Annotated in this window: 48 protein-coding genes and 1 tRNA gene (2 of these 49 only partly in view); 34 read left to right on the top strand and 15 right to left on the bottom strand. The window is 64.3% G+C overall.

What is annotated here, in order from left to right:
* The 11 genes from LCM4576_RS15475 to LCM4576_RS15425 form a co-directional block, all read left to right on the top strand.
* Positions 1-869 carry the 3' portion of a M3 family oligoendopeptidase gene (locus LCM4576_RS15475; RefSeq protein ID WP_071032947.1) on the top strand. 970 nt of this gene lie to the left of the window's left edge, so the window shows 869 of its 1,839 coding nt (coding positions 971-1,839); its start codon lies off the left edge, out of view; the stop codon is at positions 867-869.
* 355 nt (positions 870-1,224) lie between these two features.
* On the top strand, positions 1,225-1,920 hold the full coding sequence (locus LCM4576_RS15470; protein WP_071032945.1) for an NADH dehydrogenase: 696 nt from the start codon (positions 1,225-1,227) through the stop codon (positions 1,918-1,920).
* A 459-nt stretch (positions 1,921-2,379) separates the two neighbouring features.
* Positions 2,380-3,525 (top strand): aminodeoxychorismate synthase component I, encoded by a 1,146-nt coding sequence (locus LCM4576_RS15465; RefSeq protein WP_071032943.1) that lies wholly within the window; start codon positions 2,380-2,382, stop codon positions 3,523-3,525.
* Complete coding sequence (locus LCM4576_RS15460; RefSeq protein WP_071032941.1) at positions 3,474-4,136, top strand: aminotransferase class IV family protein; 663 nt, start codon at positions 3,474-3,476, stop codon at positions 4,134-4,136. The genes LCM4576_RS15465 and LCM4576_RS15460 overlap by 52 nt, the downstream gene beginning before the upstream one ends.
* 39 nt (positions 4,137-4,175) lie before the next feature.
* Positions 4,176-5,111 (top strand): DUF3445 domain-containing protein, encoded by a 936-nt coding sequence (locus LCM4576_RS15455; RefSeq protein ID WP_071032939.1) that lies wholly within the window; start codon positions 4,176-4,178, stop codon positions 5,109-5,111.
* A gap of 131 nt (positions 5,112-5,242) precedes the next feature.
* On the top strand, positions 5,243-6,688 hold the full coding sequence (locus LCM4576_RS15450) for a homospermidine synthase (RefSeq protein WP_071032937.1): 1,446 nt from the start codon (positions 5,243-5,245) through the stop codon (positions 6,686-6,688).
* An 87-nt stretch (positions 6,689-6,775) separates the two neighbouring features.
* On the top strand, positions 6,776-7,150 hold the full coding sequence (locus LCM4576_RS15445; RefSeq protein WP_071032935.1) for a hypothetical protein: 375 nt from the start codon (positions 6,776-6,778) through the stop codon (positions 7,148-7,150).
* 191 nt (positions 7,151-7,341) lie between these two features.
* On the top strand, positions 7,342-9,393 hold the full coding sequence (locus tag LCM4576_RS15440; RefSeq protein ID WP_071032933.1) for a bifunctional UDP-sugar hydrolase/5'-nucleotidase: 2,052 nt from the start codon (positions 7,342-7,344) through the stop codon (positions 9,391-9,393).
* Positions 9,394-9,536: 143 nt separating this feature from the next.
* On the top strand, positions 9,537-10,601 hold the full coding sequence (hemH, locus tag LCM4576_RS15435) for a ferrochelatase (protein WP_071032931.1): 1,065 nt from the start codon (positions 9,537-9,539) through the stop codon (positions 10,599-10,601).
* Positions 10,602-10,736: 135 nt separating this feature from the next.
* On the top strand, positions 10,737-11,687 hold the full coding sequence (locus tag LCM4576_RS15430; protein ID WP_071032929.1) for an SPFH domain-containing protein: 951 nt from the start codon (positions 10,737-10,739) through the stop codon (positions 11,685-11,687).
* A 118-nt stretch (positions 11,688-11,805) separates the two neighbouring features.
* On the top strand, positions 11,806-12,270 hold the full coding sequence (locus LCM4576_RS15425; RefSeq protein ID WP_071032927.1) for an NfeD family protein: 465 nt from the start codon (positions 11,806-11,808) through the stop codon (positions 12,268-12,270).
* A gap of 50 nt (positions 12,271-12,320) precedes the next feature.
* Here the strand turns inward: LCM4576_RS15425 and LCM4576_RS15420 are convergent, their stop codons facing one another.
* Positions 12,321-13,322 carry an SIS domain-containing protein gene (locus LCM4576_RS15420; protein WP_071032925.1) on the bottom strand — a complete coding sequence of 334 codons (1,002 nt, stop codon included), beginning with the start codon at positions 13,320-13,322 and terminating at the stop codon, positions 12,321-12,323.
* A gap of 160 nt (positions 13,323-13,482) precedes the next feature.
* On the opposite strand from LCM4576_RS15420, the gene LCM4576_RS15415 reads away from it, so the two are divergent.
* The gene (locus LCM4576_RS15415) at positions 13,483-15,285 is read left to right on the top strand and encodes an outer membrane beta-barrel protein (protein WP_071032923.1); all 1,803 of its coding nucleotides are present in this window, start codon (positions 13,483-13,485) and stop codon (positions 15,283-15,285) included.
* Positions 15,286-15,367: 82 nt separating this feature from the next.
* Here LCM4576_RS15415 and galU read toward each other — a convergent pair whose 3' ends face one another.
* Complete coding sequence (gene galU / locus LCM4576_RS15410; protein ID WP_071032921.1) at positions 15,368-16,273, bottom strand: UTP--glucose-1-phosphate uridylyltransferase GalU; 906 nt, start codon at positions 16,271-16,273, stop codon at positions 15,368-15,370.
* A 235-nt stretch (positions 16,274-16,508) separates the two neighbouring features.
* Between galU and LCM4576_RS15405 the strand changes: the two genes are divergently transcribed.
* The 3 genes from LCM4576_RS15405 to LCM4576_RS15395 all read left to right on the top strand — a co-directional run bounded on the left by LCM4576_RS15405 (position 16,509) and on the right by LCM4576_RS15395 (position 19,659).
* On the top strand, positions 16,509-17,729 hold the full coding sequence (locus tag LCM4576_RS15405) for a lytic murein transglycosylase (protein ID WP_071033160.1): 1,221 nt from the start codon (positions 16,509-16,511) through the stop codon (positions 17,727-17,729).
* Positions 17,730-17,950: 221 nt separating this feature from the next.
* The gene (locus tag LCM4576_RS15400) at positions 17,951-19,165 is read left to right on the top strand and encodes a DUF459 domain-containing protein (protein WP_071032919.1); all 1,215 of its coding nucleotides are present in this window, start codon (positions 17,951-17,953) and stop codon (positions 19,163-19,165) included.
* An 86-nt stretch (positions 19,166-19,251) separates the two neighbouring features.
* Positions 19,252-19,659 carry an MAPEG family protein gene (locus tag LCM4576_RS15395; RefSeq protein WP_071032916.1) on the top strand — a complete coding sequence of 136 codons (408 nt, stop codon included), beginning with the start codon at positions 19,252-19,254 and terminating at the stop codon, positions 19,657-19,659.
* 153 nt (positions 19,660-19,812) lie between these two features.
* On the opposite strand, the gene LCM4576_RS15390 is transcribed toward LCM4576_RS15395, so the two are convergent.
* Positions 19,813-21,267, bottom strand: coding sequence for a glutamate synthase subunit beta (locus tag LCM4576_RS15390; RefSeq protein ID WP_071032914.1), 1,455 nt, complete (start codon positions 21,265-21,267; stop codon positions 19,813-19,815).
* Positions 21,268-21,407: 140 nt separating this feature from the next.
* Entirely contained in the window at positions 21,408-26,144 is a 4,737-nt protein-coding gene (gltB, locus tag LCM4576_RS15385) for a glutamate synthase large subunit (protein ID WP_071032912.1), read from the bottom strand.
* Positions 26,145-26,633: 489 nt separating this feature from the next.
* On the opposite strand from gltB, the gene LCM4576_RS15380 reads away from it, so the two are divergent.
* Positions 26,634-27,683, top strand: a complete 1,050-nt coding sequence (locus LCM4576_RS15380) for a low specificity L-threonine aldolase (protein ID WP_071033159.1) — start codon at positions 26,634-26,636, stop codon at positions 27,681-27,683.
* A 10-nt stretch (positions 27,684-27,693) separates the two neighbouring features.
* Positions 27,694-28,587, top strand: a complete 894-nt coding sequence (locus LCM4576_RS15375; protein ID WP_071032910.1) for an MBL fold metallo-hydrolase — start codon at positions 27,694-27,696, stop codon at positions 28,585-28,587.
* On the opposite strand, the gene LCM4576_RS15370 is transcribed toward LCM4576_RS15375, so the two are convergent.
* Both LCM4576_RS15370 and LCM4576_RS15365 read right to left on the bottom strand, forming a co-directional pair.
* Positions 28,588-29,340: a sulfite exporter TauE/SafE family protein gene (locus tag LCM4576_RS15370; RefSeq protein WP_071032908.1), complete on the bottom strand. Its 753-nt coding sequence runs from the start codon at positions 29,338-29,340 to the stop codon at positions 28,588-28,590.
* Positions 29,341-29,475: 135 nt separating this feature from the next.
* Positions 29,476-29,943, bottom strand: coding sequence for an Hsp20 family protein (locus tag LCM4576_RS15365; protein WP_041004796.1), 468 nt, complete (start codon positions 29,941-29,943; stop codon positions 29,476-29,478).
* A gap of 464 nt (positions 29,944-30,407) precedes the next feature.
* On the opposite strand from LCM4576_RS15365, the gene LCM4576_RS15360 reads away from it, so the two are divergent.
* Entirely contained in the window at positions 30,408-31,364 is a 957-nt protein-coding gene (locus LCM4576_RS15360) for an alpha/beta fold hydrolase (RefSeq protein WP_071032906.1), read from the top strand.
* A gap of 105 nt (positions 31,365-31,469) precedes the next feature.
* On the opposite strand, the gene hisN is transcribed toward LCM4576_RS15360, so the two are convergent.
* Together hisN and LCM4576_RS15350 are read right to left on the bottom strand one after the other, a co-directional pair.
* A complete protein-coding gene (hisN, locus tag LCM4576_RS15355; RefSeq protein ID WP_071032905.1) occupies positions 31,470-32,243 on the bottom strand; it encodes a histidinol-phosphatase in 774 nt (257 codons plus the stop codon).
* Between the two features lie 357 nt (positions 32,244-32,600).
* Positions 32,601-33,557, bottom strand: coding sequence for an N-formylglutamate amidohydrolase (locus LCM4576_RS15350; RefSeq protein ID WP_071033158.1), 957 nt, complete (start codon positions 33,555-33,557; stop codon positions 32,601-32,603).
* 150 nt (positions 33,558-33,707) lie between these two features.
* On the opposite strand from LCM4576_RS15350, the gene cpdR reads away from it, so the two are divergent.
* Positions 33,708-34,070, top strand: a complete 363-nt coding sequence (gene cpdR, locus LCM4576_RS15345) for a cell cycle two-component system response regulator CpdR (RefSeq protein ID WP_006199474.1) — start codon at positions 33,708-33,710, stop codon at positions 34,068-34,070.
* 115 nt (positions 34,071-34,185) lie between these two features.
* Positions 34,186-34,260 (top strand) — tRNA-Val (locus LCM4576_RS15340).
* Positions 34,261-34,358: 98 nt separating this feature from the next.
* Here LCM4576_RS15340 and LCM4576_RS15335 read toward each other — a convergent pair.
* The 3 genes from LCM4576_RS15335 to LCM4576_RS15325 form a co-directional block, all read right to left on the bottom strand.
* Positions 34,359-34,652, bottom strand: a complete 294-nt coding sequence (locus LCM4576_RS15335; RefSeq protein ID WP_071032903.1) for a DUF1330 domain-containing protein — start codon at positions 34,650-34,652, stop codon at positions 34,359-34,361.
* A gap of 27 nt (positions 34,653-34,679) precedes the next feature.
* On the bottom strand, positions 34,680-35,444 hold the full coding sequence (locus LCM4576_RS15330; RefSeq protein WP_041012635.1) for an SDR family NAD(P)-dependent oxidoreductase: 765 nt from the start codon (positions 35,442-35,444) through the stop codon (positions 34,680-34,682).
* Between the two features lie 211 nt (positions 35,445-35,655).
* A complete protein-coding gene (locus LCM4576_RS15325) occupies positions 35,656-36,810 on the bottom strand; it encodes a dihydrodipicolinate synthase family protein (RefSeq protein ID WP_071032901.1) in 1,155 nt (384 codons plus the stop codon).
* A gap of 245 nt (positions 36,811-37,055) precedes the next feature.
* On the opposite strand from LCM4576_RS15325, the gene LCM4576_RS15320 reads away from it, so the two are divergent.
* The 14 genes from LCM4576_RS15320 to LCM4576_RS15255 all read left to right on the top strand — a co-directional run bounded on the left by LCM4576_RS15320 (position 37,056) and on the right by LCM4576_RS15255 (position 53,299).
* Entirely contained in the window at positions 37,056-38,099 is a 1,044-nt protein-coding gene (locus tag LCM4576_RS15320) for a LacI family DNA-binding transcriptional regulator (protein ID WP_071032899.1), read from the top strand.
* Entirely contained in the window at positions 38,096-39,112 is a 1,017-nt protein-coding gene (locus LCM4576_RS15315; RefSeq protein ID WP_071032897.1) for a Gfo/Idh/MocA family protein, read from the top strand. Before LCM4576_RS15320 ends, LCM4576_RS15315 begins: the two co-directional genes overlap by 4 nt.
* Positions 39,109-40,710, top strand: coding sequence for an acyl CoA:acetate/3-ketoacid CoA transferase (locus tag LCM4576_RS15310; protein WP_071032895.1), 1,602 nt, complete (start codon positions 39,109-39,111; stop codon positions 40,708-40,710). Before LCM4576_RS15315 ends, LCM4576_RS15310 begins: the two co-directional genes overlap by 4 nt.
* Positions 40,703-41,479 (top strand): enoyl-CoA hydratase/isomerase family protein, encoded by a 777-nt coding sequence (locus tag LCM4576_RS15305; RefSeq protein WP_071033157.1) that lies wholly within the window; start codon positions 40,703-40,705, stop codon positions 41,477-41,479. The genes LCM4576_RS15310 and LCM4576_RS15305 overlap by 8 nt, the downstream gene beginning before the upstream one ends.
* A 10-nt stretch (positions 41,480-41,489) precedes the next feature.
* Positions 41,490-43,001, top strand: coding sequence for an aldehyde dehydrogenase family protein (locus tag LCM4576_RS15300; protein WP_071032893.1), 1,512 nt, complete (start codon positions 41,490-41,492; stop codon positions 42,999-43,001).
* Positions 43,002-43,059: 58 nt separating this feature from the next.
* Positions 43,060-44,313, top strand: a complete 1,254-nt coding sequence (locus tag LCM4576_RS15295; RefSeq protein WP_071032891.1) for an ABC transporter substrate-binding protein — start codon at positions 43,060-43,062, stop codon at positions 44,311-44,313.
* A 125-nt stretch (positions 44,314-44,438) separates the two neighbouring features.
* A complete protein-coding gene (locus LCM4576_RS15290) occupies positions 44,439-45,398 on the top strand; it encodes a carbohydrate ABC transporter permease (protein WP_071032889.1) in 960 nt (319 codons plus the stop codon).
* Positions 45,395-46,339, top strand: a complete 945-nt coding sequence (locus LCM4576_RS15285; RefSeq protein WP_071032887.1) for a carbohydrate ABC transporter permease — start codon at positions 45,395-45,397, stop codon at positions 46,337-46,339. Before LCM4576_RS15290 ends, LCM4576_RS15285 begins: the two co-directional genes overlap by 4 nt.
* A gap of 22 nt (positions 46,340-46,361) precedes the next feature.
* Positions 46,362-47,477 carry an ABC transporter ATP-binding protein gene (locus LCM4576_RS15280; RefSeq protein WP_071032885.1) on the top strand — a complete coding sequence of 372 codons (1,116 nt, stop codon included), beginning with the start codon at positions 46,362-46,364 and terminating at the stop codon, positions 47,475-47,477.
* Positions 47,478-47,545: 68 nt separating this feature from the next.
* Positions 47,546-49,063, top strand: a complete 1,518-nt coding sequence (locus LCM4576_RS15275) for a GMC oxidoreductase (protein ID WP_071032883.1) — start codon at positions 47,546-47,548, stop codon at positions 49,061-49,063.
* Positions 49,064-49,262: 199 nt separating this feature from the next.
* Entirely contained in the window at positions 49,263-50,024 is a 762-nt protein-coding gene (locus tag LCM4576_RS15270) for a 3-ketoacyl-ACP reductase (protein WP_071032881.1), read from the top strand.
* Between the two features lie 6 nt (positions 50,025-50,030).
* Positions 50,031-51,659, top strand: a complete 1,629-nt coding sequence (locus LCM4576_RS15265) for a GMC family oxidoreductase (protein WP_071032879.1) — start codon at positions 50,031-50,033, stop codon at positions 51,657-51,659.
* 7 nt (positions 51,660-51,666) lie between these two features.
* Positions 51,667-51,987 carry a Dabb family protein gene (locus LCM4576_RS15260; RefSeq protein ID WP_244508227.1) on the top strand — a complete coding sequence of 107 codons (321 nt, stop codon included), beginning with the start codon at positions 51,667-51,669 and terminating at the stop codon, positions 51,985-51,987.
* Between the two features lie 94 nt (positions 51,988-52,081).
* Positions 52,082-53,299 (top strand): MFS transporter, encoded by a 1,218-nt coding sequence (locus tag LCM4576_RS15255; RefSeq protein WP_071032878.1) that lies wholly within the window; start codon positions 52,082-52,084, stop codon positions 53,297-53,299.
* Between the two features lie 10 nt (positions 53,300-53,309).
* Here LCM4576_RS15255 and LCM4576_RS15250 read toward each other — a convergent pair whose 3' ends face one another.
* The 4 genes from LCM4576_RS15250 to LCM4576_RS15235 all read right to left on the bottom strand — a co-directional run.
* Positions 53,310-54,155 (bottom strand): EamA family transporter, encoded by an 846-nt coding sequence (locus LCM4576_RS15250; protein ID WP_041012623.1) that lies wholly within the window; start codon positions 54,153-54,155, stop codon positions 53,310-53,312.
* Between the two features lie 7 nt (positions 54,156-54,162).
* Entirely contained in the window at positions 54,163-55,080 is a 918-nt protein-coding gene (locus LCM4576_RS15245) for an endonuclease/exonuclease/phosphatase family protein (protein WP_071032876.1), read from the bottom strand.
* Positions 55,081-55,305: 225 nt separating this feature from the next.
* The gene (locus LCM4576_RS15240) at positions 55,306-56,859 is read right to left on the bottom strand and encodes a sodium:proton antiporter (RefSeq protein ID WP_071032875.1); all 1,554 of its coding nucleotides are present in this window, start codon (positions 56,857-56,859) and stop codon (positions 55,306-55,308) included.
* Positions 56,860-57,035: 176 nt separating this feature from the next.
* Positions 57,036-57,671, bottom strand: the 3' portion of a protein-coding gene (locus tag LCM4576_RS15235; RefSeq protein WP_040990142.1) for an ABC transporter ATP-binding protein. It continues 429 nt past the right edge of the window; 636 of the gene's 1,065 nt are visible here — the last part of the coding sequence; its start codon lies off the right edge, out of view; it ends in the stop codon at positions 57,036-57,038.

Below are 57,671 nucleotides of genomic sequence, written 5' to 3'. Positions count from 1 at the left end.
AGACGCCRCAGGCGGTGATCAGCTGGGACGACGCCAGGGACACCGTGCTCTCCGCCTACCAGCGCTTCTCGCCCRACATGGCCGAAATCGCCCGCGGCTTTTTCGATCGCAGATGGATCGACGCGCCGGTCAGGCCGGGTAAGTCGCCCGGCGCCTTCGCCCATCCGACGGTGCCGTCGGYGCATCCTTACGTGCTGCTCAACTACATGGGCAAGCCGCGCGATGTGATGACGCTGGYGCATGAGCTCGGCCATGGYGTGCACCAGGTGTTGGCCGCCGGCCAGGGCGCGCTGATGGCCTCGACGCCGCTGACGCTGGCCGAGACCGCCTCCGTCTTCGGCGAGATGCTGACCTTCCGCTCGCTGCTCGAGCAGACCGGAGACAAACGCGAGCGCAAGGCCATGCTCGCCCAGAAGGTCGAGGACATGATCAACACCGTCGTGCGCCAGATCGCCTTCTATGAGTTCGAGCGCAAGGTGCATGCCGAGCGAAAGAACGGAGAACTGACCTCGGACAGGCTCGGCGAATTCTGGCTGGAAGTGCAGGCCGAGAGCCTGGGACCGGCAATCAAGCTGCGTGAGGGCTATGAGGTCTTCTGGACCTACATCCCGCATTTCATCCACTCGCCTTTCTACGTCTATGCCTATGCCTTCGGCGATTRCCTGGTGAACTCGCTCTACGCCGTCTACCAGAACGCCGAGCGCGGCTTTCAGGAGAAGTATTTCGAGATGCTGYGCGCCGGCGGCACGAAGCATCACTCCGAGCTTCTGGCGCCCTTTGGCCTGGACGCCACCGATCCCGCTTTCTGGCAGATCGGCCTTGGCGTGATCGGTTCGCTGATCGACGAGTTGGAGGCGCTCGACAATTGACGACAGCAACGAYGCGCACATCGGTCGCAATAATTTAGCCGATACGCATATTAGCAAAGATCTATTCTTGCCCTAAATAGCTGTTCTTGAATAATTCTCCGGCACATTTTTCAACTAGCTTTCGACAAGCCATATGATAGCGTCCGGCTTCAAGCTCAGCCGGACGCATCGCGTAGGCCAGAGATGGCTGGTCGCGGCGCCACGGCGAATGCGATAATGGCCGTCGGCTCCGGACAAGGCCGAACGCCGATGGCTCGATTGAAGCCGGCGGTCCCGCCAACCACGGAACCTTTGACGATCCTTGGCGTGCGCTCGCCTCCCGGGCCTCGGCCGACAGATCGGACTGGAGAGGGAAATGAGCACTTTCTTCTACATGCTCCTGGCGTTCGTTGTGGGTATCCTGGTTGGCTGGTTCATCTGGGGCCGCCTGCGCGGCGAACTCGACAGCCTGCGTGACGATCTCGACCGCACACGAAGCGAGCGCGACAGGCTGCGCGCCGACAGTGATCGCTTGAAGGGCGAGCTCGACGCCTGCGGCCGTGCCCGCGCCGATCTCGAAAGCCGGCTGCGCGACGCGCCTTCCGCCAAGGGCGGCGCCGACAAGGCCGCCACGCCGGCTCCGGCGGCGCTGATGTCGACCCCCGCGACCGCGACATCGGCGGCAAAGGCCGCTCCGGCGAAGTCGGCCGCCGCGAAGAAGCCAGCGGCAACGAAGACTGCAGCCAAAACCRCCGCGCCCAAGAAGGCGGCGGCGCCCGCGGCCAGGAAAGCCGCCGCGCCGCAGGCCGCGGCCGGCAAGGCAGACAATCTGCGCCGCCTCATCGGCATCGGCCCGGTCAACGAAAGACTGCTCAAGGGCCTCGGCGTCACCACCTATGCCCAGATCGCCGCCTGGACCGAGGCCGACGTGAAGCGCGTCGAGGAAGTGCTCAATTTCGACGGCCGCATCGCGCGCGAAAAATGGATCGAGCAGGCGAAATTGCTGGCCGCCGGCAACGAGGCCGAATTCGCCAGGCAGTTTCCGACGGCTGGCACCGCAAATAACACTTGAACATCTCGCCGGCGTCTCAGCATCGGAGGTTGGCCAGACATCCGTCAATTCGTCATCCTATGGCGTAGCGAGGAGCGAAGCGACGCAGCGCAGACCATAGGATCCATTCCGTTACCTACGAGCGTTGCAGCGGTGCAGAAAGGTCTTCGTTCTGCACCGCCTTTATCCTTCGCGCGAGGTCACGGAATGGATCCTCGGGTCTACGCGTCCGCTTCGCTCCCGCTCCGCCCGTGGATGACGAAGGTTTGAGYGTTTCCGCCAATCCCTGCATTAGCTCACAGCTAGCGAACAACTTCCGCGCCAACTGGACGCCTTTGCGCCGCCCGACGCCGCTCTCTCGATTGCGCCTCGCCGGYCCCCCATATAGAGCGGTCGACTTAGAGCAATTTCGGGAAAAGTGTGTAGCGGTTTTCCGTTCGAAATTGCGCCAAACAAAGAGATTGTCCGCTTCCAAGGCTCATGTCCCTGCCCGCAGCCATTTTCCGCAACGACGCGACCGCTCGTCAGTTGGTCTTCGGYCAACCGCGCGAGATCATCGCCGCCAACGATGCGGAAGAGTTCCCCCCCGCGCTTGAAAGGGCCCAGGCTGCTTCCGATGCCGGCAAATGGCTGGCCGGCTATTTCTCCTACGAAGCCGGCTACCTGCTCGAGCCGAAGCTGGTGCCGCTGCTGCCCGAAGGCCGCCGCGCGCCGTTGGTCTGCCTTGGCGTCTTCGATGCGCCCGTCGAGCAGGCCGTGCCGCAAATGCAGGCGCCCGCCAGCAACGGCCCGATCTTCGACGCCAGGGCGACATGGTCCGCCGAGGACTATGCCGGCCGCTTCGCGCGCCTCCACAACCACATCCRCAAGGGCGACTGCTACCAGGGCAACCTCACCTTCCCGGTCCGTGCGCAATGGTCCGGCGATCCGCTTGCTGCCTTCGACGCGTTGACGGAACGCCAGCCGGTCAAGTATGGCGCGTTGGTCTCGCTCGGCGATCCGGTCGTGCTGTCGCGCTCGCCCGAATTGTTCTTCGAGATCGATGCCGGCGGCATGATCGAGACGCACCCGATGAAGGGCACCGCGCCGCGCGGCGCGACCAAGGCGGAAGATGCGCGGCTGAAGGCCTTCCTGYGCAACGACGAGAAGAACCAGGCCGAGAACCGGATGATCGTCGACCTTTTGCRCAACGACATCTCGCTGATCAGCGAGGTCGGCACGCTGGACGTGCCGGAACTGTTCCGCATCGAGACCTACCCGACGGTGCATCAGATGGTGAGCCGCGTGCGGGCGAAGCTTCTGCCCGGTATCGGCATCCGCCAGGTCTTCGCCGCGCTCTTCCCTTGCGGCTCGATCACCGGCGCGCCGAAGATCCGCGCCATGGAAATCCTGCATGAGCTGGAAGATGCGCCGCGCGACGTCTATTGCGGCGCCATCGGCTGGATCGCGCCGGGCGGCAGGATGCGTTTTTCGGTGGCGATCCGCACCATCTCGCTCTTTGCCGACGGCGAGGCCGTCTACAATGTCGGCGGCGGCGTCGTCTTCGATTCCACCGCCGAGGAGGAGTATCGGGAGTGTCTGTTGAAAGCGCGCTTCGCGACGGGAACGGTGCCGGCTTCGAGCTGATCGAGACCATGCGCTGGGAGCCCGGCTCGGGCTTCCAGCGCTTCGAGCGCCACCTTGCCAGGCTTTATGCGTCCGCCGCCGAACTCGGCTTCGCCTGCGATCCGGGACGGATCGGCGAGGTGCTTTCGAACACCGTCAGCGGACACGGAGTTGCCATGCGCGTGCGCCTCGCCTTGCAGCGCAATGGCGAGGCGACGGCCGCCGCCCAAGCCTATGAACCGCTGCCCGCCGACAAGGTCTGGCGGTTGCAGCTGGCGCGCATCCGTCTCGATTCCGCCAACATGCTGCTGCGCCACAAGACAAGCCTGCGCCAGGTCTACACGCATGCGCGCGCCGAATATCTCGCCACCCGCGCCGACGAAGTGCTTTTGGCCAATGAGCGCGGCGAGCTCTGCGAGGGCACGATCACCAATCTCTTCGCCGATTTCGGCGACGGCCCGCTCGCCACGCCCCGCCTCGACTGCGGCCTTTTGCCTGGAATATTGCGCGGCGCGCTTCTGGACGAAGGCCGCGCCGTGGAAGCAATCTACAGCTTCGACGATCTGAGGGCGGCGAAGGCGATCTTCGTCGGCAACTCGCTGCGCGGGCTGATCCCGGCGCGGCTTGGCTGACCGCGCTGGAGACACAAACTGGATAACACCCAAACAGGCATGACCGTCCGCCAGCCGACCCACACGCCCTATGACGGGTCCTCGAAGCTCTTCGCTATCGGGCTGAAGCCGCTCGACTTCGAGCGCTGGATCGAGGTCGACGGATTGCTGCTGCCGCATCTCACCGAGAAGCAACGGCTCTACGCGGAAATCCCGGAAAAGGTCTTCGTCGAGGAAGATGGCACCCGCGACGCTCAGCGCGAAGTGCTGGACCTGCTCGTCGCGCATCTCGAAGCCGCGCATCCCGGCACGCACCGCCGTAGCGGAGTGAACGTCGAGCCGATCGGTTTCGAGGGGACGATCGACAGGCTGCCTCCTGYCCTGCGCGAAGCGCCGCTGGCAAGGGCCTCGCTGCTTGTCCAGGAAGACCTGATCCTGATGCGTCGCGACGAGCGCGGCTGGCGGCTCGCCGCCGGCTCGCTCTGCTTCCCTTCGTCCTGGTCGTTGCGGGAGAAATTCGGCAAGCCGCTGCAGGATATCCACGAGCCGGTGCCCGGTTTCGGCCCCGGCACGCGGCCGGCCGAGCTCATCAACCGCATGTTCGACGGCCTGCAGGGCCAGGCGGTCGAGCGCTTCAACTGGTCGATCCAGGCCGATGACAGGCTTTATCACCCGCTCTCCAATGTCGAGCGTATCGACCGCGCCACGAACCGCCCTAGCCGCTTCCCCGACGGCGACGTCAACGCCCACGCCTTCATCCGGGTCGAGCGCCAGACGCTGCGCAAGTTGCCGGCGTCGCGCGACATTCTCTTCACCATCCGCATCCATCTCGATCCGCTCAAGGTGCTCGAAGCCCATCCGGACCGGGCAACGCTGGCCGCCTCCTTCGCGGAGCAACTCCTGGCCCTCGACCAGCAGCAGCTCGACTACAAGGGCCTGACCGCCGACCGCGACCGGCTGGTCGCATTCCTCGACGGTATCGCCGGATCGGCTTAACCACGCCACCAAACCGGCTTACCCGCGATTGGCGCTTTTCGCTGGTTTATGACAATGATCTGTGGTGTAGCGCTTGGCCGTCGGGCCAAAGGCGCCCGGTTTTGCGCGTGTTTGAAGGAGTGTGCGAAAAAATGGCGAATGAAAACTGGCCCGTTTACGGTGAAATCACCGGTCCTGTCGTGATGATCGGCTTCGGCTCGATCGGGCGGGGAACGCTGCCGCTGATCGAGCGCCATTTCAAGTTCGACAAGTCGCGCATGACGGTCATCGACCCGCGCGACACCGACCGCAAGCTGCTCGACGAGCGCGGCATCACCTTCATGCAGGACGCGGTGACCGAGAAGAATTACAAGAAGCTGCTCACGCCGCTTCTGACCAATGGCGGCGGCCAGGGCTTTTGCGTCAACCTGTCGGTCGACACCGRCTCGGTGGACCTGATGAGACTGTGCCGCAAGCTCGGCGTGCTCTACATCGACACGGTCGTGGAGCCGTGGCTCGGCTTCTATTTCGACGCCGAGGCCGACAATGCCAGCCGCACCAACTACGCGCTGCGCGAGGCGCTGATCAAGGAAAAGCAAGACAAGCCCGGCGGCCCGACGGCGGTCTCCACCTGCGGCGCCAATCCCGGCATGGTCTCCTGGTTCGTCAAGAAGGCGCTGGTCAATCTCRCCACCGATCTCGGTTTCGAGTTTTCCGAGCCCGCGCAGGAAGACCGCGAGGGCTGGGCAAGGCTGATGAAGAAGGCCGGCGTCAAGGGCATCCACATCGCCGAGCGTGACACGCAGCGCACGAAGAAGCCGAAGCCGATGAACGTGTTCTGGAACACCTGGTCGGTCGAGGGCTTCATTTCGGAGGGCCTGCAGCCGGCCGAGCTTGGCTGGGGCACGCATGAAAACTGGATGCCGAAGAACGGCAAGAAGCACAAGCACGGCTCCAAGGCGGCGATCTATCTGGAACAGCCCGGCGCCAACACGCGCGTGCGCAGCTGGTGCCCGACGCCGGGCGCGCAATACGGCCTCCTGGTGACGCATAACGAGTCGATCTCGATCGCCGACTTCTTCACCGTGCGCTCTAAGAAGGGCAAGGTCCAATACCGCCCGACCTGCCACTATGCCTACCATCCCTGCAACGACGCCTTGCTGTCGCTGGACGAGATGTTCGGCGCCGCCGGCAAGCCGCAGCCGGTTCACCACGTGCTGGACGAGAACGAGCTGGTCGATGGCGTCGACGAGCTCGGCGTGCTGCTCTACGGCCATGACAAGAACGCCTATTGGTACGGCTCGCAGCTTTCGCTGGCCGAGGCGCGCAAGCTCGCCCCCTACCAGAACGCCACCGGCCTGCAGGTGACCTCGGCGGTCCTCGCCGGCATGGTCTGGGCGCTAGAGAATCCGACCGCCGGCATCGTCGAAGCCGACGAGATGGATTATCGACGCTGCCTCGAAGTGCAGTCACCCTATCTCGGACCGGTCAGGGGCTATTACACCGACTGGACGCCACTGGATAACCGGCCGGGCCTCTTCCCCGAGGACCTGGACAAGGACGATCCGTGGCAGTTCCGCAACATCCTGGTCCGATAGCAGCGGGATCTACTGCTCTCACAGCCTTGCAATCGCCCGGAAATCGGGCGATTGAAAAGGCGCGGACTGAGGAGAGGATTTTTCAAAATGACCATTGCGCGCAAACTGCTTTCGGCAGGCGCCGCGGCAAGCCTTCTGGCTGCGGCCGCCTGCACCACCACCGGCCCCTCGGAACCCCCGCCCACGGCGGCCCCCAAAGGCGTCGAGGGCAATTGGATCGACGCCAAGGGCACCGGCCTGTCGACCTTCGCAGGCGGCAAGTTCACCACCGTCGCCACCGACACCGGCCAGAAGCTGTCGGAAGGCAGCTACACCATGACCGGGGCGACCTCGGTCGAGATCCACGGCACCTCGCTGATCCGCCAGACGCCGGTCAGCTTCAACTGCCTGATGGTCTCCACCAGCCAGCTCAACTGCACCAGCGCCAGCGGCCAGAACTTCGTGCTGACGCGCCGGGCTTGAGGGCTCGCGAATATTCGATCCACAGGGACGGCGGCGCGAGCCGCCGTCCTTTTTTGTGYCGGCAAACATCTCCCTGATTTGCGCTTGCATCGGCTGGGACCCGATGTGAACATGATCCGAGGCTGACTGTTATTTTCCGGTCAAGCGAGGGCATTAGACACCTTGAAGGTCAGCTCATCCGGGAGACGAAGATGAAGAAGATTGCCGCGATTCTAGCCCTGTCGGCCTCGGCGCTCGGCCTGTCGGCAGGCGTGTCTTTTGCCGACTACACGCTGAACATCCTGCATTTCAACGATTGGCACAGCCGCATCGAAGGCAACAACAAATACGAGTCGACCTGTTCGGCCGATGAGGAGACCAAAGGCGAATGCATCGGCGGCGCCGGACGGCTGATCACGGCGATCGCCGAGGAGCGCAAGAAGCTCGAAGGCCAGAACGTGCTGCTGCTCAATGCCGGCGACAGCTTCCAGGGATCGCTGTTCTACACCACCTACAAGGGCGCGGCGGAAGAGGAATTCCTCAATCAGATCAAGCCCGACGCGGTGACGCTCGGCAACCACGAATTCGACGACGGCGAGAGCGCCCTGGTGCCTTACCTCGACAAGGCGAAGTTCCCGATCGTCAGCGCCAATGTCGTGCCCAACGACAAGTCCGGCGCCAAGGATAAGATCAAGCCTTCGATCGTCGTCGAGGTCGGCGGCCAGAAGATCGGCATCGTCGGCGCCGTCACCAACGACACGCCGGAACTCRCCTCCCCCGGCCCGAACATCGCCATCACGGATGACGTCAAGGCGATCACCGCCGAGGTCGAGAAGCTCAAGGGAGAAGGCATCAACAAGATCATCGCGGTCACTCATATCGGCTACCGGCGCGAGCGCGACGTGATCVCCAAGATCCCGGGTATCGACGTGGTGGTCGGAGGCCACAGCCACACGCTCTTGTCGAACACCGATCCGAAGGCCGAGGGACCGTACCCGACGATGGTCGACAACCCGGACGGCTACAAGGTGCCGGTCGTGCAGGCGGCGTCCTATTCGAAATATCTCGGCGAGTTCAAGGTCGTGTTCGACGACAATGGCAACGTCAAGGAAGCCAGCGGCGCCCCGATCTATCTCGACAAGTCGGTCACGCCCGATCCCACTGTCCTTGCCCGCATCAAGGAGCTCGGCGCGCCGATCGAGGCGCTGAAGAACAAGGAGGTGGCCGAGACCACCAAGGCGATCGACGGCAGCCGCGAGAATTGCCGCGCGCGCGAATGCGAGATGGGCAATCTCGTCTCCGACGCCATCCTTGACCGCACCAAGGGCCAGGGTGTCGAGATCGTCATCTCGAACGGCGGCGGCCTGCGCGCCTCGATCGATCAGGGAACGGTGACCATGGGCGAGGTGCTGACCGTGCTGCCGTTCCAGAACACGCTGGCGACCTTCAAGATCTCGGGCAAGGACCTGGTCGCCGGCCTCGAAAGCGGTCTCAGCCAGGTCGAGGACGGCGCCGGCCGCTTCCCGCAGGTCGCCGGGCTGAAATATTCTTTCGACAAATCGGTCGCGCCCAATGCCGGCCGCGTCAAATCGGTCGAAGTGATGGAGAACGGCGCCTGGGCGCCGATCAATCCGGACAAGCAGTATCTGGTGGCCACCAACAATTATGTCCGCCAGGGCGGCGACGGCTACAAGGTCTTCGCCGACAAGGCGACGGACGCCTATGATTACGGCCCGGGCCTCGAACAGGTGGTGGCCGATTATCTCGGCGCGCATCGCCCCTACACGCCCAAGCTCGACGGCCGCATCACCGAGATTGCGGCAACGACGGCCGCGGCCGAACCGGCCAAACCCGCGGAACCGGCCAAGCCCGCCGAGACCGCTCCCGCCGCCCAGGCGCCTGCGGCCGAGGCGGCAAAACCGGCCGAGGCTACGCCGGCAAACAGCGAACCGGCGATGCCGGCTCTGCCTTCCGGTTCGAGCGACATTGCCGGCACGCCGCCGGCCGTTTCGGCTGAAACCGCCCCCGCCGAGACCGCAAAGCCGGCTGAGGCAGCGCCGGCCGCGGAACCGGCCAAGCCCGCCGAAACCAAGCCGGCAGAAACCAGCCACACCGTCGCTGCCGGCGATACCTATTGGGACCTGGCGAAAAAGGCCTATGGCGACGCCACCAAGTGGAAGCTCATCTCCGAAGCCAACAAGGATTATAGGCCGCGGCGCCTGCCGCTCGGCGCGACGCTGACCATTCCGCCGGCCGCGAAGTAATCGGTCATCCGGATTCATGGCACCCGCCCGGACAACCGGGCGGGTGTTCCTTTTCCAGGCCCAAACACGATAAGGTGCGGCCAGACGCGGCATTGAAACCCGGCAGGGCATCGCTAGTTTCGCGGCGCGACCGGAGATTGTTGATGACGCTTGCCACCCCCACCGATGCCAGAACCGCGAAGGCCGCCGGCCCGCAGCCGTCGGGCGCCGCGCCGGTCAGGCCGGGCAAGATCGRCATCATGCTGGTCAATCTCGGCACGCCCGACGGCACCGACTTCAAGCCGATGTGGCGCTACCTGCGCGAGTTCCTCTCCGACCCGCGCGTCATCGAGCTCAACAAGGCGGTCTGGTACCCGATTCTCTACGGGCTGGTGCTGACCACCCGGCCGAAGAAGTCCGGCGCCAACTACGCCCGTATCTGGAACCGGGAGATGAACGAGTCGCCGCTGCGCACATTCACCCGCGCTCAAGGTGAGAAGCTGGCCGCCGCGCTCGCCGACCTGCCCGATGTGGTGGTCGACTGGGCGATGCGCTACGGCAATCCCTCGACGRCAAGCGTCGTCCAGAGACTGGTCGAGCAGGGCTGCGAGCGCATTCTCACCTTCCCGCTCTACCCGCAATATTCGGCGACGACGACGGCCACGGCTAACGACCAATTGTTCCGCGCGCTGATGCAGATCAGGCACGCGCCGGCGATCCGCAGCGTGCCGCCCTACTACGACGAGCCGGTCTATATCGAGGCGCTTGCCCGCTCGATCGAGAAGCACATCGCGACGCTCGATTTCGCGCCGGAAGTGGTGATCACCTCCTATCACGGCATCCCCAAACCCTATTCCGACAAGGGCGACCCCTACCAGTCGCATTGCCTGGAGACGACGCGGCTGCTGCGGGAGAGGCTCGGCTGGGACGAGAACAAGCTCATCACCACTTTCCAGTCGCGTTTCGGCGCGCAGGAATGGCTGCAGCCCTATACCGACGTCACGGTCGAGAAACTGGCCAAGGACGGCGTGAGATCCATCGCCATCGTCAATCCGGGCTTCTCCGTCGACTGCATAGAGACGCTGGACGAGATCGGCCGCGAAGCGGCCGAAACCTTCCATCACGCCGGCGGCAAGAACTTCGCCCATATCCCTTGTCTCAACGACAGCGCCGAAGGCATGGCGGTGGTCGAAGCGCTGGTGCGGCGCGAGCTTTCCGGCTGGGTGTGACCGGCTTCACCGACAGGCTTTGAAGCTGCTGCGCAAAACCCGCCGCTAAGCGATATTGGCGATCACCTGATTGTAACGTTGCGGAAACACACTTAATTGATTCCGTGAGGTCGCCGCCTTTGAGGGAGAAACGAAATGGGCTTCAGCGGTTTCGATATTGCCATCATTGTTCTTGTTTTTCTGGTCATCATTCTGCTTTTCAAGGGCATCAGGACGGTGCCGCAAGGTTACAATTACACCGTGGAGCGCTTCGGCCGTTACACCAAGACGCTGACTCCCGGCCTCAACATCATCAACCCGATCTTCGAGCGTGTCGGCGCCAAGATGAACATGATGGAGCAGGTGCTCGACGTCCCGACGCAGGAGATCATCACCCGCGACAACGCCATCGTCGGGGTCGACGGCGTCGCCTTCTACCAGGTGCTGAACGCCGCCCAAGCCGCTTACCAGGTCRCCGGGCTGCAGAACGCCATCCTCAATCTCACCATGACCAATATCCGCACCGTCATGGGCTCGATGGATCTCGACGAATTGCTCTCGAACCGCGATGYGATCAACGAGCGGCTGCTGCGTGTCGTCGACGAGGCGGCGCACCCGTGGGGCATCAAGATCACCCGCGTCGAGATCAAGGACATCAACCCGCCGGCAAATCTGGTGGAATCGATGGGCCGCCAGATGATGGCCGAACGCGACAAGCGCGCCCAGATCCTGGCCGCCGAAGGCCTGAAGCAGTCGCAGATCCTCGAAGCCGAGGGCCGCAGGGAAGCCGCCTTCCGCGACGCCGAGGCGCGCGAGCGTTCGGCCGAGGCCGAAGCCAAGGCGACGCAGGTCGTGTCGGAAGCCATCGCCAAGGGCGACGTGCAGGCGATCAACTACTTCGTCGCGCAGAAATACACCGAGGCCTTGGCCAAGATCGGCTCGTCAAGCAACAATAAGATCGTACTGATGCCGTTCGAGGCCTCGTCGCTGATCGGCTCGCTCGGCGGCATCGGCGAGATCGCCCGCGAAGTCTTCAAGGGCGACGGCCCATCCGGCACGCCGCGGCAGGGCTCGCGTCCGCCGGTCGTGCGGCAGACCGACAGTTGAGGTGACCGCCGCAATTCCAGGGTGACACGGTTTTCCGTCCGGAATTGCGGCAAACAGAGAAATAGGACGGTTCCTCGTTTCCGTGAAACGAGGAACTGCTCCGGGTGKGAGAACATCGATGATCGACCGCATCGTTTCGGAACTCGGACCGTGGAACTGGATGGTTCTCGGCATCGTGCTCCTGGTGATGGAAGTCGTGGCGCCAGGCGTGTTCATGCTGTGGATCGGCATCGCCGCGCTGATCATCGGCGCCRTGTCGCTGGCGATCTGGGACGCGGCCTTCTGGACCTGGCAGGTTCAGGTCCTGGCCTTCCTCGTGCTGGCCGTCGTCTCGGCCTATATCGGCCGGCAGATCRCCGTCAGCCGGGAGGGCAGCGTCGACCAGCCGCTGCTCAACCGCCGCGGCGCGCAGATGGTCGGCCGCACGGCGACCCTGGCCGAGCCGATCAAGAACGGCCGCGGCCGCATCCGGCTCGGCGACACGCTGTGGCGCGTCTCCGGTCCGGACCTGCCGGTCGGCGCGCAAGTACGCGTGACCGGAGCGGCGGATACCGATCTGGAGCTGATTGTCGAGGCGATCTGAGCCGAGACAGATCAAGATTTCGGGCCGGTTCGGCCTGAAATCATCCGGCGTCAGGCTGCGCCAATGCGCAGCAGGTCGTGCAAATGCACCAGTCCGACCGGGCGTCTGCCCTCGACGACCATCAGGCTGGTGATGGCGGAGGTGTTGATCGTCTGCAGCGCCGTCGCCACCAGCGTGTCGGGATTTGCGGTCTTCGGATTCTTCGTCATCACCTGATCGACGCTCATAGAAAGCAGGTCGCTGGCGATGTGCCGGCGGATGTCGCCGTCGGTGATGATGCCGGCCAGCGCGCCGTCGGCGTCGGTGATCGCCACGCAGCCGAACCCCTTGCGCGACAGTTCCAGGATCGCGTCGCGCATTCCGGTGCCCAGCGGCACCAGCGGCAGCCTTTCGCCCACATGCATGATCTCGCGCAGTTGGGTCAGGTTGGCGCCAAGCTGTCCGCCCGGATGGAAGGTGCGGAAATGATCCGGCGTGAAACCGCGCGCCTCGAGCAGCGCGATCGCCAGCGCATCGCCCATAACGAGCTGCAGCAGGGCGGAGGTTGTGGGAGCCAGCCCGTGCGGGCAGGCCTCCGGTACCGCCGGCAGCAGCAGCACGACATCGGCGGCTCGCGCCAGCGCGGAGCTCTCGCCCGAGGTGATGGCAATCAGTGGAATGGAAAAACGCCTGGAATAGGCGACGATGCCCATCAATTCCTTGCTCTCGCCCGACCAGGACATGGCGATGATTGCGTCGTCCCGGGCGATCATGCCGAGATCGCCGTGATTGGCTTCCGCCGGATGGACGAAGAAGGYCGGCGTGCCCGTCGAGGCAAGTGTGGCGGCGATCTTGGAGCCGATGTGGCCGCTCTTGYCGACGCCGGTGACGATGACGCGGCCTTCGATCCGAGAGATCAGGTCGATCGCGGCGGCAAAAGGCTCGGACAGCCCGTTTGCGAGAGCGGCCGCAAGGGCCGCCACGCCGGCCTGCTCCGTCGCCACTGTTCTCAGCGCCGATTCGATCGCGGCCTGCCTGTCCGGCCGCTTTCTTTCTGGGGACCCCGCATGCATGGGCGAAGCGATTAGCGCTTTGCCGCGCCCCTGTCCAACGGAATTGCCTAAGGCCTCTGATTGGAGGGGCTCCGAGGCGGCTCTCTCAACCCTCCGTTAACCATCCGCATTTACGGTTCGGTAAGTATGGCGCAACCGCGCCGCGCAAGCAGTGGTGACGATGTCCGGGGGCCAGCCTGAAACGAAAAACGGTCGGAAGGGCATTGCCGTTGCAGCACTGCTGCTGACGGCAAGCGCGCTTGCCCTGCTGCGTCCGGCGCCTGCATTTTCGCAGGAAACCGAGCTGCGCGGCGAGGTCTCCGAATCGGCCATACTCGCCGACCAGCAGCGCAAGGCGAGGCAGTTGCGGGCGCAAGGGTCGCTGGATCAGACACCGCCTGCGACCGCGGCCGCCCAGGACTCGGCACCGACGATCTATCAACCGGCAAGYCCCGGTGCCGTTCCCGATGACGATCAGACGGCGGGCGCGACGGACAGCATCTTCGACCAGCCGCAGGCAACGGACGATCCACTGGCCGATACGACGAAGCCGGCAAAACCGCGCCGGCCCTCGACGGCCGCTCAGCGTGCTCAGGACGCCAAGACCGACACCAAGGCGAACACCAAGACCGCCGACAAGAAGAAGGCCAAGAAGAAGGCGGGCGAGGCTACCGACAACACCACCACTGCCGCGACCGCCTCCACAGGCGACAAGGCTGACGCGGCAGCGGCCGAGGACGACGGCAGCAATCGCCGCGCCGTCACCATCGACAGCGTCGACAAGCAGAAGCTCGACCCGGGCCAGGAGCGCACCGGATCGATCGATGGACAGAAGGTCAAGCCGGAGGAAGATCCCTTCGCTGCTCCCGGTGTCAAGGTCGGCACCTTTGTGTTCCGGCCAACGCTGGAGCAAGGCTTCACCGCGACGTCCAATGCCGATTCCAGCAGCACCGGCAAATCCGCGGTTCTGTCCGAGACGGCGCTGCGTTTCACCGCGACTTCCGACTGGCGCGAGAATTCGGCTCTGATCACCGGCTACGGCCAGTTCCGCAACACCGTCTCGGGCGAAAAGATCAACGATGCGCAGGGCCGCATCGAAGGCCAGCTCAATGTCGATCTCGACAACGAGCTGCGCGCCATCGCCAAGCTCGGCTATGAGGCAGCACCGGAATCGGCCTCCTCGCCGGATGCGATCGCCGGCGTCACCTCGCAGCCGCTGCGCCAGACCGTGGACGGCAGCCTGGGTCTTGAAAAGAGTGTCGGCAAGATGCGTTACGCGCTGACCGGCGCGGTCTCGCATGACTTCTACGGCGACGCCAATCTCTCAAACGGCACCACGGTCTCGCAGAAGGATCGCAACAACACGCTCTACACCGGCACCTTGCGCACCGGCTATGAGATCTCACCGGCACTCACGCCCTTCACGGAAGTCGAAGTCGGCCGCAGGGTCTATGATCAGCGTCTCGATACCGACGGCTTTGAGCGCTCTTCGAAGCGGCTCGGGGCTCGCGCCGGCGTCGAGCTCGATATGGGCGAGAAGCTATCGGGTGAATTCTCCGTCGGCTGGTTACGCGAGGCGCTCGACGACAGCCGCCTCCCGGCAATCGCCGGGCCGTCCATCAATGCCGACCTCAAATGGTCGCCCGAGCGCGGCACCATCATCGGKCTCACCGGCAAGACCGATGTCGAGACCACCACGACGGCGGGCGAGAGCGGCGATATCCTCTACTCCGGCCGTCTGACCGGCGAGCGCCAGATCCGCGCCAATCTGACGGCGAACTCGGCGCTTGGCCTCGACTGGCGCGACTACACCGGCTCCGACGGCCACGATCTGGTCCTGAGCGCTGAGGCCGGGCTGACCTGGTGGCTGAACCGCTATGCCGGCCTCACCACCAAGGTGCGGACGGAGAAGCTGACCAGCAACCTGCCTGGACGCGACTATACGGCCAACAGCGTCTATCTCGGACTGAAGGTCCAGCGCTGAAGAGTAGCGGCAATGGCCGTGAGCACCGGAAGCGCAGGAACCTGCCGTTCGCAGACCGGCCTCACCTGAATATCGGCATAGGCTAGAACGCCGCGCCGCGGCGCTCCGCCGGCCGCACCTCGTCGAGCAGCGTGCGGATGACGCCGGCCATGCTTCCGTTCATGTCGCTGCGCCATAGCGCGAAGGCGACATTGGCTTCGACGAAACCTTCCGGCGAGCCGCAATCGAAAGTGCGCCCCTTGTAGTGATAGCCGTAGAAGGGCTGCTGTTTCTCCAGCTTCAGCATCGCGTCGGTCAGCTGGATTTCGTTGCCGGCGCCGCGTTCCTGGCTTTCCAGGATGCCGAAGATTTCCGGCTGCAGGATGTAGCGGCCGTTGATGAAGAGGTTGGACGGCGCGGTGCCCTGTTTCGRCTTCTCCACCATGCCGGTGATGCGGAAGCCGTGATGGGTGTCCTCGCCGCGGCCGACAATGCCGTATTTATGCGCTTCCGCCGGATCGCATTCCTGCACGGCGATGATGTTGTTGCCGGTCTCGGCATAGAGCTCGACCATGTCCTTCATGCAGCTCTTTTCCGACTGCATGATCATGTCCGGCAAAAGCAAGGCGAACGGCTCGTTGCCGACCAGCTCGCGGGCGCACCAGACGGCGTGGCCGAGGCCCATCGGCACCTGCTGGCGCGTGAAGCTGGTCTGTCCCGGCGCCGGCTGCAACCGCTGCAGGCGGGCGAGCTGGTCGTCCTTGCCGCGCTGGGCGAGCGTGTCATAGAGCTCGAACTGGACGTCGAAATGGTCTTCGATGACCGCCTTGTTACGCCCGGTCACGAAAATGAAATGCTCGATGCCGGCCTCGCGCGCCTCGTCGACCACATACTGGATGACCGGCCGGTCGACGACGGTCAGCATCTCCTTCGGGATGGCCTTGGTGGCCGGGAGGAACCGCGTGCCGAGGCCGGCCACCGGGAAAACTGCCTTGCGAACGCGCTTCATGCTGACACCCCTGCGTTTGAGCCAATTATCCGCTCGGCGGCACGCTCCGCAATCCCCCCGAACATTTTCACGGCGGAATCATTTTCACGCCGGAATGTTGGATTAACGGCAAGCGTTCAATGTGAGAGCTAAAGCCGCGATACCTCTTTTCGTTCCCGGCGGCACCTATGGTAAACTAAATACTAACCCGGTTCGGCGTTGAATGATCCTTCCTGATTTGACGAAGGAGGAAATGATGTCCGTTCGCAACACCGCGAGGCGCCTGACGGCACTGATGACGGCCGCCGGCCTCACGCTGGCCTTGCTGATGCCCGCCGRTCCCGCTTTCGCCGATGCCGGGTTCCGCCAATGGGTCGCGGGCTTCCGCTCCACCGCGGTGGCGGGCGGCGTTTCGGGCGCTGTCTACGATCAATCCATGAGAGGCATCGAGCCCGATCCGGTCGTGCTGGAAAAGGCCCGCACCCAGCCGGAATTCACCRCGCCCGCCTGGGACTATTTCGACAACCGCGTGCACGACCAGGCGGTGGCCAACGGCCAGGCGATGGCACGCAAATGGAAGCCGTGGCTCGATCGCATCGAGGCGCGGTTTGGTGTCGACCGCAACATCCTTCTGGCCATCTGGTCGATGGAATCGAATTATGGCGAGACGCTCAAGCGCGACGACATCATGCGCAACGTCATCCGTTCGCTGGCCACCCTTGCCTATGGCGATCCCAAGCGTTCGAAATATGCCCGCACCCAGTTGATCGCGGCGCTGAAGATCCTGCAGACCGGCGACATCGACGAGAGCCATCTGATGGGCTCCTGGGCCGGCGCGATGGGTCAGACCCAGTTCATTCCGACCAGCTATCAGCGCTATGCGTTCGACATGGACGGCAACGGCAGGCGCGACATCTGGAATTCGATCCCCGACGCGCTGGCGACCTCCGCCAACCTTTTGAAAAGGAATGGCTGGCAGGCGGGCAAGACGTGGGGCTATGAGGTAACCATACCCGCCGGCAAGCTGCCCGGCGGCGCAAAGACGATCGCGCAGTGGYAGGCGCTCGGCGTCGTCAGGGCCAATGGCAAACCGTTCAGGAACCTGACCGACAAGGCGACGCTGAAAGTGCCCGACGGCCGGGGCGGCCCCGCCTTCCTGATGATCAGGAACTTCTCGGTCATCAAGGCCTACAACAATGCCGACAAATACGCTTTGGCCGTCGGCCYGCTCGCCGATGAGATCGCCGGCGGCACCGGCCTTGTGCAGGACTGGCAGCGGCCCTTCACCAAGCTCAGCTTCGAGGAAAGGCAGGAACTGCAGAAGCGGCTTTCCGAGCACGGCTATTACGACGGCAAGTTCGACGGCAAGATCGGCGACGGCTCAAAGGCCGCCATCATGGCCTATCAGGCCAAGGTCGGCTTGACCCAGGATGGCTATCCGAGTCTGGAAGTGCTCAAATGGCTCCGCAAGCGGTAGCTGAGCCGCTCTGATGCATGTCGCCCAAAAGTGCGCAGCGGTTTTGGGGGAACGACATGCATCAAACAAAGACTTAAGGCGCGTCGACTGAATCCGTTTCAGCGCGACGCGCTTTAAGGCGCCAGGCATCCTTTCAAAGACGGCTAGGATGCTGTAGCGCTTCGGCTTGCGCATGACTTTGCCCATGTCTGCCTGTCATGCGCCAAGGATGGAGAGGGTGTTTGGTTTCGGTTGTGCGTATCAGGCAGAGCATTCGCCGGGCGCCCATCCTGATTCTAGCCCTTGCGGTGCTTGTCGTCACCGCCGCCGGCGCCTTCCACGCTCCTGCGTTCGCGCAGGAGGAAAGCCGTGGCTGGTCGCTGCGCGACCTTCTGTTCCCGCGCCGCAGCGAACGCATCGAACCGCCGGTCGAAGTCCAGAAACCAAGGCCGAAACCCAAGAAGAAACCCAAGCCGCGCCCGCCGGYGGAACCGGAAACGCCGATCGTCGAGAAGACGAACGACGCCCGGGTCGTGCTGGTGGTCGGCGATTTTTTGGCGGGCGGGCTGGCGGAGGGCCTGGACACGGCCTTTGCCGACAATCCCGCCGTCAGGATCGTCGCCCGCGCCAACGGGTCGTCCGGCTTCGTTCGTGACGATGTCTACAATTGGCCGACCCAGATCAAATCGCTGATCGAAACCGAGAAACCGGCGGCCGTGATCGTCATGCTGGGTTCCAACGACCGCCAGCAGATGAAGGTCGGCGACGTGCGCGAGCAGCCGCGCTCGGAGAACTGGACCAAGGAATACGAGCGCCGCACCGATGCGTTCGGCAAGGCCCTACAAGACACCAAAGTGCCGTTCCTTTGGGTTGGCATGCCGGCTTTCGGTGTGTCGAAGATGAACTCCGACATGCTCGCCTTCAACGACATCTATCATTCGGCCGCCCAGAAACACGGCGGCGAGTTCGTCGATGTCTGGGACGGCTTCGTCGACGAGAACGGCGCTTTCGTCACCTCCGGTCCGGACATCAACGGCCAGCCGGTGCGCCTGCGTTCCGACGACGGCATCAACGTCACCAAGGCCGGCAAGCGCAAGCTCGCCTTCTACACGGAAAAGCCGTTGGCAAAGATACTCGGCCTGGCGGCGCCCGGAAGCATCACGACCGTGTCGGCGCCGGCCGGCGCCCCGGTGGAGGCGCCGAAGCCGGCCGCCGCGCCCGTCATCGTCGACCGCACTGCGCCGATGCTGCTCGGCGACCCGGCGCTCGACGGCGGCACCGAGCTGCTCGGCGCGACGCAACCGGCCAGGGCCGATCCGAACCTGCCCGGCGAAAAGCTGATCCTGGAAGGCAAGGCGCCGACGGCCTCGCCCGGCCGCGCCGACGATTTTTCCTGGCCGCCGAAGCCGCCGGCGACGGCAGCTGTCGAATCCGGCCCGACACCGTCAACTCCTTGACCGACGTTCCGGCGTAGCGGCAATTTCGCGCCGAGCCGAACAATGGCATTATTAGATTTGGCCGAAGTCAAAGTCGGGGGACGAATATGTCGGCAACGGGCTATGCCTTGCTTGGGTTCGTGACTTGGACCCTCTTATTGCTCATATGGATGGAAATCCTGCGCACCCATCTCGTGGTGAGCGGCCGCATCCTTGCGAATGGCTTTGCACCGGACAACGCCGGCCTTTCGCCCTTCCTGCAGCGGCTGGCGCGCGCCCACGCCAATTGCATCGAAGGCCTTCCCATATTCGGAGGTCTCATGGCCCTGGCCATGATGAGTTCGCGCACCGCGATTACCGACCCGCTCGCATATTGGTTTCTCGGCGCGCGTCTGATGCAGTCGGCCATTCATCTGACGTCGACAAGTCCGATCGCCGTCAAGGCTCGATTCTCGGCGTTCGCGGTCCAGATGGCTATCGGCCTCTATTGGGCGATAAAGCTGCTGCTCAGCTAAAGCATATCTCCCGAAAGCGGGAACCGGTTTCGGGATGAAGACATGCGTAAAATCAAAACTTAAATGCTTGGAGCGAATCTGAAAGATCGCGACGCGCTTTAGGGCGTCTCACCATTTCCGTGAAACGGTGAAACGCTCTAATGGATCGCCGCTTCAGCGCGGCAGCACCGTCGATCCCATCAGCGCCTCGTCGATCGAGCGCGCCGCCTGGCGACCCTCGCGAATCGCCCACACCACCAGCGACTGGCCGCGGCGCACGTCGCCCGCCGCGTAGAGCTTGTCGACGCTGGTCTTGTAGTCGCGGTCGTTCGCCTCGACATTCCTGGAGCGGCGGCTGTCGGTGACGACCTTGATCTTGCCGTCGAGCTCTTTCATCAGGCTGTCGCTCGCCGGACCAGCAAAGCCGATGGCGATGAAGGCGAGATCGGCGCGGATGACGAACTCCGTGCCGGGGATCGGCTTGCGCTTGTCGTCGACCTCGCAGCAGCGCACACCCGTCAGTTGGCCGTCCTCGCCGATGAATTCGAGCGTCGCCACCTGGAATTCGCGCTCGGCCCCCTCCGCTTGCGAGGAGGACGTGCGCATCTTCGTCGCCCAATAGGGCCAGACCGCGAGCTTGTCTTCCTTCTCCGGCGGCTGCGGGCGGATGTCGAGCTGGGTCACGCGCACCGCGCCCTGGCGGAAGGCGGTGCCGATGCAGTCGGACGCGGTGTCGCCGCCGCCAACCACGACGACATGCTGGCCGCCGGCGATGATCGGGTGTGAAGGCCAGGCCACCGATTGAATCGGCTCGCCGCCGACGCGGCGGTTCTGCTGCACGAGATAGGGCATGGCGTCATAGACGCCGCTGAGGTCGCTGCCCGGAATACCGGCCGGGCGCGGCGTCTCGGAGCCGCCGCAATAGAGCACCGCGTCGAACTCCTCGATGAGATCGGCCACCTTCATGTCGACGCCGACATTGACGCCGCAATGGAAGGTGACGCCCTCGCCCTGCATCTGCTCGATGCGCCGGTCGATATAGTGCTTCTCGATCTTGAAGTCGGGGATGCCGTAGCGCATCAGCCCGCCGGGCCGGCTCTCGCGCTCATAGACATGCACGTCATGGCCGGCGCGGCCGAGCTGCTGAGCCGCCGCCATGCCGGCCGGGCCGGAGCCGATGACGGCGACACGCTTGCCCGTCTTCTTTTCCGGCGGATAGGGCCGGATGTGGCCGGTCTCGTAGGCCTTGTCGGCGATCGCTTGCTCGACCGTCTTGATGGCGACCGGAATGTCCTCGAGGTTCAGTGTGCAGGCTTCCTCGCAAGGCGCCGGGCAGATGCGGCCGGTGAACTCCGGGAAATTGTTTGTCGAATGCAGGTTGCGGATCGCGCTGTCCCAGTCGCCATTGTAGACGAGGTCGTTCCAATCCGGGATCTGGTTGTGGATCGGGCAGCCCGTCGGTCCATGGCAATACGGGATGCCGCAATCCATGCAGYGCGCGGCCTGTTTCTCGACCTCCTTGTCCGACATCGGCAGCGTGAATTCGCGGAAATGCCGGATGCGGTCGGAAGCCGGCTGGTACTTGTGCACCTGCCGGTCGATCTCGAGAAAGCCTGTTACCTTGCCCATAGTCCAGTCCCTGCTGTCCGAAGGCACGCTTTTGCAGCGCACCCGTTAACCCCATAAGGCCGCCAGGGCAACCGAAGTCCGGGGTCAGGATTGTTGGTGAGGATGGCGGCCGGTGACCATCTCTCCGGCCTGCCCAACGCTTATTCCGCCGCCACGCTCATGCGCATGCGTTCCATCTCGATCAGCGCGCGGCGGTATTCCACCGGCATGATTTTTCGGAATTTCGGCCGGAAGTTCTGCCAGTCGTCCAGGATCTCGCGGCCACGCACCGAACCGGTGAAATGCACGTGGTTCGAGATCAGCTGGTAGAGCCGTTCCTCGTCATGGCTGGTCATGTCGCCCGAGACGTCGACGCGACCCTTGTGGTCGAGGTCGCCGCCGTGATGGAGCAGTTTCTCCATCAGGTCGTCCTCTTCCGGGACCGGCTCGAGTTCGACCATCGCCATGTTGCAGCGCTCGGCGAAATCGCCCTTCTCGTCCAGCACATAGGCGACGCCGCCCGACATACCGGCCGCGAAGTTGCGTCCGGTCTTGCCGAGCACGACGACGATGCCGCCGGTCATGTACTCGCAGCCATGGTCGCCGACGCCTTCGACGACGGCGGCCACGCCGGAATTGCGCACGGCGAAGCGCTCGCCGGCGACGCCGGCGAAATAAGCCTCGCCCTCGGTGGCGCCGTAAAGCACCGTGTTGCCGACGATGATCGATTCAGCGGCGACGATCTTGGCTTCCTCCGGCGGGCGGATGACGATGCGGCCCCCCGACAGACCCTTGCCGACATAGTCGTTGCCGGCGCCGACCAGTTCGAAGGAGACGCCGCGCGCCAGGAACGCGCCGAAGGACTGGCCGGCGGTGCCGGTGAGCTTGACGGTGATCGTATCCTCGCGCAGGCCCTTGTGCTTGAAGCGCTTGGCGACCTCGCCCGACAGCATGGCGCCGGTAGAGCGGTCGACATTGCGGATCGGCAGCTCGATGGTGACGGGCTGCTTGGCTTCGAGCGCGGGCTTCGCCAGCTCGATCAGCTTGCGGTCGAGCACGTCGTCGATCGGATGCTTCTGCCGTTCGGTCCAGTGCAGCGCCTCGTGCGGCGCGTCGGGCTTGTAAAACATCTTCGAGAAGTCGAGCCCGCGCGCCTTCCAGTGCTGGATCACGTCGCGCTTTTCCAGGAGATCGCTGTCGCCGATGATCTGGTCGAGATGGGTGTAGCCCATTTCGGCAAGCAGCGCCCGCACCTCTTCCGCCACATAGAAGAAGAAGTTGATGACGTGCTCGGGCGTGCCCTTGAAGCGCTTGCGCAGCACCGGATCCTGCGTCGCCACGCCGACGGGGCAGGTGTTGAGATGGCACTTGCGCATCATGATGCAGCCGGCCGCGATCAGCGGCGCGGTCGAGAAGCCGAACTCGTCGGCGCCGAGCAGCGCGCCGATGATGACGTCGCGCCCGGTGCGCAGGCCGCCATCGACCTGCAGCGCGACGCGCGAACGCAAGCCGTTGAGCACCAGCGTCTGATGCGTCTCGGCGAGGCCCATTTCCCACGGGCTGCCGGCATGCTTGAGYGAGGTCAGCGGCGAAGCGCCGGTGCCGCCGTCATAGCCCGAGATGGTGATGTGGTCGGCGCGCGCCTTGGCGACGCCCGCCGCGACTGTGCCGACGCCGACTTCCGACACCAGCTTGACCGAGACGTCGGCCGCCGGATTGACGTTCTTCAGGTCGTAGATCAACTGCGCCAGATCCTCGATCGAATAGATGTCGTGATGCGGCGGCGGCGAGATCAAGCCGACGCCGGGCGTCGAGTGCCTGACCTTGGCGATGGTGGCGTCGACCTTGTGCCCAGGCAGCTGGCCGCCCTCGCCGGGCTTGGCGCCTTGCGCGACCTTGATCTGCATGACGTCGGAGTTGACCAGATATTCCGCCGTGACGCCGAACCGCCCCGAGGCGACCTGCTTGATCGCCGAGCGTTCCGGATTCTTGCCGCCGCCGGGCAGCGGCAGATAGCGGTCGGCCTCTTCGCCGCCCTCGCCGGTGTTCGACTTGCCGCCGATGGCGTTCATGGCGCGCGCCAGCGTGGTGTGCGCTTCCCTGGAGATCGAGCCGAACGACATCGCCCCGGTCGAAAAACGCTTGACGATCTCGGCCGCCGGCATGACRTCGTCGATCGCGACCTTCTTGCGGCCGGTTTCCTCGGCTGTTCTGATCTTGAACAGGCCGCGGATGGTCTGCGCCCTGGCTGTGGCGCTGTCGATCTGCGCCGAATACTCCTTGAACGTGTCCCAGGAGCCCTGCCGCACGGCGTGCTGCAGGCTGGCGACCGCGTCGGGCGACCACATATGCGCCTCGCCGCGCATGCGGAACATGTACTCGCCGCCGACCTCGAGGCTATTGCGCAACACCGGATCGCTGCCGAAGGCATCGCTGTGGCGGCTGAGCGTCTCGGTGGCGATCTCGTCCAGGCCGACGCCTTCGATCAGCGTCGCCGTGCCGGTGAAATACTTCTCGACGAAATCGGACTTCAGCCCGATCGCGTCGAAGATCTGCGCGCCRCAATAGGACTGATAGGTCGAGATGCCCATCTTGGACATCACCTTGAGGATGCCCTTTCCGATCGACTTGATGTAGCGCGAGACCACCTCGTATTCGTCGACCTCTGCCGGCAGCTCGCCGCGCTTGTGCATGTCGAGCAGCGTGTCGAAGGCGAGATAAGGGTTGATCGCCTCGGCGCCGTAGCCGGCGAGGCAGCAGAAGTGATGCACTTCGCGCGGCTCGCCGGATTCCACGACGAGGCCGACCGCCGTGCGCAGRCCCTTGCGGATCAGGTGATGGTGCACCGCCGCCGTCGCCAGCAGCGAGGGAATGGCGATGCGGTCCGGACCGACCTGGCGGTCGGACAGGATGATGATGTTGTAGCCGCCCGCGACCGCCGCCTCCGCCCGTTCGCAGAGCCGGTCGATGGBGCCCTGCATGCCGGCCGCGCCCTCGTTCGAGCCGTAGGTGATGTCGATCGTCTTGGTGTCGAAACGGTCCTCGGTGTGGCCGATCGAGCGGATCTTCTCCAGATCGCCATTGGTCAGGATCGGCTGGCGCACTTCGAGCCGCTTGCGGCGCGACGTGCCGACCAGGTCGAAGATGTTCGGCCGCGGCCCGATGAACGACACCAGGCTCATCACCAGCTCCTCGCGGATCGGATCGATCGGCGGATTGGTGACCTGGGCGAAGTTCTGCTTGAAATAGGTGTAGAGCAGCTTCGACTTGTCCGACATCGCCGAGATCGGCGTGTCGGTGCCCATCGAACCCACCGCTTCCTGGCCGGTGGTGGCCATCGGCGCCATCAGGAGCTTGGTGTCTTCCTGCGTGTAGCCGAAGGACTGCTGACGATCGAGCAGGCTGACATCCTTGCGCAGCGCGCGCGGCTCGACCGGCTTCAAATCCTCCAGGATGAGCTGCGTGTTGGCGAGCCAGGTCTTGTAGGGGTGCCTGGTCGCGATCTCCGACTTGATCTCCTCGTCGGAGAYGATGCGGCCCTTGGCGAGGTCGATCAACAGCATGCGGCCGGGCTGCAGCCGCCACTTCTGCACGATCTTTTCCTCCGGCACCGGCAGCGCGCCGGCTTCCGACGCCATGATGACGCGGTCGTCGTCGGTGACGATATAGCGCGCCGGGCGCAGGCCGTTGCGGTCGAGCGTGGCGCCGATCTGGCGGCCGTCGGTGAACACCACCGCCGCAGGCCCGTCCCACGGCTCCATAAGCGCCGCATGGTACTCGTAGAAAGCCTTGCGGTCGGCGTCCATGAGCTTGTTGCCGGCCCAGGCTTCCGGGATCAGCATCATCATGGCGTGGGTGAGCGAATAGCCGCCCTGGAACAGGAACTCGAGCGCGTTGTCGAAGYACGCCGTGTCCGACTGGCCCTCATAGGAGATCGGCCAGAGCTTCGAGATGTTGTTGCCGAACAGCTCGGAATCGACCGACGCCTGGCGCGCCGCCATCCAGTTGTTGTTGCCGCGCACCGTGTTGATCTCCCCATTGTGCGCGACCATGCGGTAGGGATGCGCCAGCTTCCACGATGGGAAGGTGTTGGTCGAGAAGCGCTGGTGCACGAGGATCAGCGCCGTCTCGAAGCGCGGATCCTTGAGGTCCTTGTAATAGGCGCCGACCTGGTAGGCCAGGAACATGCCCTTGTAGACGATGGTGCGCGCCGACAGCGACACGCAATAGGCGCCGACATCCTTATTGTCGTTCTCGGCATAGATACGGCCCGAGATCACCTTGCGCAGCAGATAAAGCCGCGCCTCATATTCCTCGTCGTCCGGGATGTCGGCCGTGCGCCCGATGAACACCTGCCGGTGGAACGGTTCGGAGGCGACGATATCCGGCGCCTTCGACAGCGACGAATTGTCGACCGGCACGTCGCGGAAGCCGAGGAGCGGCAGCCCTTCCGACTGCGCCGATTCGGCGATGATCTCTTCGATATGGGCGCGCAGTGCCGCGTCCTGCGGCATGAACCAGTGGCCGACGCCATATTGGCCGGCCGGCGGCAGCTCGACGCCCCTGGCCGCCATTTCCTCGCGGAAGAAAGCGTCCGGAATCTGCACCAGCACGCCGGCGCCATCGCCGACCAGCGGGTCGGCGCCGACGGCGCCGCGATGGGTGAGGTTTTCCAGCATCGCCAGACCGTCCTCGACGATCCCGTGCGACTTCACGCCCTTCATGTTGGCGATGAAGCCGACGCCGCAGGCGTCATGCTCGTTGCGCGGATCGTAGAGGCCCTGGGCGGCAGGGCCGTTGGTGGTTCGCAGCTCTTTGGTCAGGACGGTATGTTTAACGGCTGCCGCTTTCGTCTGCGCGGCCTGGCCGTTGATCGCAGATGGCGTCAGTTCCGTCATCGTCCTATCCTCCGTTCTCCACCTTGGCCCCGACGATCTCAGGGCGCTGGTTTGCCTTGGGAAGCGAGAATGCTTCCCCTTCATCTTGCTGCACGTCTCGCGAAATCCATCGAACCATACGGCCATACGCCCGGTTCGCATCCGGTATCGTACAGGTCAGAGTCGGGCCGTCTACCCGCCGCTCGCGACAATGGCCGGAATGGCAGCGATGATACGCCAGTCCAGCCTGTTTTGTGYGACAAAATAAGACAGCACTACTGTCCTAAATTTTTTATGGCAGAAATCGGGGACCTGCACAAGACCGATTCACAAAAAACTTGGGCGCGCCGCGACACAAAATTTCGTGACGAGCGCTGGAAACGCAAGCTTTGGTCCGGCCTTCGGGGCGACGCGCTGGCTTCACCGCTTTGCCGGCGATTGGCCCTTGCGCTTCGACCGCCGAAGCGGTCAAGTCCCGCCGCTTTTGCCAATCACGATATGGACCTCTCGATGTTCTTTGCCTCCGACAACTGGGCGGGCGTCCACCCCGACATCTCGGCCAACCTGTCGCGCCATGCCGCCGGCGTCGCCACCGCCTATGGCGACGGCGATCTGGACCGCGCCGTCTACCGCCGCTTCAGCGAGATTTTCGAGCGCGAGGTGCAGGTCTTCTTCGTCGCGACCGGCACCGCGGCCAACGCGCTTTCGATGGCTGCGTTGAACCGCATCGGCGGCATCGCGCTCTGCCATTCCGAAGCGCATATGAATGTCGACGAGTTCGGCGCGATGGGTTCCTACACCGGCGGCGCGCGCACGGCGCCGGTGCCCGGACCGCTTGGACGCGTGAACCCGGAGCTTCTTGACCGCGCCATCAAGCGCTACTCGCAGGACCTTGCTCCGGCCGGCCAGCCGATGGCGGTCACCGTCACCCAGGCGACCGAGGTCGGCACGGTGTACAGCGTCGACGACGTCAAGGCGATCGCCGAGGTCAGCCGCCGCCACAAGCTGCCGCTGCACATGGATGGCGCGCGCTTTGCCAATGCGATTGCGGCGACCGGCGTCAGCCCGGCCGAAATGACCTGGAAGAGCGGCGTCGACCTCATCTCCTTCGGCGGCACCAAGAACGGCTGCTGGATGGCCGACGCGGTGGTGATCCTCAATCCCGATGTCGGCAAGGACCTGCGCCTGCTACGCCAGCGCGCCGGACAGACCTTCTCCAAGGCCCGCTTCATCTCGGCCCAGTTCGAGGCCTATTTGACCGACGATTTGTGGCTGCGGATGGCCGGACACGCCAATCAGATGGCTGCGCATCTGGCCGAGACCATCGAGGACGCGCCGGCAGGCAGGCTCGCCTGGCTGCCGCAGGCCAATGAGGTGTTCGCCATCCTCGCCCGCGAAACCGCCGACAAGCTGCAGGCGGCCGGCGCCAAATTCTACGAATGGGGCGTTCCGCAGGGTTTCGACGGCCATCTCGGCGACAAGGAAGCGATCTACCGCTTCGTCGCCAGCTTCGCGACCACGACGGAAGAAATCGACCGCCTCGGTCAACTGCTCGCCTGAGGTCCCCGCCATGACCAGGCCGCTCCTCGGCTCGACGATGCGGCTGGTCCGCCCGGCGCCGAATGTGATTGGCTTCTATGACGGCCGCGTCGACGGCATCCGCATCTGGTCGGACGAACCGAACTGGCTCGACGACGGCGCTTATACGCTCGGCATCTGCACCTATGCGATCGTCGACGGGTCGCAGGCGCTTGTCTACGACACGCACATATCGCTGCCGCATGCCCGCTTCATCCGGCGAACCCTCGAAGAGATGGGCGTGACCTCGATATGCGTCGTGCTCAGCCACTGGCATGACGACCATATCGCCGGCAACGAAGTGTTCCAGGATTGCGAGATCATCGCCAACCGCCTCACTGCCTCGGCGCTCGAACGGGGCCGCGCCGAGATCGAGGGCGGAAATCCGCCGATCAAGCCGCTCGTCCTACCCAACAGGATGTTCGAGGACAGCCTCAGCCTTGCGGTGGGAGCGATCCCGATCGAACTGCGCCAGGTCGAAATCCACAGCCATGACGGCACGGTGCTGCTGATGCCCGACGCCGGCCTGCTGCTGGCTGGCGACACGCTGGAAGACTCCGTCACCTATGTCTCGGAACCGGAACGCCTTGCCGAACATCTGGTCGACCTCGACCGCATGTCCGGTTGGCAGTTCGACCGAATCCTGCCCAACCACGGTTCCTTCGAGGCGATCGAAGCGGGCGGCTATGACAGAAGCCTCATCGCGGCGACTGAGGCCTATATTCGCAAGCTGCTCGCCTGCCCGCATGACCCTGACCTGGCAAGGCAGGATCTGAAAACTTTCGGCGCCGACATGTTTGCCGCGACGGCAGCCGAATATTTCGCGCCATACGAAGCCGTTCACCGGCAGAATGTCGCGGCTGTCGTGGCGGCAAAGAGCCGATAGCTAAGCCAGGAAAGGCCGCAGCAACAGCTCGGCGCCGAGYAGGATCAGAAAAATCAGGAACCAGCGGCGGAAGGTCGCCGGGCTGATTTTCTGGCGCAGCACTTGCCCCAGCCACATGCCGAGCAAGGCCGGCAGCACGGCAAGCGAGGACATCGCCAGATGTCCGGCGTCGAACGCGCCATGCGAGGCGAGACCCAGCGCCAGGGCGATCGTCGACACGGTGAAGGAAAGACCGAGCGCCTGGATGAGATCGTCGCGGCTGAAACCCAGCGCCTGGATATAGGGGACGGCAGGCACCACGAAGACGCCGGTGCCGCCGGTGACCAGGCCGGTGAGGAAGCCCACGGCCGGCGAGGACCAGCGCTCTGTCCTCACCGGTACCGACGGCTGCCGCGCCAGCAATGTGTAGACAGCGTAAAGAATGAGCGCCACGCCGAGGCCGGCTGTCGTCCATTTGACGTTGTCGCTGGCGAGCAGCCGGGCGCCGATGATCGTGCCTGCCAGAATGCCGGCCATCATCAGCCAGAGCCGGCGCAGGATCGCGGAAAAGCTCGGCCCGGCGAAAAGCTGCCAGACATTGGTGACGAAGGACGGGACGATGAGCAGCGAAGCGGCTGTCACGGGCGGCATGATCGTGCCCAAGAGACCCATCGCCAGCGTCGGCAGGCCCATGCCGGTCACACCCTTGACCACACCGGCGAGCAGGAAAGTGATTGCGACGGTGAGTGCCGGCAACAGGGAAAAATCGGACATGGTCCTTCATGATCCGCCACTGCATGCTTCAAAAGAGCCAGAGAGGCTCGTTGCCGATGGCACAATAAAAAGCGGCGCCTCGCGGCGCCGCTTCCGTCTCGGGAGGGAGACGTTGTCTGTGATGCAGTCCGCCGATTACGCGGCGGCCTTGGCCTCGATCTGCTTGGCCTTGTCCGAGGACGAGGTGATCGCGATCTTGCGCGGCTTCAGCTCCTCGGGAATGTTGCGCTTGAGGTCGACGAAGAGCAGGCCGTTCTTCAGCGTGGCGCCTTCCACTTCGACGTGGTCGGCGAGCTGGAAGCGGCGCTCGAAGGACCTTGAGGCGATGCCGCGATAAAGCAGCTCCGAACCCTCGCTGTTGTTCTCGTCCTTGCGCTCGCCCTTGACGGTCAGCACGTTGCGGTGGGCTTCGATCGAGATCTCGTCTTCCGAGAAGCCGGCAACGGCCATCGAGATGCGATAGGCGTTCTCGCCGGTGCGCTCGATGTTATAGGGCGGGTAGGTCTGCGCGGTCTCGGGCTGGCCGAGCGAGTCGAGCATGGTGAACAGCCGGTCGAAGCCGACGGTCGAACGATAAAGCGGGGAAAAATCAACGTGACGCATAAGGTGTTCTCCTGTTGAGCAACATGGTTTGCGTGTGACCCGGTGCGAAACCCTCGAAAGGCGTTCCGGATAGGCCAGCGACCCCGATAATCGGCGGCCGCATCCCTCATTTGGGAAGCTCAAAAAGCCATTTCAAGGTTTTCTTCGCGTCGCAATGTGGCCACGTTGATGAATGGTGGATGAACCACCGCTTCGGCATCCGTTCAGTCATTCAGCGCTAGGCTTTGACCAACGTGACAGACAAGCGGCGCCTTTCCCCGCGCCGCGACGAGGCCGAACCGGGTGCAACGTCCCTTCCTCCCGGATCGACAGAGGCCGGAAGTGCGCCGCAGGCACTTCCGGCCTTCCCTTTGGAAGTTGCCGACCGCGCGGATCCTCGCAACGCTTTGCTTTTGCCGGCTGGCCGTCTATCACCATGCCGACGCCTCGCCCGTCCGGGCAAAGAGCAACCAACGACACGCCGAATGACGGATCTTTTCCATCTGACCGAGGACAACCCCGCGCCGCAGAATGCCGCGGGCGGGTTCTTCACCACGCGTGACGGCAAGAAGATCCGCTACGGCGTCTTCGCCGCCGTCGCCCGTCCGCTCCAGGGCACGGTGGTTCTGCTGACCGGGCGCAACGAGTGCATCGAGAAATATTTCGAGACCATCCGCGACCTCGCCGATCGCGGCTTCGGCGTCGCCATCCTCGACTGGCGCGGCCAGGGCGATTCCAGCCGCCTGCTGCGCGACCGCCAGCGCGGCTATGTCCGCAGCTTCCGCGACTATACGCGCGACCTCGAGCAATTTTTCGAGGAGATCGTGCTGCCCGACTGCCGCGGCCCCTATTACATCCTCGCCCACTCGACCGGGGCGGTGATTGCGCTGCTTGCCTCGCCGTCCATGGTCAACCGGGTGCGGCGCATGGTGCTGTTGGCGCCTTTTCTGGAGGTGCCGGACCTGCCGGTCTCGATCGCCACGGTGCGGCGCGTCTGCGCGATCTTCTGCGCGCTGGGCCTCGGCTGGCTCTACGCCGCGCTCGGTCCGCGGCCGAAAGTGCCGCCGCCTTTCGAGGTGAACAAGGTGACCTCGGACCCGCAGCGCTACCGGCGCAATGTCGGCATCTACGAGGCCTGGCCGCAGCTGGCGCTCGGCGGCCCGACCGTCCGCTGGCTGAAGGCGGCGGCCGCTGCCGCGCAAGCCGTCAGCGATCCGGATTTCATGGCAAGGGTCAAGGTGCCGATGCTGATCGTCGCCGCCGGCGCCGACCGGGTGGTCTCGACCAGGGCGGTGGAAGCCTATGCCCGGAAACTGCGCGTCGGCTCGCTGTTGATGATCGACGGCGCCGAGCACGAGATCCTGCAGGAGAAGGACATCTACYGCGAGCAGCTGCTCGCCGCTTTCGACGCCTTCATTCCCGGCACCGGCGACGCGCCCTGATCGGCTTAGAGCAATTCCAGGAAAAAATGTGAGCTTTTCCGTCCGGAATTGCGTAAAAACAAGAAGATAGAGCGGTTCGCCGTTTCCGTGAAACGGTGAAACGCTCTAGTCGCGCAGCGCCGCCATCGCCGCCGCGTGCAGTTCCGGYGTCGCGGCCGCCAATATGTCGCCGCCGTTTTCGGCCGGTCCGCCTTCGAAAGTGGTGATGACGCCGCCTGCCTTTTCGATGATCGGGATCAGCGCCACGATGTCGTAGGGCTTCAGGCCCGGATCGGTGACAATGTCGACGCTGCCGGCARCCAGCATGGCGAAGGCATAGCAATCGGTGCCGTAGCGGGCGAGCTGGACTTTTGTTTCGAACTGATCGTAGCGCTTGCGCGCATCGCCCTTGAACAGGGCCGGCGTGGTCGTGAACAGCGTCGCTTGCGCGAGTTCGGTGGTCTTGCGCGTCGCGAGCCTGCGCGGTCCGCCCGGCCCTTCATAGTGCGACCCGGACGCGTTGGCGTAGAACAGTTCGCCGGTGAAAGGCTGCGACATCATGCCGGCGACCGCATCGCCGTCGACGGTCAGCCCGACCAGCGTTCCCCAGACCGGAATGCCGGAAATGAAAGCGCGGGTGCCGTCGATCGGGTCGATCACCCAGACATGCCGGCTGGTGAGGTTCTGGCTGCCGTGCTCTTCGCCGAGGATGCCGTGCTCGGGATATTCGGAAGAGATCAGCGCCCGGATCGCGCGCTCGGCCTCGCGATCGGCCTCGGTGACCGGGTCGAAGCTTCCCGACTCCTTGTTGGCGACCGCCCCCTGGCTGYGGAAGCGCGGCAAGGTTTCCGCGGCGGCGGCATGCGCGATGCGCCRCATGAAATCGGTGCTGATATCCAAGTCGCTCTCCCCATCGCGGCTCTTGCCAGCCGCTCTCTCTCGCAGAACAGGCGCTCTGAAGACCGGTCAGCCGCCCGCTTTCTGTTGCCCGAATGCCACATCTGAACCGCCGAAGCGGAATTTCCACATCATATTGAATTAAAAAACCCTGCTGTCGATTGACATTTGTGCGACGCACAATAATTTTGTCGTCGGACAGGTTATCCTGTCCATGCCCTCCTTGGGCGTTTCCTCCCTAGACTTCGACCGTGTCGTGAAAACGATGCGGTCTTTTTTTCGAGCAATTCCAGGAAAAGCGCGAAGCGTTTTTCCGTTCGGAATTGCGTTTGTAAAGAACGCGGCGCGCCGACCACGCCGTCACTCCGCCGCGAGCGGCAAATCGACGAAATGATGGTCGGGCATCGACATCAGGTCGGCCGAGAAGCGGGTCAGGTCGTCGGCCAAGGCGTCGAAGCCGGCCGATTTCTGGAATGTCCGCTCGTCCATGTAAAGCCCGCGATTGACCTCGATCTGCAGCGCATGCAGATGCCGCGCCGGCCTGCCATAGTGCTCGGTGATGAAGCCTCCGGCGTAGGGCTTGTTGTGCGCGACCGTGTAGCCCATGCCGACAAGCAGGCTGATCGCCATTTCGGTGAGCGCCGGCGAGGCCGAGATGCCGAACCGGTCGCCGATGATGAAGTCGGGCCGCACGCCGTTGTCGCCGACGCGAATCGAGGCCGGCATCGAATGGCAGTCGATGAGCACGGCATAGCCGAACCTGGCATGCGTCCTCGTGAGCAGCCGCTTCAGCGTCTCGTGATAAGGTTTGTACACCGCTTCGATGCGCCCCACCGCCTCCGCCAAAGGCAGCCGGCTGGGATAGATATCGAGCCCCTCGCCGACCAGTTTCGGCACCGTGCCCAGCCCGCCGGCGACCCGCGCCGAGCGGATGTTGCAGAAGGACGGCACCGGCTCCGCGAACATGCGCGGATCGAGCTCCCACGGCTCGCGGTTGACGTCGAGATAGGCGCGCGGAAAGTTCGCCGCCAAGAGCGGCGCGCCGAGCGGCACGGCGCCGCCGAAGAGCTCCTCGACATAGCAGTCCTCCGACCGGCGGATGGCGTTGCGGTCGAGCCGCGCCATGGCCAGGAAGCGCTCCGGATAGTGGCGGCCGCTATGCGGCGAGTTGAACAGGAAAGGGACGCGCTGTTCGGCGCCCGATCGGATTTCGAAGGGTGGAACGACCGAAAAATCCTCGGCTGCCGTCTTCAATTTGTACGAACCAGGATGAAGCACTGCATCATGACGCAAAACTTGCCACCTTGCGTCCGGCATGTCCAGCATTTCAGACCGTGAAACCGTGCTCCGAACCGAATGTTGGATGCCCTTCATTCACTTGATGTTTACCGGCTCCACCTCATATACAGGATGGTTAACGGCCTTGCCCGGCGGCAGGCTTGGGGCGGGTGATTCGGACGGGATATGATGGCACGCATTCTGCTGGCGGAAGACGATGACGATATGCGCCGCTTCCTCGTCAAGGCGCTGGAACGCGCCGGCTACCAGGTAAGCGATTTCGACAATGGCGCGAGCGCCTATGAGCGGCTGCGCGAGGAACCTTTTTCGCTGCTTTTGACCGACATCGTCATGCCCGAAATGGACGGCATCGAACTTGCCCGCCGCGCCACCGAGATCGATCCGGACCTCAAGGTTATGTTCATCACCGGCTTTGCCGCGGTCGCGCTCAATCCCGATTCCAAGGCGCCCAAGGACGCCAAGGTTCTGTCGAAGCCCTTCCACCTGCGCGATCTCGTCAACGAGGTCGAGAAGATGCTGCAGGCCGCCTGAGGCCTGCAAGGCTCGCATCGGCAGGGATCTCCTCGATGCGACAAACGGAARCCGTCTTTCCACATTCCCGCTATTGACGCGCCGGATCAAAAGTGGTGTATGCGCGGCGTCGGATGGGCGTGTAGCTCAGCGGGAGAGCACTGCATTGACATTGCAGGGGTCACAAGTTCAATCCTTGTCACGCCCACCATCCTTCCAATAACTTAAGCAGACGACTGGTCCGCGCACGGCGATGGCCGTCCCCGAATCGATGAGTTCGGCGGTTCTCCAGCGGCCCTATGCCGATGGCTATCCAAGATTCCCTTCGAACATCACCAGCGTACGATTCGACGCCTTGAGCGCGAAGCGCATGGCTTCCTCATAGGCCGGGTCGGCATAGCAGGCCTTGGCGATCTCCAGCGACGGGAATTCCACCAGGACCATGCGCTTGGCATCGCGCGCCTCGACGAGCAGGGGCGGCTGTTTCGTCGTGTTGGTTCGTGCCTGGTATTTTTCGCCGATCGGCTTCCAGAGCCGGCCGTACTCGGCCTGCGCCTCCTGATCCGAAATCTCGGTTCCGACGATGAGCCAGTATCCCTTCACGCTGAAGCGCTCCCTGATGATTGCCGTCTACACCATGAACTCACCGCCGTTGACGTGCAACAAATGTCCGGTGACGAACTTGCCCATGTCGGATGCGAGATAGAGGCAGGCATTGGCGACGTCCTCGGCGGTCCCCAACGTCCTTAGCGGCACCGTGGCTTTCACATGCTCGTAGGTTTCCGCAAGATCGGGATACCACGCCGCATTCCTGTCGGTGTCCAGCCATCCAGGCGCGATGCTGTTGGCGGTCACCCCGTCCGGTCCGCATTCCAGCGCCACGGCTTTCGCCAGGCCGTGCATGCCGTGCTTGGCGGCGACGACATGCGCCCTGTTCGCCAACGGGAAGAGGGCATCCGTCCCCGCCATGTAGAGCAGGCGCCCGAACTTTCTTCGGCGCATGTGCGGAAGCACCGCCTGGGTCAGGATGAAAGCCGATCCGAGATTGGTGTCGATCACTTTCTGCCAGTCCCGAAGAGTGATCTCGTCGATCGGCTGGTGCGGTCTTATCCCGACGCAGGACACCGCGATGTCGACGCGGCCGAGTTCCGCGACCGCCCTGCCGATCAAGGCGTTCATGGCGGCCTCGTCGGTGCCGTCGCAGACGGATGCGATCGCCTCCACGCCAAGGGACCGCGCCTCGCCGGCGACGGCCTCGATCTTGGCCGCGTCGCTGCCGCCGGTTATGACGATGTGCGCCCCCGCTCGGGCAAACGCCAGGGCGACGGCCTTGCCGATGTTCTGGCCGGCCGCGGTAATGACCGCTACCCGCCCCTTCAAGCCGGGAACTTCCATGTGCTCACCTGCGGATCACGAGGGCGCGGAGCGCGTCCTGTCCCAACCTTGTAGATTGAGAAACCAAACAGGGGCTATGCCAGGAAGCAAGCCGCCATAGGTCTAAAGCATGTCTCCCGAAAGTGGGAACCGGTTTCGGGGCAAAGACATGCGCAAAATCAAAAGCCTAAAGCGCAAGGAGCGAATCTGAAAGATCGCGACGCGCTTTAGCTTAGATGCCCGCCATCGCCAGCAGGGTCTTCATCCGTGCGATGGCAAGATCGGGGTCGGCCAGCAGGCCGGCCTGGTCGGAGAGCCGGAAGACGTCCGCGTAGTGGCATATGCCGCGCGCCGACTGCATGCCGCCGACCATGGTGAAATGGTCCTGATGCCCGTTCAGCCAGGYCATGAAGACGATGCCGGCCTTGTAGTATTCGGTCGGCGCTTCGAAGATCTTGCGCGACAGCGGCACGGTCGGCGCCATCAGCGCGTCGTAACCGGCCTTGTCGCCCTCCGCCAACTTCGCCAGCGCGGCGTTGGCCACCGGGGCGATGGCGTCGAAGATGCCGAGCAGAGCATGCGAATGCCGCCTGCCGTCGCCGGCGATCAGCTCGGGATAATTGAAATCGTCGCCGGTGAACATCACGACGCCCTCGGGCAGCCGGTCGCGCAGCAGCACCTCCTTCTCCGCGTCGAGCAGCGATATCTTGATGCCCTCGACCTTCTCCGCATGCCGCTCGATGATAGYGACGACCGTGTCGAGCGCCGTATCRAAATCGTTGCTGCCCCAATAACCCTTGAGCGCCGGATCGAACATGTCGCCCAGCCAGTGCAGGATCACCTTGCCTGATGCCTGTGAGAGCATCCGGTCATAGACGCGGGCATAGTCGTCCGGTCCCTTTGYCACCGCCGCCAGCGCGCGGCTTGCCATCATGATCGCCTTGCCGCCTTCGCCTTCGATGAAGGCGAATTGGTCTTCATAGGCGCCGATGACGTCGTCGAGCGTCTTGGCCGCCGCAGGCGCCAGGTGATYGGTTCCCGCCCCCGAAGCGAGGTCGGCGCCCGGCACCGTTTTGGCCTCCGCTATCGAGCGCCGGATCAGTTCCCTGGCGCTCGCCCAGTCGAAACCCATGCCGCGTTGGGACGTGTCCATGGCCTCGGCGATGCGGAAGCCGAGCCGCCACAGATGATGGCGGAACGCCATGGTCCTGTCCCAGTCGACCGCCGGCCGCGACGAGGGGTTGGTCATGGCGATKGGATCGGCAACGACATGGGCGGCGGCATAGGCGATGCGCGAAAAACGCGCGCTCTTGTTTGGCTCGACCGGTTTGCCTACGAGCCGATAGCTGACCCGGTCGCCGTTTGCCGCAGGCAAGGTAATGTGCATGGAACTCTCCCGTTGCGGGTCGCTATAAATGGAACGTTCCAATAAATCAAGAAGCTTTATGATTCAAGGCGTCCGCGTCGGCGCGGCATAGCACCTCTGTAGAGGAATGCTTGCATTAGCGGGGGTTTTGAACCGCTCCAATCAATTTTTCGAATCCAAATAGGGAATCATGATTGACTCTAATTTGGATCGATGATTAGAACGTTCCAATAAATTTGCTCAAAGATGCGGAGGATGGAACGAGGATGGCCAGCCGGGCCAAGGCGACGATCCTGGACATCGCCCGCGAGGCCGGCGTGTCCAAATCGACGGTGTCGCTCGTGCTGCAGGGCAGCGGGCTGATCCGGCCCGAAACCGCGACCAAGGTGCGCAGGGCGATCGAGGATGTCGGCTATGTCTACAACCGCGGCGCCGCCAATCTGCGCAAGGCCCATTCCAACGTCATCGGCATGGTGATCAACGATCTCACCAACCCCTTCTTCGCCGAGCTTGCCGTCGGCATGGAGCGCGTCTTCCAGGCGGCGGGCGTCGTGCCCTTCATCGCCAACACGGCTGAAAACCCGGTGCGCCAGGAAGAGGTGCTGAAGTCGCTGATGGAACAGGGTGTCGCCGGCCTCATCGTCTCGCCGGCGCGCGGCACCACGCCGGGCGCCTTCCGCCGCATCGAGGCGGCCGGCGTGCCGATCGTCTTCACCATGCGCCGGCTGCCCGAAAGCCGCATTCCGGTGATCGCGCCGGACAACCATCGCGGCGCCTTTATCGCCACCGAGCATCTGATCCGCAAGGGCCATCGCCGCCTGGCCTTCTTCGGCGGCTCGTCCGATCTTGTCGTCTACCATGAGCGACTGGGCGGGTTCCTTGAAGCCTGCGAAACGCTCGGCATTCCCGCCTCCGACCGGCTGATTGTCGAGGGCGAGACCAGCCGCAAGGGCGGCATGGCCTGCCTGGAGACGGCGCTTGCCGCGGCGCAGCCACCGACGGCGGCGCTTTGCTTCAACGACGCGGTTGCCTTCGGCGCCATGCTGGCGCTGCGCAAACGCGGCCTCGAGGCGGGGGCGGACTTTGCCGTCGTCGGCTTCGACGATGTCGCCGAGGCCGAGCACTACAGCCCGGCGCTCACCAGCGTTGCCGTCGACACCGCGGGCCTCGGCGAGCGCGCGGCGCACGTCATGCTGAAGATGATCCAGTCGCGCACCACGCGGGCCGAGGACCATATCGGCGCCGTCAGCCTGGTCGTGCGGGAAAGCAGCGGTCCGGACCGCAACAGCCAAGTGGGAGACGCGGCATGAGCGTGCGATGGGGATTGATCGGCGCCAGCACGATCGCCAGACAGTTCATGATCGATGCCATTCGCGCCCAGGACGATGGCGACGTCGTTGCCGTGATGAGCTCCAGCGCGGAACGGGCCAAGGCTTACGCGGGGGAAAACCGCATTGCACGTGCCGTCTCGTCCCTCGACGCACTGCTCAGCTCGGACATCGACGCCGTCTACATCTCGACCACCAACGAATTGCACCTCGAGCAGGGCCTTGCCGCGATCAAGGCCGGCAAGCATGTGCTGTGCGAAAAGCCGCTGGCGCTGACCAGCGCCGATGCGCGCAAGCTGGTCGTCGCCGCGAAAGCCGCCGGCATCGTCTTCGGCACCAACCATCATCTGCGCAATGCCGGCGCGCATCGCGCCATGCGCGAGGCGATTGCCGCCGGCCGCATCGGCAAGCCGATCGCGGCGCGCGTCTTCCATTCCGTCTTCCTGCCGGAGAACCTGCAGGGCTGGCGCGTCACCAAGCCGGAAGCCGGCGGCGGCGTGGTGCTCGACATCACCGTGCACGATGCCGACACGCTGCGCTTCGTGCTTGGCGACGACCCGGTCGAGATTTCGGCTTTCACGCAGTCGGCCGGCATGGCCGGGAGCGGCCTGGAGGACGGCGCCATGTGCATCTGGCGCTTCCAGTCGGGAGTCATCGCGCAATCRCATGAGGGCTTCACCACGAAATTCGCCGGCACCGGCTTCGAAGTGCATGGCTCGGAAGGCTCGCTGATCGCCGCCAATGTGATGACGCAGAAGCCGGTCGGCTCGGTGCTGCTGCGCACCGCGAAGGGCGAGGAGGAGCTGAATTTCGATCGCGAGGACCTCTACACCCGCTCGGTCCGCCAGTTCCATGCCGCGATCCGCGGCGAGGGCCAGCCTGCCGCCACCGGCGAGGACGGCATCTGGTCGCTGGCTTCCGCCGAAGCAGCGCTTCAATCGTCGAAGACCGGCAAGGCCGTCGCTATCGACCCGCAACTCGGGAGCCTCGCGTGAGCAAGCTCGTCTCGGCGGCCCATGCCGCCGGCCTCATCAAGGACGGCATGGTCGTCTCGGTGTCGTCGTCGAGCGGCCTCGGCTGCCCCGACGCCGTGCTTGCCGCGATCGGCGAGCGTTTCGACGCGGAAGGCCATCCGAAGGCGATCACCACGCTGCACCCGATCGCCGCCGGCGACATGTACGGCATCAAGGGCATCGACCATCTCGCCAAGCCCGGCCTGTTGAAGCGCACCCTTTGCGGCTCCTATCCGTCCGGCCCCTCTTCCTCCGAACCGCCGCAGATCTGGAAGATGATCGGCGACAATTCCGTCGCTGCCTACAACGTTCCCTCAGGCATCCTCTTCGACATGCATCGCGAGGCCGCCGCCAAGCGGCCGGGCGTGCTGACCAAGGTCGGCCTCGACACCTTCGCCGATCCGCGCCACCAGGGCTGCGCCATGAACGCCGCGGCCAGCGAGCCGATCGTCTCGGTCCAACAGTTCGATGGCGAGGAATGGCTCTATTTTCGCGCCATCGTGCCGAACATCTCGATCATCCGCGCCACCACGGCCGACGAGCGCGGCAACCTCACCTACGAGCATGAGGGCGCCTATCTCGGCGGCCTGGAACAGGCGCTGGCGGCACGCAACAATGGCGGCATCGTCATCGCGCAGGTCAAGCGCGTCGTCGAGAACGGCACGCTGAAKCCGCATGACGTGCGCGTGCCGGGCGTGCTGGTCGACCACATCGTGGTGGCGCCCGACCAGTTGCAGACGACCCAGACGCCTTACGATCCGGCGATCTCGGGCGAGATCTTCCGGCCGCTGTCGACCTTCCGCACGCCCGAGATGAACATCCAGAAGGTGATCGCACGCCGCGTCGCCATGGAATTGCGCGATGGCATGGCCGTCAACATCGGCTTCGGCATCTCGGCCAACGTGCCGCGCATCCTTCTGGAGGAAGGCCAGCACGGCAAGGTCACCTGGGTGATCGAGCAGGGCGCGGTCGGCGGCGTGCCGCTGCTCGACTTCAAATTCGGCTGCGCCTCGAACGCCGAGGCGATCATGCCTTCGCCGCACCAGTTCATCTATTTCCAGGCTGGCGGCTTCGATGCCTCGCTGCTCTCCTTCCTGCAGATCGACCGCCACGGCTCGGTCAACGTCTCCAAGCTTTCGGCGCGGCCGCATGTGACGGCCGGCGCCGGCGGCTTCGTCGACATCACCGCGCGGGCGAAGAAGATCGTCTTCTCCGGTTTCTTCAATGCCGGCGCCAAGCTTTCCCTGGCCAACGGCGCGATCCGCATCGACCAGGAAGGCAAGGTCAAGAAGATCGTCGAGGAGGTCGAGCACATCTCCTTCTCTGGAAAACGCGCCGTCGCGCAAGGGCAGGACATCACCTATGTCACCGAGCGCTGCGTGATGAAGCTGACGCCGGACGGGTTGATGGTGACGGAGCTGGCGCCCGGCGTCGACCTCGAACGCGATGTGCTGGCGCAGGCCGAGATTCCGCTTGGCGTCGCGAATGACCTCAAGGTCACACCTGCGTCGCTCTACCAGGATCGGYCGATCGGCCTGTCGCTCAACGGCGGCGCCTCGCTCGGAGGTGCACATGGCTGAGCGTCTCGTCACCTTCGAAAGGGACGGCGCCGTCGGCATCGTCACGCTGCGCCGTCCGGAAAAATTCAACGCCCTCGACATTCCGATGCTGCGCGCGCTGGAAGCCGCGCTCGACGAAGCGGAACTGGCCGAGGGCGTCCGCGTCGTGCTGATGCGCGGTGAAGGCAAGGGCTTCTGCGCCGGCGGCGACGTCGAAGCCTGGGGCGCGATGAGCGCCGCCGATTTCCAGGTGCAATGGGTACGTTACGGCCACCGCGTCTTCGACCGGCTGGCCCGGCTCCGGCAACCGACCATCGCGGTGCTTTCGGGCCATGCGCTGGGCGGCGGACTGGAACTGGCCGCGGCTTGCGACTTCCGCGTCGCCGAGGCGCAGATAAAACTCGGCTTCCCCGAAACCTCGATCGGCGTGGTGCCGGGCTGGTCGGGCACACAGCGCGCCGTGCGCCGCTTCGGAGCACAGAGCGTGCGCCGCATGGCGATTGGCGGCGAGGTTTTCCTGGCGGCCGATGCCCTCGCGCACGGGATCGTCGACCGGCTGGTTGAAACCGGCAAGGCCTTCGACGAAGCCAGGGCCTGGGCCGAGAAGATCGCCGAGCGCGGCCCGCTCGCGACCGAAGCCGCCAAGCTGATGATTGGCGTTGCCGAGGGCGAGGAAGATGCCGCCGCGACCGAGGCGCTGGCCAGCGGCTTCATCGCGCTGACGGGTGACCTCAAAGCCGGCGTCGACGCCTTCAAGGCCAAGCAGAAGCCGGCCTTTTCGAGATCCTAGAGAAGACAAGATGAACGCACCGCTCAACATTGCCATGCCGGCCGAAGCGTCCCAGGCGCCGAAGGCCTATAAGCTGCTGGTCGACGGCAAGCATATCGATGCCCGTGACGGCCGCAGCATCGAGCGCGCCAGCCCAGGTCACGGCTTCGTCGTGTCCCGTTATGCGCAAGCGGGCGCGGCTGAGGTCGAGGCGGCGATACAGGCCGCGCACAAGGCTTTCGAGACCGGTCCGTGGCCGCGCATGAAGGCGTCGGAACGCGCGGCGGTGCTGCTCAAGACCGCCGACCTGATCGAGACCCGGCTGGAAGAGATCGCCCGCCTCGACGCACTGGAATCCGGCAAGCCGATCGCCCAGGCGCGTGGCGAGATCGGCGGTGCGATCGACATCTGGCGCTATGCAGCTTCGCTTGCCCGCACGTTGCATGGCGAGAGTTACGCCAACCTGGGCGACGATATGCTGGGCGTCGTGCTGCGCGAGCCGATCGGCGTCGTCTCGATCATCACACCGTGGAATTTTCCGTTCCTGATCGTCAGCCAGAAGCTGCCCTTCGCGCTCGCCGCCGGCTGCACTGCCGTGGTCAAGCCGAGCGAGATGACCTCGGCCTCGACCTTCGTGCTCGGCGATATCCTGCTCGAAGCCGGCTTGCCGGCCGGCGTCGTCAACATCCTCGCCGGCTTCGGCGCCGATGTCGGCGCGCCGATGGTCAGCCACCCGCTGGTCGAGATGGTATCCTTCACCGGCTCGACCCGCGTCGGCAAGATGACCATGGCGACGGCGTCCAATTCGCTGAAGAAGGTCTCGATGGAGCTCGGCGGCAAGAACGGCCAGATCGTCTTCCCCGACGCCGACCTCAAGGCGGCGGCCGATGCCGCCGTGTTCGGCGGCTTCTTCAACGCCGGCGAATGCTGCAACGCCGGCAGCCGCCTGATCGTGCACGAGGCGATCGCCGACGACTTCCTGAACGCGGTCAAGGCGCTGGCCCGGGAGGTCCGCGTCGGCGATCCGCTCGACGACCGCACCAAGGTCGGCGCGATGATCTCGGCCGATCATATGGAAAAGGTAGCCGGCTATGTAACGGCGGCGAAAACCGATGGCGGCGACGTTTTCACCGGCGGCGCCCGGCTTGCATCCAATGCCGGGCAATATCTCGATCCGACCATCATCCGCAACGTTACAGAGGACATGGCGATCGCCCGCGAGGAAGTGTTCGGGCCGGTGCTGTCCGTGCTCACTTTTGAAACGATTGAAAAGGCATTGCACATTGCCAACAACACGCCCTATGGTCTGTCTGCAGGGGTGTGGAGCGCCGGCGTCGACACATGCATGTCGGTGGCGCGCGGTGTGCGTTCGGGGRCGGTTTGGGTGAATACGTTCATGGAAGGTTATCCCGAACTGCCCTTCGGCGGCTACAAGCAGTCCGGTCTGGGACGCGAACTCGGCAAACGCGCCGTCGAGGACTATACCGAGGAAAAGACGATCCAGTTTCATCGCGGCCAGCGCACCGGTTGGTGGGTCGGCTGAGTTGGGAGACCCCGGCGGACACCCGCCGGTTATGCGTATGCAACAAGGGAGGTAGTACATGTTGCGCAAACTCTTTATCGGAACGGCTCTTGCGACGAGCTTTGCGTTCTCGGCGCATGCCGCGGACGTCAAGGAAGTGCAGATGCTGCATTGGTGGACGTCGGGCGGCGAAGCGGCTGCTCTCAACGTGCTGAAGCAGGATCTGGCCAAGGAAGGCTATGCCTGGAAGGACGTGCCGGTGGCCGGCGGCGGCGGCGACRCCGCCATGACCGCGCTGAAGGCAATGGTCGCGGCCGGCAACTACCCGACCGCCTCGCAGATGCTCGGCTACACCGTGCTCGACTATGCCGCCGCCGGCGTCATGGGCGACCTGACCGRGACCGCCAAGAAGGAAGGCTGGGACAAGTCGGTTCCGGCCGCCCTGCAGAAGTTCTCCGTCTATGACGGCAAGTGGGTTGCTGCTCCGGTCAACGTCCACTCCGTCAACTGGCTGTGGATCAACAAGGCGGTGATGGACAAGATCGGCGGCACCGAGCCGAARACCTTCGACGACTTCGTGGCATTGCTCGACAAGGCCAAGGCGGCCGGCGTCATCCCGCTCGCTCTGGGCGGCCAGAACTGGCAGGAAGCCACCATGTTCGACTCCGTCGTGCTGTCGACCGGCGGGCCGGAGTTCTACAAGAAGGCGATGAACGACCTCGATGAAGAGTCGCTCAAGTCCGACACGATGAAGAAGTCGTTCGACAACCTCGCCAAGCTCGTCACCTATGTCGATCCGAACTTCTCGGGCCGCGACTGGAACCTCGCCACCGCCATGGTCATCAAGGGCGACGCGCTGGTTCAGGTCATGGGCGACTGGGCCAAGGGCGAGTTCCACGCCGCCAACAAGACCCCGGGCACCGACTTCCTGTGCTACCGCTTCCCGGGCACCGACGGCTCGGTGATCTACAACTCCGACATGTTCGGCATGTTCAACGTTCCGGACGACCRCAAGGCCGCCCAGGTCGCGCTTGCCACCGCCACTTTGTCGAAGAGCTTCCAGTCGGCCTTCAACGTGGTGAAGGGTTCGGTTCCGGCCCGCACCGACGTGCCGGACACCGACTTCGACGCTTGCGGCAAGAAGGGCATCGCCGACCTGAAGAAGGCCAATGAGGGCGGCACGCTGTTCGGCTCGCTGGCCCAGGGCTATGGCGCCCCRCCGGCCGTCGCCAACGCCTACAAGGATGTCGTGTCGAAGTTCGTCCATGGTCAGATCAAGACCTCCGACGAGGCCGTGACCGAGCTGGTCAAGGCGATCGACGACGCCAAGTAAGGTTCACTTGAACCAGGTCTCCCCCGCTCCGGCGGGGGAGGTCTCCTGTCGATAAACGGTGCGGGAAAGACCCTGGTGCGTTCTGGCGCCGGGCCGTTTCCGACCAGCCGGTACTGGATGAGCCGATGAGCACAGTTGCCGAAACCCAGATCAAGCTGACACCGGAGCACGACGCCCGTCCCGGCGCGACGGTCCGTTCGCGGCTGCAGGACCTGCTGCCGAAGATCGTGTTGGCGCCGAGCTTCGCGGCGACGATCGTCTTCGTCTACGGCTTCATTCTATGGACGATCTATCTGTCCTTCACCAATTCCAAGACCTTCCCGTCCTACGACATCACCGGCGCCCGCGCCTATCAGCGGCTGTGGCGCTGGACCTTCGAGAGCGACCCGCCGTCGAGCTGGTACACCTCGATCACCAACATGGGCATTTTCGGCTTTCTCTATATCCTGATCTGCCTGGCGCTCGGCCTGTTCCTGGCCATCCTGCTCGACCAGAAGATCCGCGGCGAAGGCGTCTTGAGGCCGATCTACCTTTACCCGATGGCGCTCTCCTTCATCGTCACCGGCGTCGCCTGGAAGTGGTTCCTCGATCCTGGCCTCGGCCTGGAGCAGACGCTGCATCAATGGGGCTGGACGAGCTWCCATTTCGACTGGATCAAGAACAAGGATTTCGTCATCTACACGGTGGTCATCGCCGGCGTCTGGCAGGCTTCCGGCTTCATCATGGCGATGTTCCTGGCCGGCCTGCGCGGCATCGACGGCGAGATCATGAAGGCGGCGCAGATCGACGGCGCTTCCACCTTCCAGCTCTACCGGCGCATCGTCATCCCGCTGCTGCGGCCCGTGTTCCTGTCGGCCTTCATCGTGCTCGCGCATCTGGCCATCAAGTCCTATGACCTGGTGGTGGCGCTGACCAGCGGCGGCCCCGGCGGCTCAGCCTGGCTGCCCTCCAACTTCATGTATGAGTTCACCTTCAAGCGCAACGAGATGGCTGTCGGCTCGGCGAGCGCGGTGATCATGCTGATGACGCTGACCGCGATCATCGTGCCTTACCTCTATTCCGAACTCAGGGAGAAGCCGCGATGAGCGCTGTCACCTCGCCTGCCCGTCCGGCTTCGAGCGGCATCAGCGCCAGGACGATCAACCGCATCGTCATCTATGGCCTGCTCGCGCTGTTCGCTATCTTCTATCTGATGCCGCTCTTCGTCATGCTGGTCACCTCGTTCAAGACCATGGACGAGATCCAGAACGGCAACATGCTGGCACTGCCGCAATCGCCAACCATCGCGCCATGGTTCAAGGCCTGGGGCGAAACCTGCGTCGGCCTGACCTGCGCCGGCATCAAGGGCTATTTCTGGAATTCCATCAAGATGGTGGTTCCGGCGGTGCTGATCTCGACGCTGCTCGGCGCGTTGAACGGCTATGTGCTGACCAAATGGCGCTTCCGCGGCCACACGCTGGTCTTCGCCATGATGCTGTTCGCCTGCTTCATCCCGTTCCAGTCGGTGCTGTTGCCGATGGCGACGATCCTCGGCAGCCTTGGCCGTTTCGGCGTCACCCTGCAGAACGCGACCGGGTTCAATTTCGGCCTCGGCAATTCGACGGTGAACCTGGTCTTCGTCCATGTGGTCTACGGCCTCGGTTTCACCACCTTGTTCTTCCGCAACTATTACGAGGCCTTCCCGACCGAGCTGGTCAAGGCGGCGCAGGTCGACGGCGCGTCCTTCTTCCAGATCTTCCGCCGCATCATGCTGCCCAACTCGATGCCGATCTTCGTCGTCACCGTCATCTACCAGTTCACCAACATCTGGAACGACTTCCTGTTCGCCTCGGCTTACGCCGGCACCGGCGACGTGATGCCGATGACGGTGGCGCTGAACAATGTCGTCAACACCTCGACCGGCGTCGTCGAATACAACGTCAACATGGCTGCGGCGATGATCGCCGCGCTCCCCACCCTGATCGTCTATGTCGTCGCCGGCCGCTATTTCGTGCGCGGGCTGATGGCCGGCGCGGTCAAGGGCTGACCCCTTTCTTAAAGGAACGACCATGGCTTTTCTGGAAATTGATGGGCTGAAGAAGCGCTTCGGGAATGTCGAGATCCTGAAGGGCATCAATGTCGAGCTCGAAAAGGGCGGCTTCCTGGTGCTGGTCGGCCCGTCCGGCTGCGGCAAGTCCACGCTGCTCAACACGATCGCCGGGCTGGAGCAGATCACCGAGGGCGAGATCCGCGTCGACGGCCGCGCCATCAACGACCTGCATCCTTCGAAGCGCGACATCGCCATGGTCTTCCAGAGCTACGCGCTCTATCCGAACATGACGGTGGCCGGCAACATCGCCTTCGGCATGGAGATGCGCGGCGTGCCGGCGGCCGAGCGCCAGGCGGCGATCGACAAGGTGGCCAAGATCCTGCAGATCGGCCACCTGCTCAACCGCAAGCCCAGCCAGCTCTCCGGCGGCCAGCGCCAGCGCGTCGCGATGGGCCGGGCGCTGGTGCGCGACCCGAAACTCTTCCTGTTCGACGAGCCGCTCTCCAACCTCGACGCCAAGCTGCGCGTCGACATGCGCATCGAGATCAAGCGCCTGCACGCCACCACCGGCACGACGATCGTCTATGTCACGCACGACCAGATCGAGGCGATGACGCTGGCGACCAAGATCGCTGTCATGCGCGACGGCGAGGTGCAGCAGTTCGGCACGCCGGCCGAGATCTACAACAACCCGACCAACATCTTCGTCGCCGACTTCATGGGCTCGCCGGCGATGAACCTGATCCCGGCCAAGATCGACGGCAATGGCAGCGCGCTCTCGGTGGTGCTCGACCGCGAGGCGCGCCAGCCGATCGTGCTGCCGATGCCCGGCGCGCCTGCTGGCCTGTCGGCCTTCAAGGACAAGCAGGTCATCTTCGGCGTCCGGCCCGAGGCGCTGACCGACCCGGAGGGYGCCGAACGCAACGGTTCGAGCATCRCCACGGCCGACTGCCATATCGAAGTGGTGGAGCCGGCGGGATCGGACACTTTCGCCGTCACCAATCTCGGTGGCAAGGGCGTGGTGGCGCGGCTCAGAGCCGACGCCAGGATCCAGCCCGGCACCAGCACGCCGCTTGCCTTCAACCTCAGCAAGGCGGTGTTCTTCGACCCGGCGACCGAGAAGCGCATTCTCTGATGCATGTCGCCCAAAAGTGGCTCCGGTTTTGGGGCAACGACATGCATCAAAATAAAGATCTTTAGACTATGGCAAACCCGGATATCGTCATCATCGGCTCCGGCATCGGCGGCGCCACGATCGCCTCCGGCTTGGCCGGCAGCGGCGCCTCGATCCTGATCCTGGAGCGCGGCGAGCCGCTGCCCGCGACGCCGCATGCGCGCTCGACGCGATCGATCTTCATCGACGAGCACTACCGGCCGAAGGAGATGTGGCGCGAGGCCGGCGGCGCTGCCTTCAACCCCGGCAACTACTACTATGTCGGCGGCAATTCGAAATTCTTCGGCGCGGTCCTCATCCGCTACCGCAAGGAGGATTTTTCCGAGCTCGAGCATTTCGGCGGCGTCTCGCCGGCCTGGCCGTTTTCCTATGACGAATTCGAGCCGTGGTATTCGAAGGCCGAGCAGTTGTTTCGCGTGCGCGGCTCGCTCGGCGAGGACCCGACCGAGCCATTCCATTCGATCCCCTACGCCTTCAAGCCGGTGCCGGACGAGCCGCCGATCGCGCGCGCCCGCGCCGAACTGAAAGCCMTCGGATTGCATCCCGCTTCGCTGCCGCTCGGCGTCGACATCGAGACCTGGCTGAAGGAAGGCAAGACCGGCTGGGACGCCTTCCCCAACACCGGCCAAGGCAAGATCGACGCCCAGACCGGCCCGCTGACGGCGGCGCTCACCGACAAGAACATCCGGCTTGAAACCGGTGCGCATGTCGACTGGCTGGAAACGTCGCCGGACGGCAAAACGATTGCCGCCATCCACTACACAAAGAACGGCGCGCAAAAGACGCTGTCGCCGAAGCTCGTCATCCTGTCCGCCGGCGCGATCAACTCGGCCGCCATCCTGCTGCGCTCGCCTTCAGCCAATACTGGCAAGAATGGGGGCAAAGGCCTCGCCAACAGCTCCGACCAGGTCGGGCGCAATTTCATGAACCACAATTCGAGCGCGATGCTGGCGATCGACCCGCGCCGCCGCAACGACAGCGTCTACCAGAAGACGCTGATGCTCAACGATTACTATCTGTCGGACGGCAAGGGCGGCAAGCCGCTCGGCAATGTGCAGCTGCTCGGCAAGATCGATGGCAACATGCTCAAGGCCAATGTGAAGACGATGCCGAAATTCGTGCTCGACTTCATGGCCGGCCACGCCGTCGACTGGTACCTGATGTGCGAGGATCTGCCCGACCCCGAAAGCCGCATCATGGTCGACGGCAAGGAGATCGTCATGCAGTGGCGGCGCTCCAACATGCAGTCGCTGGAAGGCCTGACCAAGGTCATGCGCGAGAACCTTCGCGCCTGCGGCTATCCGATCGTGCTGTCGCGCCCCTTCGACAAGCGCACGCCCTCGCATCAATGCGGCACGGTGAAGATGGGCAACGACCCGGCCACTTCACCCCTCGACACGTTCTGCCGCGCCTACGACCACCAGAATCTCTACGTCGTCGACGCCGGCTTCCTGCCGACATCGGCCGCGGTCAAYCCGGCGCTGTCGATCGCGGCRCAAGCGTTGCGTGTCGCCGATCACATCCGCAAGACGGAGCTTGCCGCATGATGGGCTGGCGCCGCCCCTCATCCGCCTGCCGGCACCTTCTCCCCGTAAACGGGGAGAAGAGGGCTGGCCGCAACCCCTGCGCTCCTTTGGCAATTGGCGAAAGCGCCGATAACAGCGTCCTTCTCCCCGTCACTATACGGGGAGAAGTGCCCGGCAGGGCGATGAGGGGCAGCGCCGACCTCCGCAGGATCAGCTTCCAATGACCCGCCCGTCAGCCATCATCACCGGYGGAGCGCGCGGCATCGGGCTGGCCTGCGCGGACGCGTTAGCCGAGGCAGGTTTCGATATTCTTGTCGCCGACCTTGCTGAGAAGCCCGCTGATGGACTGCCCGAAAAGATCGTCAAGCACGGCGCGGAGTTCGCCTACGCCCGCTGCGACATCGCCGATCTCGCCAGCCACGCCGCGCTCGTCGAAGCCGCGATCAACGCCTTCGGCCACATCGATTGCCTGGTCAACAATGCCGGCGTCGGCGCCGTGGTGCGCGGCGATCTGCTGGAGCTGAAACCGGATAACTTCGATCGTGCGCTCGCCATCAACCTTCGCGGCACTTTGTTCCTCAGCCAGGCCGTCGCCAAGGCCATGCTGGCGAAGCCTGCCGTTCCAACAAGGTCGATCATCACCATCACGTCGGTGAGCGCAGCCATGGCCTCGCCGGAGCGCGCCGACTACTGCATTTCCAAGGCCGGGCTTTCGATGTGGGTGAAGAACCTGGCGCTGCGGCTCGCCGCCGAAGATATCGGCGTGTTCGAGGTGCGGCCGGGCATCATCCGCACCGACATGACCTCCGGCGTTTCGGCCAAATATGACGCGCTGATCGACGGCGGGCTGGTGCCGGCGAAACGCTGGGGCGAGGCCGCCGATGTTGGTGCCGTGGTCGCCGCGCTTGCCTCCGGAAAATTCGGTTTTTCGACCGGATCGGTCATCGATGTCGATGGCGCGCTCTCGGTGCCACGCTTGTGAGGAACAATGGCTGACTACATCATTGTTGGCGCCGGTCCCGCCGGCTGCGTTCTCGCCAACCGGTTGAGCGAGGATCCGTCCAATTCCGTTTTGCTGCTGGAAGCCGGCGGGAAGGACTGGCACCCGCTCATCCACATGCCGGCGGGCTTCGCCAAGATGACCAAAGGCATCGCCTCCTGGGGCTGGTCGACCGTGCCGCAGAAGAACATGAAGGACCGCGTCTTCTGGTACACGCAGGCCAAGGTCGTCGGTGGCGGCTCCTCGATCAATGCCCAGATCTACACCCGCGGCAACGCCCGCGACTACGACGCCTGGGAGAAGGAAGAAGGCCTCGCCGGCTGGGGCTATCGCGACGTGCTGCCCTATTTCAAGCGCGCCGAGAACAACCAGCGCTTCGCCAACGATTTCCATGGCGACCAGGGCCCGCTCGGTGTCTCCAATCCGATCTCGCCGCTGCCGATCTGCGAGGCCTATTTCCGCGCCGGCCRGGAAATGGGCATACCCTTCAATCCGGACTTCAATGGCGCGAGCCAGGAAGGTGTCGGCTACTATCAGTTGACCCAAAAGAACGCCCGGCGCTCATCCGCTTCCGTCGCCTATCTGAAGCCGATCGGTGCCCGCAAGAATCTGACGGTCAGGACTGACGTGCTCGTCACCCGCGTCGTCGTCGAGAAGGGCCGCGCCGTCGGCGTCGAGATCGTCGACAAGCCGGGCGGCGAGAAGACCATCCTGCGCGCCGACCGCGAGGTGATCGTCTCGTCGGGCGCCATCGGTTCGCCCAAGCTCCTCATGCAGTCGGGCATCGGCCCGGCCGACCATTTGAAATCGGTTGGGGTCACGCCGGTGCATGACCTGCCCGGCGTCGGCTCCAACRTGCAGGACCATCTCGACCTGTTCGTGATCGCCGAATGCACCGGCGACCACACCTATGACAACTACGCCAAGCTGCACCGCACGATATGGGCCGGCTTGCAATACCTCTTGCTCAAGAAGGGTCCCGTGGCCTCGAGCCTGTTCGAGACCGGCGGCTTCYGGTACGCCGACCCGACAGCCGCCTCGCCCGACATCCAGTTCCATCTCGGTCTCGGCTCCGGCATCGAAGCCGGCGTCGAGAAGCTGAAGAACCCGGGCGTGACGCTGAATTCCRCCTTCCTGCGCCCGCGCTCGCGCGGCACAGTGCGATTGAAAAGCGCCGATCCGGCCGACCATCCGCTGATCGATCCGAACTACTGGTCCGATCCTTACGACCRCGACATGTCGATCAAGGGCCTKCGGCTGGCGCGCGAGATCATGCGCCAGAAGGCGCTTCAGCCTTATGTGCTGCGCGAGGTGCTGCCCGGCCCTGCCCTGCAGAGTGACGCCGACCTTTTCGACTATGCCTGCCGCACGTCCAAGACCGATCATCATCCCGTCGGCACCTGCCGCATGGGTCATGAYGCGATGGCCGTGGTGACGCCGGATCTGAGGTTGCGCGGCATCGACGCCTTACGCGTCTGCGACGCCTCGGTGATGCCGCGCGTGCCTTCCTCCAACACCAATGCGCCCACCATCATGGTGGGCGAAAAAGGCGCTGATCTCATCCTCGGCCGCGAGCCGCTGCCGCCGGCCGTGTTCAAGGGCAACCAGGCGGCGTGAGGCATCAATGATGATCCGGCATTGCGTCTTTGTCCGTTTTCGCGACGACGTTCCTGAAACCGAGCGCGCGGCGATCCATGCCGATCTCGAAACCTTGCGCGCCGTCATCGACGGCATGGGCAAGGTAGAGTTCAGCGCCAATGTCAGTCCCGAGCCGTTTGCGCGCGGCTTCGGCCACGGCTTCACCATCGATTTCCGCGACGCCGCCGCCCGCGACGCCTATCTGGCGCACGAAGCGCATCAGCGCGCCGGCGCCCGCCTGGTCGCCGCGCTCGAGGGCGGTACCGATGGGCTGATGGTCATCGATCTCGAAGTGACGCAAATGTGACCGCTCGCCGGCTTAAAACCGGCTGCTGTCCCGTTCTCTTTTGCCCGCCCAGGAACATATCGTTGCTTTTGGGGGATGCAAAAGGAGGACCGCCTTGAACCTCACCGCTGAGCAGAAGAAAACCGTAGTCGCATCGTTTCTCGGCTGGACGCTCGACGCTTTTGATTTCTTCCTTCTGACCTTCCTGCTTACCGATATTGCCGCTGAGTTCCAGACCGACGTGCCGGCGGTCTCCAAAGCACTGTTCCTGACATTGGCGACGCRCTTCATCGGCGCGTTCTTCTTCGGCATGCTTGCCGACAAATACGGCCGCAAGCCGATCCTGATGCTCAACATCGTCAGCTATTCGGTGATCGGCGCCTTAGCCGCCTTCTCGCCCAACCTCGGCGTATTCCTCGCGCTGCGCGCCCTGTTCGGCATCGCCATGGGCGGYGAATGGGGCCTGGGCAGCTCGCTTGCCATGGAATCCATCCCGCCCAGCGCGCGCGGCACGGTCTCGGGCATCCTGCAATGCGGCTATCCGGCCGGCTATCTGCTGGCCGCGGTGGTCTATGGCCTGCTCTATGGGCAGAAGATCGGCGACTTCACCTTCGGCTGGCGCGCCATGTTCCTCCTGAGCTTCGTGCCGGCCCTGGTCGTGCTGTTCATCCGCTCGCATGTGCCGGAATCGCCGGCCTTCGTCGAAGGCCGCACCCAGACACGGCCAGGCCTCCTCGAAACGCTGCGGAAGCACTGGGGCATCGCGCTCTATGCCGTGGTGCTGATGATGTTCTTCAACTTCTTCAGCCATGGCACGCAGGACCTCTATCCGACCTTCCTGAAGAAGCAGCACGGCTTCGACACGCACACGGTGAGCTGGATCACCATCGTCGCCAATATCGGCGCCATCGTCGGCGGCCTTGCCTTCGGTGCGCTGTCGGAAAGGATCGGCCGCATCAACGCCATCACGCTCGCCTGCRTGATCGCCTTGCCGGCAATTCCGCTCTGGGCCTATACGACCACGCCCTTCATGCTGGCGATCGGCGCTTTCATCATGCAGGTGGCGGTGCAGGGCGCCTGGGGCGTCATCCCGGTGCATCTCAACGAATTGTCGCCGGGCTCGGTGCGGGCGACGCTGCCCGGCTTCATCTACCAGGCCGGCAATCTGGCGGCTTCCTATGGCGGCCCCTACCAGGCGGGGATCGCCGAAGCGCCGGGAGGCAGCTACGGCTATGCGCTGGCCCTGTTCGCCGGCGTGGTCGCCGTCTGCATCATCGTCGTCATCCGCTTCAGTCCGGAAAAGCGCGGCCAGGTGATGACCGTGCTCAGCTGAGTATCTGTTTTCAACCCATCCTGAGCGCGGCGACGCCGGCGACAATGCCGAGCGCCGCGGCCGCGCGCCAGGCCGTCATCTTCTCGCCCAGCGCCAGCACCGAGATCAGCATGGCGAACAGGATCGAGGTTTCGCGCAGCGACGCGACCGAGGCGATCGGCGCCTTGGTCATTGCCCACATCACGATCCAGTAGGCTGCGCCGCTGAGCACGCCGGTGAACAGCCCGGCCTTCCAGTCGCGCGCCAGCACCGGAAGCGACCGCGGTCCGCGGAAGGCAATGCACAGGACGAGCGCCCATGCCGCATCACAGACGAACAGCCAGGCCGCGTAGCTTTGCGCGGTTGCGGCCAGCCGCGCGCCGCTGCCGTCGGAAAGCGTGTAGCTGGCGATGAAGATCGAGGTGGCGAGCGCGAAGCCGACCGCGCGCAGATTGAGTTTCTCCAGATGCGCCCCACCCCGAAACGACATGACCAGCGTGCCTGCCGACAGAAGCACGATGCCGAGGATGGCGAAGGGCGCCGGAACCTCGCCGACCACGACGATGCCGCCCAGCGCCGAGAGCAGCGGCGCGGTGCCGCGCGCCAGCGGATAGGTCTGGGCGAAATCGCCCGCCTTGTAGGCGCCGATCAGGAAGGTCCGGTAGCCCATGTGGAAGAAAACGGAGGCGAGGATGAATGGCCAGACCTCGGCCTTCGGCACTTCGACGAAGGGCAGCGCCACAAGTGCCGCGGCGCCCATGCCGAGCGTCATCAGCGTGATCGACAGGAAGCGGTCGAGATGGACCTTGACCAGCGCGTTCCAGATCGCGTGCATGGCCGCCGCCGAAAGCACCGCCAGGAAGACGAACAGCGTCATCCCCGCCTCACCTGCCCGCCAGACTTGAGCCGATGCCCGGCGTTTCCAGATCGATATCGACCCGAAGCGGAAAATGATCGGAAGCCACCTCGCCGATATCGGCGCTGACCGAACGCACGCGCCCGGCCAGCATGCCGCCGACGAAACAATGATCGAGCCGTCGTCTCGCCAGCCTGCCGTCGATGATCTTTTCGTGCGTATGGAAGTCCGGTCCCGGCTCGGTGGCGACGGAAGCGGCATCGACGAATCCGTCGATATAGGCGGCTCCGCGGTGATAGGGGGTATTGCCGACGATGCGCCGGTATTCGGCGCTGCCTGGCTCCATGTTGAAATCGCCCAGCCAGATCGCCGCCACCGGGTTTTCGGGTTCCGGCTGGCCGTTCGACCAGTTGCGTCGCGGCTCATCGTCGACGCCGCTCCAGGGGCCGCCGTCGGACGGCGCGCGACGATGCTCGGCATTGAGATAGTCGATCTGCTCCAGCCGCTCCTCGGCCGCGATATGGGCAAGATGCAGCGAGAACACGCGCACTGGTCCCGCCGGCGTACGGATCATGCACTCCAGCGCCGCGTTGCGGGTGTTGAGCGGCCTCAGCGTGCGCCGCAGCGGCAGCGTGTGCAGCCGCGACCAGACGATCGGCAGCTTCGACAGCACCATCGTGCCGAACTGCCGCCGGCGATTGACGATGCGGCCGCCGCGCCTCTCGCTGGCATCCATGTCGAAGGCGGGGCCATAGGCCCAGTAATAGTCGGGCAGCAAGCTGGACAGGATCTCGGGCTGATCGTCCTCATTGGTGCGCTGCCAATGCCGCTCGACTTCCTGCAGCGCGATGATGTCGGCGCCATCCACCAGCCTGGCACAGCGGCTGAGATCATAGCGCCCGTCGCTGCCGTAGCCGTATTGGATGTTGTAGCTGATCAGCTTCATTGATTAACCGGCTCACTTCTGGCGATTGCAGTAGCGCAATTCCAGGAAAAGTGTGAGCGTTTAAGTTCGGCGTCTTCGCCGTAACCTTTCCGTCCGGAATTGCGTCGAGAAAAAAGACATAGAGCGGTTCGCCGTTTCAGGTGAAACGCTCTAGCGCCAGGCCCCTTGCGTTGCAATGGACCGGCAGGACAAGTGGAATAGTCCAATGGAACCCGGCGAACCGCGCTAATAGGTCGTCAGCGGCTGGAAGCTTCCGGCGGGCGACGCCGCCAGTTCCGACCAGTCGATCTCCTCTTCCAGCCGGTGGTAGGCCTCGTCGCCGATCGTGCCGTTGCTGCGCAGTTCCTCCAGCGTGTCGCGCTGCCGCTTGATGGCGTAAAGGCGCAACCGGTCGTATTCCGTCGCGGCTTGCGCGTCGTCGGGGTTTTCCGCAACCCGCCGCTGCGCCTCATACTGCTCGCGCACGACGGCGGCAGCGGCCGATGTCTTGCGGTTCAGCACGTCGAGCGCGGCCTGCATGAYGGCGACGCGCGCCTCGGCTACTTCGCGATCGATCGTCATATCCCGCTCGAAATTGAGCCAGCGCAGAAGCGGCTTCAGGCTTATCCCCTGCAGGACCAACGTGCCAAGCACGACAGCGAACGCGGCAAGCACGATCGGGTCACGCCCAGGAAAATTGGCCGGCAAGGCAATTGCCACCACCAGCGTCACCAGCCCGCGCATGCCGCACCAGCCGACAAGCACGGCGCCGCGAAACGTCGGCGCATCCTGCTTTCTGTCTTCGCCGCCGGAGCGGGCGAACCAGCGTATGACCGCGACGTAACCCGCCACCCACACGAGCCGCGCCACGATGACGACGACAAGCACCGTTGCGGCGAACAGGAATGCTCCGCCTTGCCCGTCGCCGGAGAGACGGCCGACGATCGACCGCGCCTGCAGGCCCATCAGCACGAAAGCCAGCACGTTGAGCACGAATACCGCCGACTCCCAGACCGAATAGGTGCTGACGCGACGTCTCGCCGACATCCGGCGCGGCGCGGTGCGCGCGATGGTGATGGCATAGACGACGATTGTGATGATGGCGGACAGACCGAGCTTGTCGGCAATGATCCAGACGGCGAAGGTTCCGGCGAACTGCACAACGGTGCTGCTTGCCGCGTCCTCGATGCGGGTGAGCRCCAGCAGTGAGACGCGGCCGAACAGATAGCCGGCGATAAYGCTACCGACCGTCGCGAGCAGGATGACCGGCACCGCGTCCTTCAGCATGAGCGTGYCGACCGCTGCCGCGACCGAAATCCGGTAGATCAGCAGCGCCGTGGCGTCGTTGAGCAGGCTCTCCCCTTGCAGGATCGCGGTGATGCGGTGCGGCACCTTGAACTGGCTGAGCACGGCACTTGCCGCGACCGCGTCCGGCGGCGCGACGATGGCGCCGAGCGCGATCGCCGCCGCGATCGGCAGTCCGGCCATTTTCCAGCCGACGAAGGCGACGACCACCGCGGTGAAGACGACGGCGCCGAGCGCCAAAAGCACCAGCGACAGCCGGTACCGCTTCAGGTCGCGCAGCGAGGTGTCATAGGCGGCATCGAGAAGCACCGGCGCGATGAACAGCGCCAGCGCCAGTTCCGGATCGATCTCGATCACCGGCGCGCCCGGCACAAAGGCAAGCCCAACGCCCGCAAGCGCCAGCAGCGATGGGTAAGGCACCTCCAGCCGCCGCGACAGCGCCGTCAGCGCGACGGCGATCAGAAGCAGGACGAGCGTAAGTTCGAACAGAGCCATGGCTCATCGTAGCGGCGAAGCGCGAAGCTTGGCAGTACCTTCGAGTCAGGATGCTGTTGATTTATCCGGCAAACCCGCGCTGCCTCATAGGGTGTGCTCGCAGGACAAACCGATGGCGCCCGTATACCACCGAGAGCCCCTGGCATGTCTTATCGGCATCAGGACGGCCAGGGCCGTCAGTGCAGGACCAGCATATCGCCCGACGAGAACGAAATATCCGCCTTGTCGCCGACGACCGGCGGCGGCGTCGTCGAATTGTTGAAGGTATCGAGCGAAACCGTGTTGCCGCCGATGCCGACGCGCACGCGGATGACCGAGCCGAGGAAATGCACTTCGGCGATCTCGCCCGACAGGCTGGTGTCGTGCCCGGGCTGGCGCGCCAGCGAGATCGCTTCCGGCCGCAGCGCCAGCGACAGCGTATCGCCGGACTTCGAGCCGTTGAGTTTGCCCTTGAGCGAGACTTCCTGCGCGTTGACCTGCACCTTGCCGGCCGAGGCGTCGGTGACCTTGCCCTCCAGCACGTTGAGCGTGCCGACGAAATTGGCGACGAATTTGGTCGCCGGCCGGTTGTAGATCTCGAACGGCGTCCCGACCTGCTCGGCCCGGCCGCCATACATCACCGCGATGCGGTCGGAGATCGACAGCGCTTCTTCCTGGTCGTGYGTGACGAAGATGGTGGTGATGCCGAGCTTCTTCTGGATCGAACGGATTTCCTCGCGCAGCGACACGCGCACCTTGGCGTCGAGCGCCGACAGCGGCTCGTCAAGCAAAAGCAGCTTCGGCTTCGGCGCAATGGCGCGCGCGAGCGCGAT

It is taken from the genome of Mesorhizobium sp. LCM 4576, assembly GCF_001854815.1.
GTDB lineage: Bacteria > Pseudomonadota > Alphaproteobacteria > Rhizobiales > Rhizobiaceae > Mesorhizobium > Mesorhizobium plurifarium.
This window is presented reverse-complemented; position numbering and strand designations above follow the sequence as displayed.

Excerpts from the sequence above, each read along its gene's own strand:
- LCM4576_RS15445 (WP_071032935.1), top strand. The coding sequence starts at position 6,776 with ATGACCATTGCGCGCAAACTGCTTTCGGCAGGCGCCGCGGCAAGCCTT.
- LCM4576_RS15395 (WP_071032916.1), top strand. The coding sequence starts at position 19,252 with ATGTCGGCAACGGGCTATGCCTTGCTTGGGTTCGTGACTTGGACCCTC.
- LCM4576_RS15380 (WP_071033159.1), top strand. The coding sequence starts at position 26,634 with ATGTTCTTTGCCTCCGACAACTGGGCGGGCGTCCACCCCGACATCTCG.
- LCM4576_RS15375 (WP_071032910.1), top strand. The coding sequence starts at position 27,694 with ATGACCAGGCCGCTCCTCGGCTCGACGATGCGGCTGGTCCGCCCGGCG.
- LCM4576_RS15365 (WP_041004796.1), bottom strand. The coding sequence starts at position 29,943 with ATGCGTCACGTTGATTTTTCCCCGCTTTATCGTTCGACCGTCGGCTTC.
- LCM4576_RS15350 (WP_071033158.1), bottom strand. The coding sequence starts at position 33,557 with ATGCCGGACGCAAGGTGGCAAGTTTTGCGTCATGATGCAGTGCTTCAT.
- cpdR (WP_006199474.1), top strand. The coding sequence starts at position 33,708 with ATGGCACGCATTCTGCTGGCGGAAGACGATGACGATATGCGCCGCTTC.
- LCM4576_RS15330 (WP_041012635.1), bottom strand. The coding sequence starts at position 35,444 with ATGGAAGTTCCCGGCTTGAAGGGGCGGGTAGCGGTCATTACCGCGGCC.
- LCM4576_RS15320 (WP_071032899.1), top strand. The coding sequence starts at position 37,056 with ATGGCCAGCCGGGCCAAGGCGACGATCCTGGACATCGCCCGCGAGGCC.
- LCM4576_RS15305 (WP_071033157.1), top strand. The coding sequence starts at position 40,703 with ATGGCTGAGCGTCTCGTCACCTTCGAAAGGGACGGCGCCGTCGGCATC.
- LCM4576_RS15285 (WP_071032887.1), top strand. The coding sequence starts at position 45,395 with ATGAGCGCTGTCACCTCGCCTGCCCGTCCGGCTTCGAGCGGCATCAGC.
- LCM4576_RS15260 (WP_244508227.1), top strand. The coding sequence starts at position 51,667 with ATGATGATCCGGCATTGCGTCTTTGTCCGTTTTCGCGACGACGTTCCT.
- LCM4576_RS15250 (WP_041012623.1), bottom strand. The coding sequence starts at position 54,155 with ATGACGCTGTTCGTCTTCCTGGCGGTGCTTTCGGCGGCGGCCATGCAC.
- LCM4576_RS15245 (WP_071032876.1), bottom strand. The coding sequence starts at position 55,080 with ATGAAGCTGATCAGCTACAACATCCAATACGGCTACGGCAGCGACGGG.